The following is a 57671-nucleotide window of genomic DNA, read 5'->3' as shown; positions in this document are numbered from 1 at the left end:
AGTAATTCAACGCCATCTATGGCATTAACAGTTCCACAAAGCGGCAGCATCGAGTCTTATGTGCAATCGGCATATAGCATTCCTATGTTAAGTGCTGAGCGCGAACACGAACTCGCTACTCGTTTACATCAAGACAACAACCTACAAGCGGCACAAGAACTTATTATGTCGCACCTGCGCTTTGTTATTCACATTGCCAAAGGCTACTCTGGTTACGGCTTACCACAAGCCGACTTAATTCAAGAGGGTAACGTTGGCCTGATGAAGGCCGTTAAGCGTTTTGACCCTGAAGTAGGTGTTCGCCTCGTTTCTTTTGCTGTTCACTGGATTAAAGCTGAAATTCACGAATACGTATTGCGCAACTGGCGTATCGTCAAAGTTGCCACCACTAAAGCGCAACGAAAACTGTTCTTCAATCTTCGCAAAAACAAAAAGCGTTTAGGTTGGTTTAGCCAAGACGAAATCAACAATGTCGCTGAAACTTTAGGTGTTAGCACAAAAGATGTTGTTGAAATGGAATCGCGCATGAGCAATCAAGACCAAGCGTTTGAATTGTCATCGGACGACGACGATGCTGGCTCAGTAGGGGGTAACTTCTCTCCGGCTCAATATCTTGAAGACAAGCAATCAGATTTAGCGACAGCGGTTGAAGATGACAACTGGGAAGCTCATGCCAATCAGCGTTTAGCCAATGCATTAGTGACCTTAGATGAACGCAGTCAAGATATCATCAAAACCCGTTGGTTAGACGAAGACAAATCAACCTTACAAGATTTAGCTGACAAATATAGCATTTCTGCTGAGCGCGTTCGTCAGTTGGAAAAGAATGCTCTTAACAAATTAAAAAGCGCAATGGCTGCATAATAAGCCTCGAACCGCACTAAATGTTAATAAAAAAGCTGGCTTGCCAGCTTTTTTATTGGCTACTTTACAATACTTCACAAATATTTAACTTTTTATCTCAAGCCCCTAGCATCTTGCGCTGACTTTGTTAGACTGTTCGCTTAAAAATAATACTAACAACAAAACGGTGGATTTGCCTTTATGGATGACAAGGCCAAATTTGATGCTCATGCGAGCCGTCAACTACCAAAATTAAAGTCGCTATTAAAAAAGTATCGTCAACTTAAGACGATGCAAACGGGATTGTTACAGCTATCTGAATTGGCTAGTAAAGTAACGACCATGGACGCCTTTTACCCAGCACTTGTCGATGTTGTTAGTACCTTGTTGATTGCAGACAGTTTTCACATTGCGTTACTCAATAACGAGCAAAAACTGTCCCTCGCATTCTGTCACAACCCACAAGAACAAGACCTGCTCAGTAAACTAGAACAAGATGGCTGGCAGTACAGTCTCACTGGTTTGGTTTATCGCCAGCAAAGTGCTGTTCACTGTAACGCTGCCGAACAAATGGCGTTAGCTAGTGCCAATAAAATTCGCCTGCTCGACTCTACCTGTACCGATTGGCTTGGCGTCCCTCTTAAGCGCGGTCACCACACCATCGGCGTGATGGCGCTAAAGAGCTACGACAATAAACTTTACTTTGACGACAGAGATTGCCAATTACTCGAGTTTATTGCCGAACACATAGTCACGGCTATCGACAGAGTTAAAAATCGCGAGTACCTTGAACAAAGCATTATCGAACGCACCCAAAAGCTCACAGAAGCGAATCAAAAGCTGCAACAAGAAATACTCGAAAGACAAAAAATAGAACAGGTTCACACCGCCTTACTCGAAATTGCACAAATGTCATCAACAGAACAAACGATTGATGACTTTTATCGGAATTTACATCAGCGCGTAAAACCATTGCTTCCGGCCCAGAATCTCTATATTGGCTTACTAACTCAAGACCTTGATCACGTCGAATACCCGTACTTTGTTGATGAGCGCATGCTCAACCCAGGTCTACAGCCAAGCAACAGTGTACTATTACAGCTTGTGCTCGATACAGGCGCACCAGTGCTAGTCACCTCAAAACAAATCAAGAGTTTGGCAGATGTTAGCGAGCTCAGTGTTAAGGCCATTAATCAGCAGCGCCAACAAGATGATATGTCGGCCGCTTGGTTAGCCGCACCACTGGTTGAACAAGGGCAAATTTTTGGTGTCTTGACCCTGCAGGACTACCACGATTCAAATGCTTACCAAGATAGTGATTTGTCACTGATTCGCTTTATCAGTCAACACATTGCCACCGCAGTGGTGCGCAAACGCCGGCAACAGCAAGCGATGGAAAACAAGATTGCGCTTGAACGCATGGTTGACCAACGCACACAAGCCCTGCAACAAGCCAATGACAAGTTAGTCATGCAAATTGAGGAGCGAAAAAAAGCAGAAGCTCAGTTATATTTTGACGCCCATCACGACACCCTAACTCGGTTGCCGAATCGCGCCATGTTTTCCGATCGATTAGCACATGCACTGAGACATTTAAAACGCCATCCTAACCACAGATTTGCCGTGCTGTTTATCGATTTAGATCGCTTTAAAATGATCAACGATACCTTAGGTCATCAAGCGGGTGATGAGTTTTTAATCGAGATTGCCAAGCGCTTAAAGTATTGTGTCCGTGACAACGATTTATTAGCGCGCTTAGGTGGCGATGAGTTTGTCATTTTATTGGACTCGCCAAATAGCCAAGAAGATATCGAAGAGATCGCGACTCGAATTATAGAGCAAGTAAGCCTGCCATTTGAAATTCAAGAAAACCAATTGTTCTCCAATGCCAGTATCGGTATTGCGCCTTGTCGTCAACATTACCAAAGTGCCGACGAAATTCTGCGTGACGCGGATGCTGCCATGTATCAAGCCAAAGCATTGGGCCGCGGTCGTTACGTCTTCTTTGACGACAGTATGCGTGAGCAATTAATTGCAACAATGACATTAGAGCAAGAGTTGCGAGTTGCTTTAGAACAGCAACAATTTGAACTTCACTACCAAAAAATTTCTAATTTAAACGACCCTAGGCCGATGGCATTTGAAGCCTTGCTAAGATGGCGACATCCAAGCAAAGGTTTACTTAGCCCCGAGCACTTTTTGCTTACCGCGGAAGAAAACGGCCTCATTTTAGCTATCGAGGCTTGGGTAGTTGAGCAGGTTTGTCAGCAACTCCAGTACTGGCAACAACAAGATGATTACCAGCATGTCTTTATCAGTATAAATTTGTCTGGCAAGCACTTGGTACAAGCTAACAAAGTCAATCAGTTAATTAAACTGATCGAACAAAGTACACACCAGCCTGAACGACTTATTTTAGAGTTTAACGAAGCGGCATTTTTACAAAATACAGAACTTGCACTAAGAGGTTTGCGCAAGCTCAAAAGCTCTGGGGTCAAACTCGCGCTCGATGATTACTGCTCAGGTTTCTCATCTTTTAGTTTCTTGCATAGTTATCCGTTTGAATTTATTAAACTAGATAAGAGTTTTATCAAAGCGATAAATACCAATGATAAAAACTTAACGCTGATCAAAGCGCTTCATCAACTAGGTGAGCAGTTTGGTTACCGACTTGTCGCAGAAGGTATTGAGTCGCAAAAGATGTTGAACAAACTTCAGCAAGCCGGTTGTGAATTTGGCCAAGGTTATCACATCAGTCGACCAGCGCGCTTGGCGTCGTCAGAGCCCGAAAATAGCGCAGAGCTTAACGACGATAATTTATCTGTGTCAGCTTGAACCGCTCTTGGTAAAGTGGCCCTCAATTCTCAATGCAATTCCCGGTGTCGTTTTGTAATTATCAGCCTCAGGCCATTCTAGAAACGGCTCCACTTCGAAAAACAACCAGTCTTTAATTGCGCTAAAGCGATAGCGATAACTCAAGGTCGTATTTTCGGTGACAAAACCGCGCTCACCATTGCGCTGTCCTTCAATTTGCAACGCCCAAATAGCCGCTGATTGATCACTCCAGTGGCGCAGATGATAAAAGCCATGCTTCCAACGCAAACCGCTAAACGCCCCAGAGCCACGGGTACTATAGTCAAACCTAAATTGGCTCTGCGCCGACAGCTGATAATCGTATTCCAGCAAAAAACGAGCACCTAGTCCATCATCTAAAAAATAAAATAGCGCAGGTTCTAGCTTTAAACTGTGTTTATCAAACCATTGATAGCTCTGCTGATAGCGAGCTCGAGTAAAAATATCACCACCAGAAATACCGAGGCGGTAATCCATTAAGCTATCGTCATTTTTCTGTTCTAAATAGCGAATTGCCGCAGAAAAGCGCTCTTGCTCAAAGTCAGTATTGTTTTTTGACGACTCAAGCGGTAATTCACTGAGTACTTCGTTGCTATCATCAGATAGAATCAAATCAACTCGGTCTTCCAAATGAGGCAGGTGAACTTTAAGGCGAAAGCGCGCTTTAAATTCAGCAAAATCTCGACTCCTAGGTGCCCAAGCTAATCTGATCCTCGCTTTGGTCTCCGGCATTTTTTGATCATCGGGGTTATCATTGAAAAAGCTGTCAAACCAATAGGCTGACTGATAAACACCGCTGGCAATTGAGTCGTGAACTTGCTCCATCCAATCATCGCTGTTTTCGGGCTGTTGGCGAGTATTTTCAACCGAGTCAACTTCGACATTGGCGGTTTCTTGCTGATCGGCTAAACAGCTGCAAGCAAATAAACTCAGCGTCAATAAACTCATCGCTTTTAACCGAGATAATTCATCACCAAACAAACCCTACTCCTTGATAATGTAACAGCGCAAAACTTGCGACGAGCTTTCTTTACTGGGGCACTCGCATTTAGCCACTGCTTGAGTATAATGACCATACTTAAATTATAGGAGTTATTTATGTTTGGTATTAGCCCTGGCCAGTTACTGATTATTGCCGTTATTGTCATTCTAATTTTTGGCACTAAAAAATTGCGTAATGTTGGCAGTGACTTAGGCTCTGCAGTAAAAGGCTTTAAAAAAGCAGTCTCAGAAGAAGATACCAAGGATAGCAATCAAGATAAAGCAGTTGACGCGATCACTGAGCAAAAGAGCGAATCGGCAACTAGCCAACAAAAAGAAAAAGACCAGGCATAACCATGTTCGACATTGGCTTTTGGGAGCTCACGGTTATTGGCGTTATTGGCTTGCTAGTGCTTGGTCCAGAGCGTTTACCAACTGCAATTAGAACTGTGCGCGGTTGGATTCGCGGGGTCAGACAGTTCAGCAATAACGTGCAAGCAGAAATAAAAGAAGAATTGCGTGTCCATGAGCTGCACGAACACCTTAAAAAAGCCGAACAAGCCGATATGAAAAACCTCTCGCCCGAAATTGCTGAGTCAGTTAAAGCACTGCAAGAAGCAGCTCAGGCAGTGAACCGCCCTTACGCCGACTTGTCTAACCCTGAGCATCAAGCGCAAAACCAAAATAGTACTATTGAGCAGGAACCAGAAAAGCTGGACGCTGTTCAAGACACTAAGCCAGCAAAGTAAATTATTCAAATGACCACAGCATCAAGTCATTCATCATTATTCGATCACCTTATTGAGCTTAGAACTCGTTTACTGCGCTCTGTTGTTGCAGTATTAGTTGTATTTGCCGCCTTGTTTAGTTTTGCCGACGAAATTTATATTTATGTTTCTGAACCACTAAACAAGGTCATGCCCGAAGGCGCAAGTATGATTGCCACCGATGTTGCATCAACCTTCTTTGCCCCGTTTAAGCTGACGATTGTATTGTCAGTTTTTATCGTTATTCCCTATATTCTTTACCAAATTTGGGCCTTTATCGCCCCCGGTTTATACCGCAATGAGAAAAAACTGGTAGCACCGTTAATGCTGGGCAGCACCCTGCTATTTTACTCCGGTATTGCCTTTGCTTACTTTGTCGTATTTCCCCTAGCCTTTGCCTTTTTTACCTCGGTAGCGCCAGAAGGGGTGGTGATTGCCACTGATATCACTAGTTATCTAGATTTTATACTTAAGATATTCTTTGCCTTCGGGGTTGCTTTTGAAATCCCGATCGCGATTATTTTAATGTGCTGGACGGGGATGACAACACCAGCGAAGCTCAGAGCTAAACGCCCGTACATCGTCGTTGGCGCCTTTGTTATTGGTATGCTATTGACACCGCCAGATGTCATTTCTCAAACTCTACTAGCACTGCCTATGCTGTTATTATTTGAAATTGGTGTGATTGTCGCATCGGTTTACCAGAAAAATGACGATCAAGATAAAAATCAAGAACAAACACCTAACATAGCTCCAGAGGAATAATACGTGTTAAAAAAAATTACTTTATTGAGCGTACTCAGTACTTTGACTTATATTGGTACCAGCACAGCTAATGCAAATACACTATCAGAGTTAAATAAATGTTCAGTTGTGAAAGATAGTTTAGAGCGTCTAGTTTGCTACGACGAACTAGTCAAAAAAGTAAATCTAGGTAGCTTGCCTCAACCTCGAGCTCAGCAGAAAAGCAGCAGCTCAGTACCTGCCTCAATCAACACTGTAAACACTAAAAAATCAGTCGTAGATGATTTTGGCAAAGAGCATATTCGCAATCGTGTTGAACCAGATGTCGTTGACAACGTTAATTTTGTCATAGCAAAAGTTGAAAAGAATAAAAGCGGTAAGTGGTTAATTACGTTTGTAAATGGTCAACAATGGAAACAAATAGATTCAACAACCCTTCGACTCAAAGCAGGACAAGAAGTCGAACTTAAAAAAGGTGTTTTAGGTGCATTTTTCCTGAAACGCTTAGATGCTAAAAAACGACTTAGAGTTAAACGTTTGAAGTAGGTTGTCAAATGATAGATATTGGCGTCAACCTTACCAGTACTCGCTTTGCCAAAGATCTAGACGATGTTATTGCACGTGCAAAAGACGTCGGGGTTAGCAAGCAGCTCGTCACTGGCACCAATATCCAAGAGAGCGAGGCAGCCATTGTACTCGCTCAACGTTATCCTGATTACCTCTATACGACCGCCGGTATTCACCCTCATAATGCTGACGATGCAGATGATAATTTTGTTGACCAAATAACTAAACTGGCTCAGTCATCAACAGTAAAAGCCATCGGTGAATGTGGCTTGGATTATAATCGCAACTTTTCAAGTCCCGAAAATCAAAGGCGCGTGTTCAAGGCACAAATTAGCTTAGCCGCTGAGCTGAGATTGCCTTTATTTCTCCACCAACGCGATGCCTTTACTGATTGGTATCAGTTACTTGAGCCCTACTTTGGCAAAGTGCCGGCAATGGTCAGCCATTGTTTTACTGGCTCAGAGCAAGAATTACTTCAGTGTTTAGATGCTGGTATGTATATAGGGATTACCGGTTGGTTATGCGATAAAAAGCGCGGCCAAGCACTTAGAGATATTGTAGCCAAAATACCCTTAGAACGGCTGATGATAGAAACTGACGCACCTTATTTAACACCACAAAATATCAGGCCAAAGCCGAAAAGCAGCCGCAACGAGCCAGCTTATCTGCCCTATGTTGTCGATATGATTGCCGAGTGTACTGACTATAGCGCCGAGCAAATAATATCGCACTCAAATCAAAACGCCGCGCGAGTGTTTAACCTGATATGAATATCAAACTAGCAATGATATTTGTACTCGCCTTGATTGTTGGACCAGCCAGTTGGTTATTGGTCAACTATTTGTCTGCCGACCAGCTGCCAGTATTTGCCGTTATTAGTCTGTGGCTCAACAGCTTAGTTATCTTGTTTTGGTTGATTAAACGCAATCAACAATCAGAGCCAAACAATCTTGAGCAAGAACAAATATTTGACCTACAGCCATCAAGTCAACCAGAAAGCTCTGAGCTTGAGCTTGAGCTTGAAGCAAAAATACAAGAACGCACCTTTGAGCTCAATATTGCGCTGCAAGAACTCGAACAAGCCAACCAAGAACTAGCCGAACTCAATACCCGAGATGAATTATCGGGTTTGTACAATCGCCGCTATTACAACCAAAAAATTACCGCTGAATTTAGGCGTTGCAAGCGCAACCTGACACCACTAAGCTTGATTATTGTCGACATAGATCACTTTAAAAACATCAATGATCAGTATGGACATCAAGTCGGCGACCTTTGCATTGAAACAGTCGCCAAACACATTCAAAGTTATATGAAGCGCATCAGTGATGTCGGCTGTCGCTACGGCGGTGAAGAGTTTTGCTTAATATTACCGGATACTGAATTAGCGGGTGCGGTTGCGCTAGCGGAAAATATTCGACAAAAAGTCCCTGTAATTAATTACCAAGAACAACAAATTGCTGTCCACGTCAGTTGTGGAATCAGCTGTTATCAACAAGAGCAAGATGCCAGTCCAGATATGCTGTTTGCCGCTGCCGACAAAGCGCTATACAAAGCTAAACAGCAAGGTCGAAATCAAGTCCAGCAACTTGCTATATCCGAATTGGAGTCACAATGAACAACGCATTTGGTCAATACCCTGCCCGTCGTCTTCGTCGCATGCGTAAAGATGATTTTTCTCGCCGCCTGATGGCAGAACATCAACTCACAGTTAACGATTTAATCTACCCTGTCTTTGTTTTAGAGGGTGAAAACCAGCGCGAGAGCATTGAATCTATGCCTGGTGTTGAGCGCAAAAGCATCGACTTATTACTCGAAGAAGCACAAGAGTTGGTCGACTTAGGTATTCCCGCAGTCGCTTTATTTCCAGTAACACCAGCCGACAAAAAGTCACTGATGGCAGAAGAAGCCTACAACTCAGAAGGCTTAGCACAACGTGCGGTGCGCGCGTTAAAAGCAAAATTTCCTGAACTTGGTGTCATCACTGATGTTGCCCTCGACCCATTTACCACTCACGGTCAAGACGGCATTATTGACGAACAAGGCTATGTATTAAACGAAACCACCAAAGACATTCTAGTCAAGCAAGCACTGTCTCACGCTGAAGCTGGTGCTGACGTCGTTGCGCCGTCAGATATGATGGATGGTCGCGTTGGCGCAATCCGCCAAGAACTAGAGCAGCAAGGGCACGTCAATACCCGTATTTTAGCTTACTCAGCAAAATACGCATCGAACTACTATGGCCCGTTCAGAGATGCGGTCGGTTCTGCTGGTAATATCAAAGGCGGCAACAAGTATTCATACCAAATGGATCCGGCCAATAGCAACGAAGCGCTACACGAAATTGCCCAAGACATCGCAGAAGGTGCCGATATGGTGATGGTTAAACCCGGTATGCCCTATTTAGACATAGTCCGGCGGGTCAAAGACAACTTTCAAGTGCCTACCTACGCCTATCAAGTCAGCGGTGAATACGCCATGCATATGGCGGCGATTCAAAACGGATGGCTAGCGGAACAACCTTGCATCATGGAAGGTTTATTGGCGTTTAAACGCGCGGGTGCCGATGGCATTTTAACTTACTTTGCTAAACGCGTCGCTGTTTGGCTGAAAGAGCAAAACTAACGTATTTTTCAGGGCGTAGCCATACTATGATCAAGGCGCAGCCACACTCTGGCTTGCGCCTTACTTTTGCGCCCTGTCGTTGAAAATACTGCAACAACAGTTACTGAATTTGTAGCTCAATCCCCAGAGGCTTTAAGTAATCAACCTCTAACGCCAGCTCAGCGCTAATTAACGGATGTTGGGCTAAGCAATCATCATTAAACACAAGCGTCAAGCCTGAGTCATAGGCCGAGATCTGGTAATTTGGTGTGATAGCGTCATCGCGCAAATGACAAATCACAATTGCCAACCTCAATATAGCTAGTGCTCGCGCTGAGCCTGAAAAAACGAGCTGCAGTGCTTGCTCGACAACATCGCTAGTCAACTCGCCTTTTTGCCAGCGAATCAAATAACTCAATACTTGTCGTTGAGCACTTGAAAAACCCGGTAAATCAGCATTGTTCAATAAGTATTGACCGTGTCGCGGATGGTTTTTAAATTCCACTAACACGCCGACTTCGTGTAATAAACAAGCGTTAATTAATAAACTTTCTAATTCGCTGTCATCGAGTTGCCATTTCTCTTGGCATTGTTGCCACAGATAACGGGCGTGTTTAGCGACTCGCAAGCCGTGATTGCGGTCAATGTGAAAACGCTTTGCCAAACTTTTCACTGTGCGTTGCTGAATAGGCTGTTGGCCCATATCGGGTAATAATTGGTACAACAAGCCCTCGCGCAAGGCACCAAGCGACAATTGCATTTGATCAATTTCAAGGCTTTCAAACAAGGCGATCAGAATCGCGAGGCCACTGGCAAAAACAGGTTCGCGCTCAATACCTAAACCATCAATATCGATACAATCAAACTGACGGCAAGTAATTAGTTGTCGCTTAATGTCATACATAAAAGCCAAATCGATCAAACAGGCTTTACCTTGAGCGCTTAAGATTTCTGCTAGTGCTTGCATAGTCCCTGAGCCGCCCAACACCGCTTGCCAGCCGATAGTTTGGTAATCGCTAACATGTGGGGCAAGCATTGCTTTAGCGCCAGCTATTGCTCGATCAAAATGCTGCTCAGTCAATGCTTTATCGGCAAAATAGGCCTGATTAAAAGTAACACAGCCCATATCGAGACTAATGGCTTTGTCGGTTTCAAAGCCCGCACCGATGACCAATTCAGTACTAGCACCGCCAATATCAAGCACGAGTCGTTGCGGTGGCGCAGTACAAGTGTATGCAGCACCAAGGTAAATATTCTTAGCTTCGTCAATGCCGGAAAGTAGTTCGATTGGTAGACCTAACACTTGCTCTGCACGAGCTAAAAATTCATCGGCGTTAGCGGCGAGTCGAACGGTAGCAGTTGCCACTACCTTAATATTTTTAACGGGAATATTTTGTAAGCGATCCGCAAACAAAGCCAAGCAACTTAAACCGCGCTCTATCGCTTGTTCGGATAAAATATTGTGCTCATCTAAGCCCGATGCCAGTCGCACTTTGCGTTTTACTTTGTCGATGGTTTGAACACCATTGGCTAACAAAGTGGTTAGCCATAGGTGAAAGCTATTTGAGCCTAAATCAATAATCGCGTAATAATCACTGTCGAACTGTTGGGTCATGACTTAATTAACCACACTATCCATTGATCTAGCTTACAGGACATCTCAATTAAGCGCTTCTGCGTTTACTTGGATTACCAGAGCGACTGCGATTTTGGCCACCGTTGTGTGGCTTGTGGCGTCGGTACTTAGGCTTGGGCTTAGGTAAATCAGTTAACAAGGCATCTGGATCGTATTTGCTAACCGGTAGCGGATGCTCAATGTATTCTTCAATCGCCGGTAAGTTAAATACATATTCCTCACAGGCTAAGCTAATGGCGTGACCTTCAGCACCAGCACGACCTGTGCGGCCAATGCGATGAACGTAATCTTCGCAGTCGTCAGGCAAGTCGTAGTTAAAGACATGAGTCACACTTGGAATGTGTAAGCCGCGAGCAGCAACATCAGTGGCTACCAAAACATCGAGTTGACCTTCGGTAAATTGCTCGAGAATTTTCAATCGTTTCTTTTGGACAACGTCACCAGTGAGCAAACCAACGCGAATTTTGTCGGCGGCTAAATGAGCGTAAATATTTTCACAACTGTGTTTAGTATTGGCAAAAATAATCGCTTTATCTGGCCACTCTTCTTCCAATAACGTTTGCAACAATGTCATTTTGTCATCGTTAGAAGGATAGAATAATTCCTCGCTAATTCTGACATTGGTCTTTTGCTCTGGCTCAACTTCAATACTGACCGGTTCATTCATATGCTCGAATGCAAGCTCTTTAACACGGAAAGATAAGGTTGCTGAAAACAGCATGTTTAAACGGTCAGTCGCCGCAGGCATTCGTCTAAACAAATAGCGAATGTCTTTGATAAAGCCCAAATCAAACATGCGGTCAGCTTCATCAAGGACAACCGCTTCAATATTGTTGAGGTTGTAAACACCTTGCTTGAGGTAATCAATCAAACGACCACAAGTACCAATCAGAATATCAACACCTTGTTCGAGTTGTTCCCGTTGACTTTCGTAACCTTCGCCCCCATAAACAATACCAAGGCGCAAGCCAGTGCTTTTTGCCATTGCCAAAGCGTCGCGATGAATTTGAATCGCCAACTCTCGAGTTGGTGCCATAATAATTGCGCGTGGCTGGTTGTGTTTAGGGTCGGGTTTTTGCAATAAATGGTGGAATGTCGCTGCCAAGAAAGCAATGGTTTTACCTTCACCCGTTTGGGCTTGGCCGGCAATATCTTTGCCTTGCATTAAAACCGGAAGTGATTTTGCTTGAATCGAGGTGCAGTTGTGAAAGCCCATGGCTTCCAGTCCGGTCACTACTTGCTCTGCAAGCTGTAACTCAACGAACTTAGTATCTGTTAAATGTGTTTTTTTCATGGCGCTAAGCTTAACAGGTTAGCGGCCAAATAAGAAACAGTATCTGGTCAGTTGCAGTAGATATTAGTCAATTTTGCTTGGCGATGAAAAGAATCGTTATATACTCAACGTAGTATATTAAACTTGATGACGTTATACTCATTATCGTTTCGACATAACGTCAATTATGTCCCTAAGATTGGAGAAAAAAATGAGCGATAAAATTATTCAGCTTACTGATGATGGCTTTGAAGCCGATGTATTAAATGCCTCTGGTCCAGTACTAGTTGATTTTTGGGCAGAATGGTGTGGTCCATGTAAAATGATCGCTCCTTTACTGAACGAAATTGCTGAAGAATACGACGGTAAAGTGACTGTTGGTAAACTTAATATTGACCAAAATGCCGGTACACCTCCTAAGTACGGTATCCGTGGTATTCCAACATTACTACTTTTCAAAGACGGCAACGTTGCCGACACTAAAGTAGGCGCTTTATCAAAAACTCAATTGAAAGAGTTTTTAGACGGCAACTTATAATTGCCAAATGCGTAATTAGCAACGATATTATCGACAAAAAGCTCGTCAATTGACGAGCTTTTTTAATACGACTACAATATAGACGTTTCTAAGCTTTACCCATTGTACATTTAATGCTAAGTTACAATTCCGACCAAAAATAAAACATATCGGTCGTCATCTATTCACTCAACCTATAAAAGTGCCATCAGGCATGCATGAAAACCGTTTAAGAAACTCTCACTATGAATCTTACCGAACTTAAAGAAAAATCGATTAGCGAATTGGTTAGTCTTGCCGAATCTATGAAACTAGAGCACTTGGCAAGAACGCGTAAACAAGACATTATTTTCGCCATTTTAAAAGCCCACGCTAAAAGCGGAGAAGATATTTTCGGTGGCGGTGTCTTAGAAATATTGCAAGACGGATTTGGATTTCTTCGTTCGGCCGACTCATCTTATTTAGCAGGCCCTGATGATATTTATGTGTCACCAAGCCAAATTCGACGCTTTAGTCTGCGCACAGGTGATACCATTCAGGGTAAAATCAGACCACCTAAAGACGGCGAACGTTACTTTGCCCTACTAAAAGTCAACGAAGTTAACTTCGACAAGCCTGAAAACTCTCGCAACAAAATCCTCTTTGAAAACCTTACCCCAATTCATGCAAACTACCGTTTAGGTATGGAACGCGGCAATGGTTCTACTGAAGATATCACAGCGCGCGTACTCGATTTAGCATCGCCAATTGGCAAAGGTCAACGCGGCCTTATTGTTGCACCGCCAAAAGCAGGTAAAACGCTTTTACTACAAAATATCGCACAGAGTATTGCCTACAATCACCCAGAGTGTGAATTGATGGTATTGCTTATTGACGAGCGCCCAGAAGAAGTAACTGAAATGCAACGCTTAGTAAAAGGTGAAGTGGTTGCCTCAACCTTTGACGAGCCAGCTAGCCGCCACGTGCAAGTTGCTGAAATGGTCATTGAAAAAGCAAAACGCTTAGTTGAACACAAAAAAGACGTCGTTATTCTACTCGACTCTATTACGCGTTTAGCTCGTGCTTATAACACAGTGATTCCATCATCAGGTAAAATTTTAACGGGTGGTGTTGACGCCAATGCCCTACACCGTCCAAAACGTTTCTTTGGTGCTGCTCGTAACATCGAAGAAGGTGGTAGCTTAACCATTATTGCAACAGCACTTGTTGAAACTGGCTCTAAAATGGATGAGGTTATCTACGAAGAGTTTAAAGGTACAGGTAACATGGAATTACATCTTTCTCGCAAGATTGCTGAGAAGCGCGTATTCCCTGCTATTCACTTTAACCGCAGTGGTACTCGTCGCGAAGAATTACTGACTAAGCAAGACGAATTACAAAAAATGTGGATTTTGCGCAAAATTGTCCATGAAATGGGCGAAATTGACGCCATGGAGTTTATGATTGATAAACTTGCCATGACCAAAACAAACGACGAATTCTTTGATTCGATGAAGCGTAAATAATCCATCAAAACAGCTAAATAGTCTAAAAAGCGGAGCTCACTAGTAGCTCCGCTTTTTATTTGCTGGAACAACGGTAAAAGCTTATGGATAGGTCACCATAAACTCGGCTGCGTTATTAGATTGCGAGACAAACTCAACTTTTACTTTGCCACCAATTTCAATTGAGTGAGTTGCTTTTAAAGTATAAGCGACGTCATTTAGCGGTGGTGCTGCATCAATTAAAACAACATTTGGCGTAGTCTCATGGGAAATATCAACTTTGACGATTCTGACCAAATAACCGTCCGAATTAGCTTTTAAGCTATGGCTAACACCAGCTAACTCAACATCACCATTAAGACTTTGGCTATACTTGGCCGTTACTGGCGGTTCAAAGGTTAGGTAAGTCAATATTTTCTCATGACCAGTCTGCCCTGTTGATTCTGTTAACAACACTTTGAGCAATTGATTGCGACTCAAGCTGACCTTGCCGGTTTGATAGACAGGGACAAAATCGAGATTAACCCCCAACAATTCTCTCGCCGACGGTGATAACATTAACGAACAATCAGCATTGCCCATTACCGAAAAGCAATCGCCGTACGACAAGGTGCTACCAACAGTATCAGCGTAAGCTAAATCCTTTTTAATACGCTCAGAAAAACTCTCGCTCTGATGAATATCAACCCCATTATCGTGCGCGCCATAACCTAGTGCGTGAATAAACTCATGGGCAAAAATGCGATCAAAACGAGTAATTTTCAAATTGTCGGCGAGGTAAGCGTTGTGCTGATAAGCATAGCCAGCTGAAGTCGGATCAATCGGACTGTTGAGAAACACCAGCTTTTGATTCAAACCGTTAATTTTTTTAAGATTTGGCCACAGTACCGTCTCACCCGTTGCTGCGCCCCAAAAAGCGCCCGCAGTATTGGTGCTGTTAAAACTGGTACGTAACACCACAATATCAGCACTATTAAGTAAATCGATGTTCTGCTGACGTTTGATCCACTCAGAATTGGCAAGGGCAAACGATTCAGGGTAAACGCTCTCACTGTTATTTTGATTAAACAGGTTAACCATTTCAGTGCTCGACATCGCCGTTTGGTACTGCGCATATTTAACTTGGTAATTGTTAACGATTTGGTTGTCTGTCAGTACGGCTTTTACCAACTCAAACGACGCGTCTAACTCTTCTTTTCGCAATGCTCGTTGATCACTAGCATGGGATGACAAAATCAGCACATCTAGATTGCGATTGAGCGCTATGCTCGAATTGGGCTTCATCACTGGACCCGAGCCTTGCTGACCATTGCCAGGAGACGTATTTCCACCAGAGCCACTACCTCCTGATGAGTTATTTCCCCCTGTTGAACTATTGTCACCGCTATTACCAGCAGAACTGTTGTTAGTACTAGGAGCACTAGCACCAGTGTTGGGATTAGGCGCCGTAACAGTAGTATTACTACCGCTTCCGCCACCACAACTAGCAACGCTTGTGACTAGTAATAACCCGATAAATAATCGCTTGCACAACATCAATTTTTTACCTCGACACTATCATCTGCATTCGTTTAAACTCTCAACATATCAATTGAAAGCAACGATAATACAAAGGTACGGCTTGCGCATTAGCGAGTAACAAAACAACAACATTAAACAAACAATCGCCAGACACTTCATACATTAACTTTGAGACGAAGAGCTTGTTTAGTAGATTAGACAAAATAATCGCGAATCGTTTGCTCAATAAAGCCAGTGCTTTGATTCACCGCCGCTCGGCGATGACGACAGATATAAACAGATTCATAAGCCTGCTCAGATAAAAAATGAATATTGACTGCCTTCTGATCAGCAAACGCCTTTGCAGCATATAATGGTAAAACAGTAAAACCTAAGCCCAGTGCAACAGGTGTTAGTATTAAGCTAATTTGGTTAGAGCGACCACTGACGGTAAATTGGCCAATGTGTTCAAACTGCTCAAAGTTTCCAGAAAGTAGCAGTTTGGCATGATGATGAGCATCGGGGTGATCAATAATGCCTAATTGAGTTAATTCAGGCCAGGTTGGCCTAGTTAAGCTGCTCGGAGTTACCAGCACAATCGGCTCTCGCGTCAGTGATTTAGCAACAATATTGGTATCACTCGGCAATGCAGTCATCAAGCCAATATCAAGCTGATACTGACAAAGTGCCTGCTCAATGCCGCGATTTGACGAAAACTGGTAATCAATTGACAGTAGCTGATGTTGTTTCTGCAGTAATAACAGCTCGGGGTAAAGCTTCAAGCCCAAGCTACCGGGCGACATGATAGAAACTAAGCCTCGGTACTCGTCAGTCGGCTCAAAACTCGCCGACAAACTATTGATCTCGGCTAACAATTCAGTGCCTTCCCGGTACAGCCGATATCCCTCTTGGGTTAACCAAAAGCGTTTTCCTTCTCTAACAATAAGCTCGGTCGCTAGCGATTGCTCAAGTTTGCGAATGTGCTGACTGACCCCAGACTGCGTCATAAACAAACGCTCAGCAGTTTGCGTAAAATGCCCAACATCTGCCAGCGTACAAAATGTTTTTAACCAAGTCAGATTAATCATTACAAAATATACTTAAAACCATAATAAATGATAATTTTTAGACAATAATCATAGCCCGTATACTGCTGCTCATCAAATAACCCGAACGATTTAGGAGTTAACCATGACAGTAAATTACCCCAGAACATTTTCTCACATCGGTATTTCGGTGCCCGACGTCGACGCCGCAGTCAAGTTTTACACTGAAGTACTGGGCTGGTACCTGATCATGGCACCAACTGAGATTACTGAAGACGAAAGCCCCATTGGAGAAATGTGTACCGATGTCTTTGGTGCTAACTGGCAAAAATTCCGCATTGCTCATCTCGCCACTGGTGATCGCATTGGTGTTGAATTGTTTGAGTTTAAAAACCACCAAACTCCAGAGAATAACTTTGAATACTGGAAAGCCGGAGTCTTCCACTTCTGTGTCCAAGATCCGAACCTAGAACAACTAGCCGAGAAGATTGTCGCTGCTGGTGGCAAAAAACGCATGGAGAAGCCGCGCTACTATTATCCGGGCGAAAAGCCATACCGCATGATTTACATGGAAGATCCATTCGGTAATATCTTAGAAATTTACAGCCATAGTTATGAGCTTACCTACAGTGCTGGTGCATACTAAGCAGCCATCAAAGAGCAACTAGTGTCGCTGGATTTGGCTAATTTCAAGTTCAGCGATACGCCGGTTAATTTTACTTAACAAGGCTAAATAGGCTTGGCTATCAACACTACCAAAATAGCGAGTAAATTGCGCTTTGCTCAAGCCCTCTGGTAAATCTGTCGCTTGGGGAAACAACACTGCTTCACCGGATTTAGTCGCTAACACTTGTGCCAACTGTCTTGCCGTTGCTGGATTGCTGGCGATTTGCGCAAAGTTGACACCAGCTAGATCAGCCGCAAGGTCGACAAAACTAAAACCGCTACCACCACGCCCGCGGTCAACGAGCTCTTTAAACTCGCCAACAGCACTGCTAATACCCTGTGTTGATAGTACTTCGATAGCGGCAGAAAAAATAAAGTGCAATGCTAAATCTCGACGCTTCGCCAAAGTTGGTGGATAGGGCAATGAGTTGAGCTGCTTAACCTTAGCCATCGCAATACCGGAAAAGTGAGCAAAACGATGATCGCCCGTAAAAATAGCCAAGGCAATGATCGCCGCTTGATTGTGGACGGCAGCATTATAGGGTCGAGCATTGATGGTCACTTGTTGGAAAAGATGATGGATAAACCAAGCGAGAGATTGCTGGTTTCGATTTTGTCCTTTAGCCAACACAGATAAATGTTTTACATAGTCTAAGGTATACTCGGACAAGACCTCATTATCATCATGGCTAAACTGATTTTTTACCCGATTGAGCTTAACTAAATAGGCGTTGATCGGCTCAAGAGTAATTGTCATTGCTTGATCAGACATGGTCAGCTCTTGCACTTGTTCAAGTGTTGCGTCACCTAAGTCACTGCGAGTATATCGATTGACCGCCCACGCTAATAGTTCCAGCGTCGATTGACCAGAAATTGACAAACTACCCAGCTCTGCAGGCTGCAACGTCAGCCCTTGACCCGGCAGCACCACAGTAGAGACATTGAGGTATTGACCAAACCAGTTTTTTGGTACCTGATAGCTCACCGTTAGCGCCAAACCTTGAGTCGTCAATAGCGCTTGCACTTTAAACTCAGGCCGAGCTCGGGTGACTAGACCAAATAAGCTATTGAGCTGTGCTTGCGAAATGGTAATGCGCTGACTTTGCTGCTGTCTCTCTAATACGCGTTTGGCAATGCCAATCAGCTCTCTTGCCGAGTCAGCACTTTCAACTTGCTGCGCCGCGACTTGAGTCACCTTGGTATCAGCCGACAATAACAGTGCAGCTAAGCCACTAAGTAAAACAACAAAGATCAATAAAAAGGCCAGCAACCAACGAACCAGTACGCGCACAACATATCCATAAGATTAGACAAAAATTCGACCGCAGTTTATCAAATATTACTGATTTAGATAGCACCCGATCGAGGTTAAATTTTTCGACAAAATGCAAATAAGCAATGTATTTGTCAGCTCCTTAACACTATCGAACGGGATGCGTAAATTTATCACCACAAATCAATAGCGAGACTCAATATCTTAGTGTCGTTTTATATAAAAACTGGCGCGCTCACATGCTATAGTGATTGTGCTTTTGAAGTGATAAAGGACTGGTGTTAATCAAAAAATTGACCTCAGCCCTTTATTACTTTTGAGGACTTTTCTATGCAAACAATTGTTATCGTTGGAGGAGGGGCTGGCGGCCTTGAATTAGCAACCCAATTAGGCCGAAAACTAGGCCGAAAAAACAAAGCCAAAATTATTTTGGTCGATAAAAATCGCACTCACATCTGGAAGCCATTATTACACGAGGTTGCCTCAGGTACTTTTGACGCCAGCTTAAATGCCGTGGTTTATCACGCCCATGGTGCTCGTCATGGCTACCATTTTCAACTTGGCTGTTTGACGAATGTTGATCCAATCGAAAAAACCGTCACTTTAGAGCCGGTCAGTGACGAGCACAACTTAAATACTCGTCAACTCAAATACGATCAACTGGTATTGGCTGTCGGCAGTGTCAGTAATGACTTTGGCACCCCCGGTGTCAAACAACACTGTTATTTTCTAGACAGTCACCAACAAGCAGAGCGCTTTCACAAAACCTTGTTAAGTACGTTTACTCGAATTAGCCAAAGCGGCAGCAAGCAAGAATTACATATCGATATTGTTGGCGCTGGCGCCACTGGTGTCGAGTTAGCCGCTGAACTATTTCACGTTACCGAAATGCTCGGTAGTTACGGTTTTGAACACATGGCCGCAGAGCAACTCAAAATTCGCTTAATTGAAGCTGGTCCTCGAATATTACCGGCACTGCCCGACCGCATCGCCAATGCGGCAAAACGCGAACTTGAAAAAATAGGTGTCGAAGTGCTGGAACAAACGCGAGTGCAGCGCGCCGACAGCGATGGTTTCGTCACCAGTGAAGATAAGAAACTCGAAGCTGATATTATGATTTGGGCGGCTGGGGTTAAAGCGCCAGAGTTTCTGGCAAATATTCAAGGCGTTGAGACCAACCGCATGGGCCAAGTATTGGTCAATAAAGATTTAACGTCGACCTTTGACGACAATATTTATGTGCTTGGCGACGCCTGTGGCTTTCAAAATCCAGATAACACTTGGGTGCCACCAAGAGCGCAGTCAGCTCACCAAATGGCAACCATCGTACAACAAAATATTCTGCGCAAACTCAAAGGGCAAGCAGCACTTGACTACCAATATATGGACTACGGCTCTTTGGTTAATCTTTCCCGTTTTAGTACCGTCGGCAGTTTAATGGGTAACTTAACCAAAGGTAGCATGTTTATCGAGGGGCGAATCGCCAAACTGGTTTATATATCGTTATACCGCATGCACCAAATGGCGATTCATGGTCGTCTCAGAGCAGGAGTTTTGTGGTTCGCCGAACGTTTGGTCAAAGTCACTAGACCGAAAATGAAGCTTCATTAAACCACTCATAATAGTATTACAATACTTGCAAGAGCGTTCAGTAACCGCTGAGCGCTCAGCTCCAAAAGCTAACATTTTGTCACTGTGCAAATTACCTAGTAACTGTGTCATGATCTAGCACAGTTTTATCATCGTAATAGCGAACCAATACCGTTATAATGATTCAAACGCACAATAAATAACCCTATGAAATATAGTGATTTAAGAGACTTCATCGAGCAGCTTGAAAAGCTTGGCCAATTGAAGCGCATCAAGCAGCCTATTTCGACCGATTTAGTGATGACGGAAATTAGCGATCGCACCTTGCGCGCTAAAGGTCCTGCATTGTTATTTGAAAACCCGATTGGTTTTGATACGCCAGTACTGACCAATTTATTTGGAACACCTGAGCGCGTAGCGTTAGCAATGGGACAAGACGATGTCGGCTCATTGCGCGAAGTCGGCAAATTACTGGCGATGTTAAAAGAACCTGAGCCGCCAAAGGGCTTTCGCGATGCTCTCGATAAATTACCTATTTTCAAGCAGGTGCTCAATATGCCTGCTAAGTTGGTAAAAAAGGCACCTTGCCAAGAGGTTGCCTTAACTGGTGACCAAGTTGACTTAACTCAGCTGCCGATTCAAAAATGCTGGCCGGGCGATGCCGCACCATTGATCACTTGGGGCCTAACCGTTACCAGAGGGCCACACAAAGAACGCCAAAACTTGGGTATTTATCGCCAGCAGCTATTAGGCCGCAATAAAGTGATTATGCGTTGGTTATCACACCGCGGCGGAGCCTTAGACTTTTTCGAATGGAAAAAGCAGCACCCAGGTGAAAAATTTCCGGTTTCAGTGGCCTTGGGTGCAGATCCTGCAACCATTTTAGGTGCCGTAACTCCTGTGCCAGATACCTTGTCGGAATACGCCTTTGCTGGCTTGCTGCGCGGCAGTAAAACGCAAGTAACTAAATGTATTAGTAACGACTTACAAGTACCGGCTTCTGCTGAAATTGTCCTTGAAGGTTATATTGATCCAGACGAAATGGCACCAGAAGGCCCATACGGCGATCACACCGGTTATTACAATGAAGTGGATGACTTTCCAGTATTTACCGTTACTCACATCACTAAACGACAAGCGCCAATTTATCACAGCACATACACCGGCAGGCCACCAGATGAGCCAGCTATTTTAGGGGTCGCGTTAAACGAAGTGTTTGTACCTATTTTACAGAAACAGTTTCCAGAAATTGTTGATTTTTATCTGCCGCCTGAAGGTTGTTCATACCGATTAGCGGTAGTAACGATGAAAAAACAATATCCCGGTCACGCCAAACGCGTAATGATGGGGGTATGGTCATTCTTGCGTCAGTTTATGTATACCAAATTTGTTATCGTTTGTGATGACGATATCAACGCGCGTGATTGGCAAGACGTGATCTGGGCGATGACCACCAGAATGGACCCAGCCCGCGACACCACTATGATTGAAAATACGCCCATCGATTATCTCGATTTCGCCTCGCCAGTTTCCGGGCTTGGCTCAAAAATGGGGATGGACGCCACCAATAAATGGCCGGGTGAAACCGATCGCGAATGGGGTGAACCGATTGTGATGGACGAATCAGTGAAACAAGAAGTTGACAATATTTGGCAAGAACTGGCAATCTTGCCAACCGATAAACCCGCTAGCTAACGTATTAAGGTAAATGAATGACTGCAATAACCTGTCAAGTTGAGGCACTAACCTCACTTACGCCCTATGTCTACAAGGTCTTGTTAAAGCCAGAGCAAACCGTCAGCTTTAGCGCCGGCCAATACCTTAATTTTGTTATGGGGCCAGAAGACAAACGCCCGTTTTCAATCGCCAGTTCACCGAACAGCGAATTGATTGAACTACAAATTGGCGCATCAGTTGCTGATAGCTGGCCAATGCAAGTGATTGATCATATCAAAGCCAACCAATCAGTGACGATTGAAGCACCATTGGGCAGTGCTCAATTTCGCGAAGACAGCACTCGTCCAATTTTATTACTCGCTGGTGGTACTGGTTTTTCTTATATCAAATCGATTTTTGAATATCTCGCTGACCAAAAAACTGAGCGCCCAGTGACTGTTTATTGGGGCTTGCGCGAACCAAGTGCCTGTTATGAGCTTGAGCAAACGGCTGCCACGATTAATCGCATTGCCAATGCCGAGTTTATTCCGGTTGTCGAACAGCCAAATGATGACTGGCAGGGTAAAGTCGGCCTAGTCCACGAAGTTGCGATGGCCGATATCGATAGCTTTGATGCTTACGATATTTATTTAGCCGGTCGTTTCGAAATGGTTGGCAAAGTAAGAGAAGATTTTGTCGCCAAAGGTGCCGTTAAAGAGCATATGTACGCTGACGCCTTCGCATTTATCTAAAAACTTTCTGTCAGCTTATCCGAAGCTGATATCAAGAGTCGAGCTTAAGAGTTAGTCGCTTTAAGCTCGTCTTTTTTAATCCAGCTTTCTAACACCACTTGGTTGCGGCCTGCCCCTTTGGCTTGATACAAGCATTGATCGGCGCCTTTAAGCCAACTATCCAGCTCACTGAAACTATCAGCCCGACCAAAAACAGCCCCCATACTAACGGTGACCTGAAACGGCTGTAAATGCGGATTGACAAAGACTTGTTCAGCAATGGTCTGACGCAATTGCTCAAGTTTTTGTTGTAAGTTATCAAGATCGATTTCTGCCGCGACAATGACAAATTCCTCACCGCCATAACGGGCTACAATATCGGTATCGCGATCAAAAGCTTGCTTCATCAACTTAGCGGTTGCCACTAAACAATCATCGCCAGCCTGATGGCCGTGACTGTCGTTAAGCTTTTTAAAGTAGTCTAAATCGAGCATCACTACTGCCATTGTCGCTTCACTGCGCTGACAGGCTTTGCGAACAACAATAAACTGCTCAGTTAAATAACGGCGGTTAAAAACTTGAGTCAAACCATCAACCAAAGCCAAGGCTTGTAACCTTTGGTTAGCTTTGTTGAGGGCTTGAGTGCGCTCGGCAACCTTGTCTTCTAGTTGTTCTTGGTAGTCAAACAAAGCAGTGCGGCTTCGTTTAATTTCATCGTATAACTGCTCTATTTCAACGCCTGTCTCTTCATAAAGAGGCTTAAATTCGTGTTTAATTTGATGATCGTGATAACCAATTTGCTTATTAATAAAATTCAGAGGTCTAGTTAAACGGCGGCTAATTTGATTAGCGAGCGCAGTGGTCATTAACAAGCTGCCAAACAAAATAATAAAAATGAGTAAATACTCATTTTCTATTTGCTTAAGTATGTATTGGTAGTCAAGTAACGCGTAAATTCGCCACTGGTTTTCCAACTCGATACTATGGTAGGCAAAGCTCTTGTCGCCTGCGCTGGCCAACATTAGCCTTTGACCAGCTGCCGAGCTAGAGGTGTCCTGAAAGACAAAGTCATCTAACGGCTTAAGTGCCAATTCATCAGATGCAAAAATAACTTTGTTGTTTTGATCAACTAACACCAATCGAGTGTGCTGCTCACCCAACTTAGCCATGCTCATTTGCGATAATATATTGAGATCGAGAGAACCTTCAACAACTGCTACAGGCTGCTGTGGTGTTCCATTCATTGGCAGTACCGGGGCGCTAATGGCAATGATCATATCCATGCCAAAACCTTGGCCTTGAAATACGTCCGAAGTATACAAATCTTGCCCCGCCATTGGCTTTTGAAAATAGTCTCGATGGCTAACACTAAATTTGCCATTTTGATTAACCACAGCTAACAGACGTTCCGGACTTGCTTGTGAAATATTGCCATCAGCACCAGCAATCAACATGGTAATAAAACCACTGTGCAGCGCTTGGCTGGTATTGAGTAGTTCCTGCCATTGTTCCTGTGGCGTTGCCGATAGCCAGCTCGCCATCATAGTGATCAAAGTTTGATGCTCGTTTAGGTGAGCCTGCATCAAAGTCGCACTTTTATTGGCGTTGTCTTGCAAACTCTTACTCACGTAGTCTTGGGAGTTAACAATTAAGCTACGTGAAATAGTCAAACTAACAATAATTAACGATAAACAAGTAATTAGCACAAATGCATACGTAAGTTGCGCCTTAACCGTCCGCTTTAAGGTAGGTTGCTGTTGCCAGCTCAGATAACTGCGGCGATCGAGCATGAAAATCAGTACTGCCGCAAAACTGGTGTATAGCAAACCATTAAAACCTTGTTTGAAACCAATAAACAAGTAATACAGAGAAAAATCTGCTTCGCGCCACCAAATAATAGCGATAGTTAGCGGCATTCCTAGGCACAGCCAGTAAGCCAAGTCGGCAAAAAATACATACCAGCCTCGGCTCCTCAATTGAGCTAGGACATAGGCCTCGAGACCAAAGGTGAGATAGCCAAACGGATGACCCCAAGCAAAATAGAGCGGAGTTACCGCAATAAACATGGTTAACAGGGTGTATTTTGGCAACAAACGCATTGCCACCATGACAAAGGCAGCATTACCAAAAACGAGATCTACTTCGGGTAAGAATGGATATGTGAAGCTGTTGAGCAAAGCGCCAATACCACCGAGTATCAGCGCGAACATCAAGGGACGAAAATCAAAGTTAGCTTTCGTTTCTGACAAGGTCGTTTGCTCTTATTGTTATAAACTTCTTATTATTGAGCTATTAAACAACTAATTCGCTGTTATAACAACTATTTCACTAACGCCAAAAGCGTTTGGTGTGCCGCTTGGTAGTTGCCTTGTGCTGCTTGCGCTTTGGCCAAAGCGGCAATATCAGCCTGGTCGAAATCAGCACTAGGTTGTTGTAGTAGTCTCACCAAAGCTTTTTCCGCCATTTGCCACTGTTTACCACTTAGTGCTAAATGGCCATAACAAGCTAACCATTTGCTGCTATCAGTATTTTTTTGCAGATGTTTTTGCACAGCAGCTAACAAGTTATCTGGCTCGCTAACTGGAATACTGCGCAACGACTTTAAAAAACCTTCACTGGCGTCTTTTTTCAACAGCGGTAATAGTAGCTTGTCCAAACCTTGTGTCACCTTGTGGGCAGCTAATACTCGGCAGTAGGCCAATAAAATCTCTTCATCTTGTTTTTGCTTACGGGCCAGGTTCTGCCAATACTGAACCAATTTTTCATTACCGCCTTCAAGGTATAATTGCTCAAATAAACCCAAATAACCCTGATAGCGCCAACGTGCTAACTGCTCACTAGAAACAGCTTTTTGCTTGCCCGCCAACGCCAAGTATTCAACAACTTTAGCAAAGCGTTTTTCTTGTAAACACAAGTCAATTTCAAGGGTCAATAAGCGCGAGTCATGACCGATGAGCTTGTGGTTATTATCAATCGCTTTGCGGGCATCAGCAAATGCGCCTTGATTGACCAATAGTTTAATTTTTGCCAGATGTGCCGCCAACTGGTCTTTGTTGTTGTCTGTCAACAAAGGTTCAAGCTTGTCTAGATAGTGCTTATTGCCTGCCGCACTAGCTGTTTGCTCTGAAGACAATTGCTGCGCTTGTTTCTTTTCCGCCGCGCTCGCCGCAAGTAAATATGCGGTGCCACTGAAGTCATGACCGTGAGCACTATCGACTAGCAATTTTTCCGCTTGTGAGTAGTCGTCTAACGCAAAAGCCGCTAAGCCTTGATTGAATTGGCGCTCAGCTTTGCGCTTGCTACCCCAAAAAAACTTATGCCAAGTGTTTGCGCTAAGGTTTAAACCACCGCGCAATGCCTTTAACGAAACGCCGACAATAACCACAGCAAAAACAGTCATTAAAACAAATGCGAACACGGTTGACTCAACCACCCAGTCACCAACGCTAATCAAAATATAGCCTTGCTGCTCAATTAATTGGGCGCTGGCAACAACGGCAACCAGCAAAACAACAAGCAGTATGATGATACGAATCATAACAATACTCCCTGCTCGCCTTGTTTATTAATGGTTGGTTGATCATTGACTTGGCTTTGATCCGACTCGTTTTGATTAGTGTCAGCGTCATCACCGGTGCCATCGCTTTTCAGTGGTAACTCATTCAAGACTGGCTTTTTGGCTTGTTGCATTGCCGCGACCGATAGCAACAATGGTGGGCTCTGAAAACTAATGGTTTGGCCTTGCAGGGCTTTGACACTGTCGAGAAAAGCGATAACTTCAGCACTATCGAGATCATAATAGCGCTCTAACCAAAACTGGATATCTTGCAAGCTACTCAGATACAAAGCTTGTTGCTGATGGTTAACGGCTTGTTGTACTTGTTGAATCTTGAGCGCTAAATTTTGGCTTAAATTGCGGTGTTGCTCCGCAGACAATACCGGTTTTACAGCCTCACTGTCGGCACGGCGTCTTACTTTAACAAAGCCTTCAATAAATTTTTGTACCGTAACCAGTAAATTGCGCTGCCAATCATCTGGGTTTTCCGATAACACCAAATCAGGGTCTGGTGCAATCTCATCTGGGATAACAATCGGTAGGTTCAAAGACTGCTGCTGAAGCGCTAATAGCTTTAACAATACCGTCTCATTGTCAAATGCAGGTAGCCCTTGCAAGGTTTGGATATCTTGATGAATAGCAGCTCGCACCGCAAAGTATTGATCTTGATTAAGTGTCGCAAGGCGCTCATCGGCCTCATTTAGCAAAGCAATAGCCGCTTGACTGTCTTGTTTAAACAACAGGCTGCGACTGGCAACTCGCAGCAAATATTCTGCCTCAGAAACTAACCAATCGCTTGGTTGACGTTGGCTCAATCGCGCCATCGCCACTTCTAACTGTTCAATACGCCCTTGTTGTTCAACCACTTGTTGACCAAACTGTCGACTGGCAAATTCAGTAAATTTATCGGTTAACTGCTGCTCTTGTTGTTTTAACAAGTTTTCAAATTGGGCAACATTTTGCGCTTGTTGCTGACTAATCGCGGTATTGGCTTGTTGTGCCAATTGATTAGCTTGCACTTGTTGTTGGCTTTGTTGCCAGTAGTAATGCCCTGCGCTACCGCCAACTGCGACTAACCCCAAGAGTATTGCAAGCCACGCGACACCATTACTCGATTTACTTTGTGTTGCAGTATTTTGGCTTTTGCCAGTACTAGTTTTGACAACTGGCTTGGCTTTATTGACCGGCGCTGAGGTCTGCTGGTCTTTAGATGAAGAAGAGTTTGCCTCAGGAGCAGCTGAAGAAGAGGAGGCAGGCTGCTTTTTATCTGTCATTGGACATGTTCCGTATTGATAATAAGTGTAAAGGTCGCTCTGTTGTTTTTTGACAGTGTTTTATCGTCGGCTTTTACCATCAATAACACTATATTTTAGTCTTGTTCTTAACAAATTAATCTAGTCATTAGCCTAACAATGAGTTTACTAACGCGCTTGCTCATTATACCGACAACTGGGTGAGCTGTTGCAACAACACGTGATTATTTGCACCATCACTGACGGTTATCTCGGTTATCCCCATAGCTCTAGCTGCCTCGGCAATTCTGTTACTGACCACCAACCACTGGCAGTGTTGGCGCCAATATGAGTCAGATAAATCTAATTGCTCTGCTAAGTACTCAAAAATAGCGACACTGGTGACCACAATACAGTTTATTCCCGCGGCTTTCCATTGTTTCGCTATATTTTCCGGCAATTTTCGCCAAACACGTCGATAACTTTCAAAATATTGCACGAATGCTCGTCGTTCTTGCAAAGTTCTTGCGATTAACTCCCGACCGCCATCTCCCCGCACGATCAAAATGCGCTTACCTTCAACCTGCTCAAGCTCAGGCAGAGCCAATAAGCCTTCGCTGTCATAACATTCAGGTGCGAGCGCATCAATGCCAAAGCGAGATAACCGCTTTTGTGTACTGGCACCCACCGCAAACCACTGCTTTACCGGCCATTGCAATAATGCTTGAATGCCTTCGGCAAACTCTACCGCCGCAGGGCTGACAAAAATTGCGATATCAATAACTTGTTTAAAGTGGGAGACTAGTGCTTGTGAGGTTTGATTACGGGTGTAATCGAAGGGAATACAAGCTTGAGCAGCAATGCCATTCGTGGTTAATAAATTAACCAGTTGCTCGGCCGCCGTGTGTGGCCGAGCAACTAAGACATTTAATGATTTATCGGATACGTTATTCGCCATATACCTGTTTTAAAATAGCATCTGCGCCATCGGCTAATAACTGCTTTGCCAGCTGCTGACCCAGTTCGATACCATCAGCTGCCGGTCCCGAAACCTCTGCACGCAAGATTTTGCTGCCGTCAATCGCTCCGACCAAACCGCGTAAAAACAAAGTCTGGTCTGACAGTGTTGCATAGCTGCCAATCGGCACCTGACAACCACCTTCAAGTTCTTTGTTCATCGCTCTTTCGGCTAAAACTCGGCTACGCGTTTGGCCACACTCTAAAGGTGCCAACAAACCTTTAATGCGCTGATCATCAACTCGACATTCAATGCCAACCGCGCCTTGGCCATTGGCAGGTAACATCACTTCTGGCTCGATGTAATCGCTGATACGCTCGGGCATCTCCAAACGCAATAGTCCGGCCGCCGCTAAAATAATCGCATCGTATTGGCCTTCATCTAATTTTTTCAGGCGAGTATTAACGTTTCCGCGTAAATCTTTAATTTCAAGATCTGGACGTAGCTCTTTCAACTGACATTGACGGCGTAAACTCGACGTGCCAACCACAGCGCCTTGCGGTAATTCATCTAAGTTTTTATAAGTGTTTGAAACAAACGCATCACGAGGGTCTTCGCGTGGACAAATCACTTCTAAGCCTAAGCCCTCTGGGAACTCGACCGGAACGTCTTTCATCGAGTGAACCGCAATATCAGCTCGGTCTTCCAGCATGGCAACTTCAAGCTCTTTAACAAACAAGCCCTTACCGCCAACCTTAGCCAATGGTGTATCGAGGATAATGTCGCCTTTGGTGGTCATAGGCACCAATTCAACAACGAGGTCTGGGTGAAAATGCTCTAACTGTGCTTTAACATATTCAGCTTGCCACAAGGCTAAAGCGCTTTTACGCGTGGCGATGCGTACTTTATTCATGATTGTGTTTTCCAAATTTATTTTGACGACCGCTGTGGGCGAAATTTAAGGCAAAATTACTGAGCCGTTAACACGACATCGACGTCTGCTTGCACACTCACTGCAGCAGACAAGAATTGCCAGAGTTCATCGCTGCCGCGCTTGTCAAACCATTGACCATCGCGCATGGCAAAGTGGTGACCATTAAATTTAGTGGCAACCCAAATTTCGTGCAATGGCGCTTGTTTATTGATGATGATTTTACTGCCATTTTTAAATGTTAACGTTAACATGCCACCAACGCCTTCGTAATCGATATCGACACCGCAATCTTCAACGGCTTCTTCTATCGCGAGTAATAGGTCATCGGCAAGTAAGTTGTATTGGCTATCGTTCATTCATTATCCTTGGTTTGGCTATCACCTGATTTAACAGGGCTTGGATAAAATAACAGCAAATGGTATTGAACACCGCTGTTAGTATTCATTTACTGTTATCTGACGGTATAAATGTGATTATAAAACGTCTATGATGGCAATAATATAGTCGATTAAAGAATTTCTGAATAAAGTCACTCTTTATTACACTGGCGGTTAACTGAATGACAAAACACATCACTAAAATGGTCAAGATTAAAAAAACTTTATTGTTAGTTTCGCTAACTTGCGCAATTGCGGCCTGTGGCAACAAAGGCCCTTTGTATCAAGAACAAGAGCCTTCAGCTGGCACTAAACAGCCTTCAGCTGAAGAAACACAGTTTTCAGCGGATACTGTGTAGCTCAACGCGCAAACAGCAAAACATACGTTGCACAACAATAACTAAACACACCGACCATCAGCCGACAACATATTGAGCAAATAGGATAAAACAGTGGACTTTTTCAATCGTCAAAACCAGTCTTTATACGCCGAGCAATGTTCTGTTTCTGAACTCGCCAAACAACACGGCACTCCGCTTTACATCTATTCGCGCGCGACTATCGAACGCCACTGGCGCGCTTTCGAAAACGCCGCAGGCGATCGCCCTCACCTCGTCTGTTACGCAGTAAAGGCAAACAGCAACTTGGCTGTGCTCAATGTGATGGCGCGCATGGGCTCGGGTTTTGACATAGTCTCTAAAGGCGAACTGGCACGAGTCATTGAAGCCGGTGGCGATCCGAAAAAAGTGGTCTTTTCTGGTGTTGGTAAAACCTCTGACGAAATTGCCTATGCCTTAGACAAAGGCATTTACTGTTTTAATATTGAATCACCTGCTGAATTATTGCGCATCAATAGTGTTGCCGAACGTTTGGGCAAAGTTGCACCAATTTCGTTTCGCGTTAACCCTGATGTCGATGCCGGTACTCATCCATACATCTCTACCGGCCTCAAAGAAAACAAATTTGGCATTAGTATCGACGAAGCCGAAGCGGTCTATCAACAAGCGGCACAACTGGCTAATGTTGCCATTAAAGGCGTCGATTGCCACATCGGTTCTCAACTTACTGAAACTCAGCCATTTTTAGATGCCTTAGATCGCGTTTTACTGTTAGTAGATAAGCTTGCTGAACAAGGCATTAAGCTTAGCCATATCGATGTTGGTGGCGGTTTAGGGGTTTGTTATCAAGACGAACAACCACCACATCCAAATGACTATGCAAAAGCCATTGCCGAAAAGCTCGACGGTTATAATCTGACGCTAATTTATGAACCTGGCCGAGCAATTATGGCTAACGCCGGTATTATGGTAACCGAAGTTGAATTTCTAAAAACCAATGAAGAGCGCAATTTTGCTATTGTTGACGGTGCAATGAACGATTTAATAAGACCTTCACTCTACTCTGCGTGGCAAGAAATCATTGAAGTTGAACAAAACCAAGATAAAACCAAAAAAACATATGATGTTGTTGGCCCTGTCTGCGAAACTGGCGACTTTTTAGGTAAAGAGCGCAAGCTAGCGATTACCCCGGGTGACTTTTTAGCCGTCCGTTCCGCAGGAGCCTATGGTTTTACCATGAGCTCAAACTACAACAGTCGCCCAAGAGCTGCCGAAATATTAGTTGATGGCGACCAAGCATATTTAGTGCGCGAGCGCGAAACGATAGAACAACTGTGGCAAGGCGAGAGCATTTTGCCAAACTAATCTCAAAGCAGAACGATTAATGTTAGTAAATTTTTCTAAAATGCACGGTTTAGGTAACGACTTTCTCGTGCTTGATAACGTCACTCAAAACGTTTACTTATCGAATGATCAAATTAGACAGCTTGCCGATCGCAACTTTGGCGTCGGCTTTGATCAGTTGTTAGTGGTTGAGCCACCTTACGATCCCGATCTCGACTTTCACTACCGCATTTACAATGCCGACGGCAGTGAAGTTAGCCAATGTGGCAACGGTGCCCGTTGTTTTGCCCGTTTTGTCAAAATGAAAGGGCTGATTAACCGCAATAAAATCCGCGTCTCGACACAATCGGGCAAAATGACTTTGTACATTGAGCGCGACGGCAATGTTTCGGTCAACATGCCAGTACCGCAATTAGAGCCAAGCAAAATACCTTTTACCGCACAAAAAGTAGAAGGCACTTATATTTTGCGCAGCGACGAAGAAACCGTATTTTGTGGCGCAGTTTCTATGGGTAACCCCCATTGCGTGCTGACCGTTGATTCAGTCAAAGACGCGCCGGTCGAAACACTAGGCCACGCCCTTTCACATCACGAGCGCTTCCCAAAACAAGCCAATGTTGGTTTTATGGAAGTGGTTTCTCCTGAATATGTTAAACTGCGCGTTTACGAGCGCGGTGCTGCCGAAACACTCGCCTGTGGCAGTGGCGCCTGTGCCGCCGTTGTCGTTGGTCAAATTCAGAAAAAATTGGCCAAACAAGTTACGGTAGAACTGCCCGGTGGCAAACTAAAAATTTATTGGAAAGGCCCAGGTAACCCAGTAAAAATGACGGGGCCTGCGGTCCACGTATTTGATGGACAATTACATATATGAGTGAATCAAAAGCCTCTAGCAAATCAGAGGCATTACTGAGTGATGACCTACCATTAACTGACGAGCTTATTGTCGACTATTTACAGGCCCACCCTGAATTTTTTCAGCGCAACGGTGAGCTACTAACGCAATTAAAGTTAGCTGACAACCAGCGCGGTGTGGTTTCTTTAGTCGAGCGTCAGCAGCAACAATTGCGTAAAAAAGTGCATGATTTAGAAGAAGAAATCACTCAACTGATGGCAATTGCCAACCACAACGAACAGTTATTCTCGCTCTACAATGACTTGTATCTGCGCTTAATAGACTGCAACAGCATTGCTGAAATTGTCGATTGTCTTCACACCACCACGACTGAGTTATTATCGTTGGCCAATTGCCGCTTGTGGCTAAGCGAAGAGTTCGCCGTTGAACATCAACATTTGTCGAGCCAAGACTGCCGCGGCGTTATGCAAAATCGCCTGACGAAAGACGACTACTATTTTGGCCGTTTACAACAAAGCGAACACCAATTAATTTTTGATACACCCGGCACTGGTTCGGTGGTGTTGATAAAATTGACGCAAGCCAAACAAGAACTTGGCTTTATCGCCATTGCCAGTGACGACGCTGAACACTTTGACCCGCGCATGGATACCTTGTTACTGAGCCAATTTCGCAAATTGGTCGCCAAATTACTCAGTAAACAATCAGATTCAAATAAATAATTAGGCAAGCCATCCGTGCAGTTTTTTAGACAGTTAAAACCGATAAAAGCACTTAGCTTTGACTTAGACGATACGCTATATAGCAATCATCCTGTCATGCTGGCAACCTATCAAAAAATGCTTGGTTTTTTCGCCGAGCATTTGCCGATGCCAGCACCGACCCAAAGTGGTCAATACGACCACAGCTATTGGTTTAACTTTCGCAATCAGGCCATTGCCCTGCAGCCTGAGCTAAAACACGATGTCACTGAGTTAAGACGGATTAGCTATCGCTTGGGGTTGATTGAACTTGGGCTTGATCAACAGCAGGCGCTCACACTCGCCGACCTAGCGTTAGATTACTTTAGCACTGAGCGCAGCAACTTCTCAGTTCCTGACGATATTCATCAGTTTTTGAGCCAAATAAGTGCGCGCTATCCAATAGTTGCGATTAGCAATGGCAATGTTGATACCACAGCGATTGGTATTGATCGCTACTTTACTTACATCTACCACGCCAACTATCAAGACCGACAAAAACCGGCGCCAGATATGTTTAAACGAGCCTGCCGTGATTTAGCCATTGCCCCTCAGCAGCTGCTGCACGTTGGCGATTGTGGCAACTCCGATATCAAAGGTGCACTAGCATTTGGCTGCCAAGCCGCTTGGGTCAGTCAGTTTAATGTTGGTAAACCTATTAAAATCCTGCCGACATTGGCAGTTACAAATGTGAAAGCGCTTACAGCCTTCTGCTAAAAGCCGTTTACATTTTTTTTTATTAAACTTTAAAATACGAATTGATCCGAATTTAATTCAAGGAATTCAAATGGAAAGAATATTACCTGTTGTTTTATTTACTTTAGCCTTAACGGCCTGTGGTGGCTCTGGTGGAGGCTCTTCCCCTCAACCATCAACTCCAATTCCGGCACCTGCTCCCGCACCAGCACCAAATGAAGCACCAACAATCAGTGGCACATTTACCCTTAATGCCAAAGCGGCACAATCGAATAAAATTGTGTTAAACACGGCTGATAAAGAAAACGATCAGCTGAGTTTTTCAATTGCCGACAAACCTGACTGGATTAGCTTTCGCCTCACTGAAAACCAACTAGAACTAGACTTTCAACCGGGCTTTTTTGATATTGATGACTATCAATTTAAATTCAGAATTTCTGATGGCAAAGATGCGACAGAGTATGACTTTAACTTAGTAGTTGAGGACAACCGAGAAAAATGGCAAGAAATACGTATGACTGAAGCCGACACGATCGGTATTTGGTCAGACAAAACTGAAGCTACTCGCTTCATATTTCTTGAAAATGAAATGGGTATCTACACCTATAATGGTGAAACTAAATCATTATCGTGGTCGGCATTTAGTACTTTTGACATTTCTGTTTACGAAGCAGGTTGCTTTCAGAGTACATGTCCTCAAATAGATTTTTTTGAAATGTCTATCGTTGCTCAAGAGCAAGGCCGTATTAGGGTCAGACTTCTGAGAAACGATAATAGCGAGAGAGTTATCAATTTAACTAAAGAAAATAACACTCAAGCAACTGCTAAATACTACATACCATTGTCTGAAGCTGCTTTATATTCGACAAGTACCATTGACGTTGAAACCAATTCAGCGCAAATCCGCTTGCGCACAGCCGATATAGCATTTGGCCTGACTACTTTCATCACTCCTAGCTTTAATGCAACTAGTGAAGTCAACTTTAACAATCAAAATTACACGCCTGTAAATAGTTCACCTATATTAGTACGAGATGATATGGGCTTTACTTTCGAGAACAAAATCACAGGTGATTTTACAAGGCTTAACTTTAATGCATTCGCAACTAATCTTGTCATCCAAACATTAGAATCTGGAATACTCATCGCAAGTGCAGATATCCACTTAGAATTAAACTCAGATCTTGGTTCTTTTCAAATAGCTGACTTTGAAGGGTTATCTGCAGAGCTAACAGGCATAAAAGCCAGCACAGTATTACAAAGTGTGTTACCTGTTACAAGTGAGGTAGCCCTCATCGCAGGTAAAAACTATACAGGTAGAATTATTGGCGACGATATGCCGTTGACCTCTAGTACTTTATCCGAATCAGTGAATTATCAGTTTGGTGGTTCTGTGTTTCGAATTTTAGACGATAGCCAAGGAAGCATGACTCTGAAAATAGCTGGTATCAATGAAGGAATTCAAACCAATTTTACATGGCAGTTAGAGGGCAATACCTTGTCAACGAACGTCAATGGTGTTGAAGCGACTCACGAACTTTTAGCATTACCAAATGGAAAAATAGGAATGACTAGTAGTTTTGCCAGAGATGACGGCTCTATTGGTGTGAATATTTACACGCTAAACGAGCTTACCGATTCAACCTTTAGCGCAAGTGACTATTTAGGAACATTTAAACACAGTACCGTCAATTTATTTTCCAATAGAATCCGTTATACAAGAGTGTTAAGTGATCAAAGAGCAGATTACTTCGGCAGTTTGGATACCGAGCCTAGTGAGCTTTGGAAGTATGAAAGCGACGGCAGTATATCAATGATCAGAGATTCATATTGTTCAAACAGCATTGAATACGACACGTGTTTTAATGACCGATTTAACAATATAAATCGCAGTATGCTTGTGCGAAATTATAAACTCCTAGCTATTGAAAAAAATATTTATAAATTTCAATATTCTATTTTTCGACGAACAACTGATGGTAACTACTCAACCAGCCAAAGTATTCGTTATTTTGAAAAATTACCGGAGTAGACTAAAACAGTTATTTCTGACTAGCCGAGCAAGAGGCTCGGCTTTTTGTAACTTGTTGTCTGAAGCTAATCGACCAAAAATGTTCTAGTACTAGAACGCGATCTTCAATTGCACTAATTTAGGTCGATTTAACTAATTACTATTGGGTATTCATGAGCTTTTGCCATCTAGCGACTTCGATTAACCAAACCAATTTAGGCAAGCTAGTGAAAAGACTCAACAATGGCAACAATAGATGCGAAATAGGTCTTAGACTTTTGTTAAAGGTCTTTACTTTATCAGTTCACAAACTTTAAAATTTATATTTACAAACACTTACATCCAAGGATTTACCAATGGAAAAACTATTGCCCGTTTTGCTCTCTGCATCATTGCTAACTGCTTGTGGCGGTTCAGGCGGAGGCTCTTCTCCTCAACCATCAACGCCGACTCCAGCTCCTGCACCAACCCCAGCTCCAAATGAAGCTCCCACTATTAGTGGTACCTTCACCCTCAATGCAAAAGCGGCACAGTCGAATAAAATTGTACTGAACACTGCTGATAAGGAAAACGACCAACTGAGTTTTTCAATTGCCAACAAGCCTGAATGGGTTAGCTTTCGCCTTACTGACAATCAATTAGAACTCGATTTTCAACCGGGCTTTTTTGATATTGATGACTATCAACTTAAATTCAGAATTTCTGATGGCAAAGATGCCACTGAGTATGATTTCAACTTAGTGGTTGAGGACAATCGCGATCAATGGCAAGAAATAGACATGACTGAAGCCGAAACTATCGGTATTTGGTCTAATACCAAAGAAAACACTCGATTTGTTTTTTTATCAAATAAAACAGGTCTACATACTAAAGAGGGCGAGAGTAAACCGCTATCTTGGTCTTCACCAGATACTATTGATATGCGTTTATATAATCTTGGCTGCTTCCAAAATGGCTGCTCACAACAAGACTTTCTCGAAATGTCTGTTGTTGCTCAAGAACAAGATCGTATTCGCGTTAGAATTTTAAATAATGATAACAACGAAACAGTACTTAATTTAGTCAAAGAGCAAAGTGTAACTAACCAACACAAATATTATATCCCGCTTTTCGAAAGTGGCATTCACAACGCTACAATTTTCAATGCTGAAGCCAATACAATTGATACAGTTGTTGCATTAAATACTCTTTCGTTGGGAGAGCATGGACTAACTAACTATGGTTTTCGCATCTCTACCGCTATTAGTTTAGAGGATGGATTTTACCGAGCAAACAATAATGAGCCTATATTGTTACCGGGTCAAGTGAGCGTATCTTTTAGAAACAATGTCACTAATGACTTCAATCAGATTAGCTTTAATGCTTTTGCTGATAATATTACTGTAACAATATTAGAGTCAGGTTTACTTACTACATCTGCAGATATACGTCTTGAGCTAGCATCAGATTTATCACCTTACAGCGCTTCTGACTACTTTAATTTGCCAACAACAATACCAGTACAGCAAGCCTCAAATATTTTACAAGCAGTTTCTAAGACAAGTGAACAAATTCAATTAGTACCAGGTAATAGTTATAGCGGTCTACTAATTCCTGAAAGTCGAATAATAGGTGATACAGAGTATTTGTCTGGCGGTGCGACATATAAAATTTTAGACGATACTCAGGGTGAAGTTACATTGAATGTTGTTGGTACCGACGAACAAGAAACCCATAATTTCACTTGGCAATTAGATAACAATACCTTATCAGTAATGCTAAACGGTGTTGAGTCTAAACATGACATCATCAGCCTCCCCAACAATAACCTTGGTTTAACAACGTCATTTGAGCGCAGCGACGGTAGTTCAGGAGCAAACATTTATGGATTCAACCAAGTATCTAACGGATTCTCTCGACAAGACTATTTAGGTAAGTTTAGACATGCATTTTTTAGTGTTTTTGACGACACAGAACTTATTCTTATCTTAAATGATGACAGCAGGGGGAAATATACCGCAACGCCTGACAGTAGTAGCGATTTTATTGACGACTATTGGAAGTATGAAGATGACGGTTCAGTATCAATCACAGGTAGTTTTGGCTGTGACAATGCTATAAATTACGATCAGTGTTTATCGGCTAAATTGGCTAACCCTAACGTAAACACAACGGTAAGAAATATTAAACTGATATCTATTAATGGGGATACTTACAAATTCCATTATTCATTTTTTGCAAAATTTAGAGATGGTAGTCAACGAGCCTTTCAGAGCATTCGATACTTCCAAAAAATTACTGAATAGTATCTACAACTATCTCTTTACATTACGCCGAGCAAGACGCTCGGCTTTTTTGTCTTCATATTACAAGACCTGTAAATATAAACAGGTTTTTCGTGAAATTAGCCCTGTTTTAGCGCTATAATCTGTGGCAATTTTTCTCAATTAGAACTTTGCTATGGATGTTTCTGAATTACTCGATGGGTTAAACGATAAACAGCGCGACGCCGTTGCTGCACCACTGAGCAATATGCTGGTATTGGCGGGTGCTGGCAGTGGTAAAACTCGAGTATTAGTGCATCGTATCGCGTGGTTAATGCAAGTTGAGCAGAGTTCTCCACACGCTATTTTAGCAGTAACGTTTACCAATAAGGCGGCAGCAGAAATGCGCGCTCGGGTGGAGCAAACGGTTGGTGGCAATATTCACGGTATGTGGATTGGCACCTTCCACGGCCTTGCTCACCGCCTGCTGCGAATGCACTTTCAAGAAGCCAAGCTACCGCAAAGTTTTCAGGTCTTGGATTCTGACGACCAACTGCGGCTCATAAAACGCATTGTTCGCGCCTTAGAACTGGACGAAAAGCGCTGGCCACCCAAACAATTTCAGTGGTACATCAACGGCAAAAAAGATGAAGGTTTAAGACCTCAGCACATCGATAGCCAGTTCGATCCAACCGAGCAAACCTTTGTCAAAGTCTATCAAGCCTATCAAGAAGCTTGTGATCGCGCTGGTTTAGTCGATTTTGCTGAGTTATTACTGCGCGCCCATGAGCTTTGGCTTAACAACCCTGTGCTGCTAGCTCATTACCAACAGCGCTTTCGCCATATTTTGGTGGATGAATTTCAAGATACCAATGCCATTCAGTATGCTTGGCTCAATATGCTCGGTAAAGAGCAAAGCAAGGTGATGATTGTCGGCGATGACGATCAATCAATATACGGCTGGCGCGGTGCTAAAATCGAAAACATTCAGCGCTTTTTGAATGACTTTGATGCGACCACTATTCGACTTGAGCAAAACTATCGCTCTAGTGCCAATATCCTCAATGCCGCCAATAAACTGATTGCCAATAATAACAATCGACTGGGCAAAGAGCTCTGGACCCAAGACGATGCCGGCGAAAAGATTTCAATTTACACTGCATTTAACGAAATTGACGAAGCGCGCTTTATCGCAGGTAGCATCAACCAATGGCGCCAAGAAAACGGCTCGCTTGACGATGTAGCTATTTTATACCGCAGCAACGCGCAATCTCGCTTATTGGAGGAAGCCTTACTGCAACAACAATTGCCTTATCGCATCTACGGCGGTTTGCGCTTCTTCGAACGACAAGAAATCAAAGATGCCCTCGCCTACTTGCGCTTGATTAACAACCGAGATGACGACGCCGCCTTTGAGCGTATTATTAACACACCAACGCGCGGCATTGGTAACCAAACCTTATCACTGGTGCGCGATGCCGCCAGAAGTTTAGGTACAACCTTGTGGCAAGCCTGTCAGCACATGCTCAACCACGACGAACTCAAAGGTCGCAGTGCTAAAGTAATCACCACATTTATTGAGTTAATTGAACAGTTAGAAGATGACAGCGCTAACCTCAACCTCGATCAGCAGGCTAACTTCGTAATTCAACACAGTGGCTTAAAAGCTATGTATCAAGCCGAAAAAGGCGAACGTGCGCAAGCGCGCATCGAAAACTTAAACGAGCTAGTCACCGCTTGCCAAACTTTTGAACAAGATCCCGAATTAGAGCAAGAGCAAACTGAACTGACCGCGTTTTTAACTCACGCGGCACTTGAGTCGGGCGAATCACAAGCCGACGACTACGAACCTGCAGTGCAACTAATGACCATGCACTCAGCCAAAGGCTTAGAGTTCCCGTTGGTGTTTATCGCCGGTCTCGAAGAAGGCATGTTTCCATCACAACAGTCAGTCGAAGATCTGAGCCGATTAGAAGAAGAGCGCCGTCTATGCTACGTCGGTATGACCCGAGCAATGGAAAAACTCTACCTTTGTCATGCCGAGAGTAGGCGCTTGTACGGTCAAGAGAAATACCACAAAGCCAGTCGCTTTTTACGCGAATTACCCAGCGAATGTATCGACGAAATTCGCATGCAAAGCCAAGTCAGCAAGCCGGCAACTACCGGACGCTTTTCCAATACCATTAGTATGGCGACCTTTGACGATACTGGCTTTAGCCTTGGTCAACAGGTTATGCACGCTAAATTTGGCGAAGGCGTGGTACTCAATTATGAAGGTAGCGGTGCCCAAGCGAGAATTCAGGTTAACTTCGCCGATGTTGGTACCAAATGGTTAGTTGTTGCTTATGCTAACCTACAAGCGCTATAGTGAGCGAATGAGTACATACTCGTTCCACTTCAAGATACGTAATTTCAGCGTTATCGCAGGGGCTTAATATCAAGGCGTAGCTAGCAGGAATGGTTTCACCCTTTCAATTAGCTGCAACGCACAGAGTAAGTGCTTGCGAAACGCCCGAGTGGTTGGTTTAAAAACGATTTATACTGCGTTATTGACTTTAACAAGGGAACAACCATTCTTGGCAATCAATGCCTTGTCTAAATCGTTTTTAATTCCAACTGAAACACGCACTTTGAAGTGAAACGAGTATAAATAGTGTTTAATCCGGTCGTTTAAGCACAAATTATAATAATGAAGGAAAACCAATGCCTGAACGCCTTTTGGTCGTTGAAGACAGTAAACCCATTGCAAAAGTGATTAGCCAAATTGGCAAGGCACTCAACTTTGATGTCGTGGTTGCGAGTTCGCTTGCCGAAACTGAAAAAATTCTCCAAGGAGACAGCCAGTTTTTCGCTGCAACCATAGATTACGCTTTGCCAGATGCAATGGACGGTGAGGCAATTGAATGCGTGTTGTCACATGGCGTTCCTGGCATAGTGATCACGGGTAAGATGGATGAAACGACGCGACAAAAAATTCTGTCGCAACCTGTGATTGATTATATTCCAAAAGAGAATAGCCAAGCCTTTTTATATCTAAAGCGTGTTTTACACTGGCAACGGGCCAATCAAGGTAGTGGCGTTTTAGTGGTGGATGACTCAGTCGCTGCCCGAAGCCATATTGTCGAATTGTTAAAGCGTCGAAACTTCACCACCTATGTTGCTGACAATGGCGTGAAAGCATTAGAAATTCTCAAACAGTACCCCAATATCAAAATGGTCATTACCGACCTAGAAATGCCAGAAATGGACGGTATTACTTTAACTAACGAAATTCGCAAACACTATCACCGCGATAATCTGTCAGTCATTGGTATTTCTGGGGCAACCAGCGGCGTTCACTCAGCGCGCTTTATTAAAAATGGTGCCGACGACTTTTTGCGTAAACCGTTTTGCCCTGAAGAATTTTACTGTCGAATTACCCAAAATATTGAAAGCTTAAACAATATCGAGCAAATCAAACGCGCTGCAAACACTGACTACCTAACAGAGTTGCCAAATCGCCGTGCGTTTTTTCACGACGCCAATATCAATATTGAAAAATACCGCGCCAACCACGTACCGTTTGCCCTTGCCATGTTAGATGTTGACCACTTTAAGCGAGTTAACGACCAATACGGCCATGAAGCCGGCGATCACGTGCTAAAAGCAATTGCCTTATTTCTGCGCAAGCATATCAAGTCAGGAATTATCGCTCGTTTAGGTGGCGAAGAATTTGCTATTTTACTGGCGGGTATCGATAAAGATCAGATCTTAACTAAGCTTGACGATTTGCGCGCCGATATCTCGATAACGCCATTGAGTTACAATGACCAACAGCTCAACATCAATGTTAGCATAGGTGTTTGCTTTAACAGCACAGAAGAGCTGACTCAGCAAATTAATCAAGCAGATAACGCGCTTTATTACGCGAAAGAAAACGGTCGCAATCAGCTAGCGGTATCCGGTGAAGATAACGAGTAATTAATAACTATAAGATTTTATTCAATGAAAGCTCGCTTCCTAGCGAGCTTTTTTATTTTCTTGACAGCTAAACCACCTACTTTAGTAGGTGGTCATTGTTAAAAAGGCTATGCCTGAAATATCTACTCATGTTACATCCTCGTTTGATTTTTAGCGAAGTCAAATAGGAGACTAACATGAGTAGATATGAGCAAGCATCGCACGTATTTTGGCGGTGTCAATATCATATAGTTTGGACACCGAAGTATCGGTTTAGAATATTGAAGAATAATATTGGTAAGGATGTTTACCGATTTATTCATATTTATTGCGATAAGCTTGGTGTAAAAGTGATGGAGTTAAATGTACAAATAGACCATGTACATATAGTCGTTAAAGTCCCACCGAAGTTATCAATTTCTCAATTGATGGGATGTTTAAAGGGAAGGTTAGCCTTAAAGCTATTCAATAAATATCCGCACTTACGTAAGAATAAAGCATGGGGTGGTCGTTTTTGGCAACGAGGCTATTTCGTTGACTCTGTAGGTATTAACGAAGAAATCATCAGGCGTTATGTACGGCATCAAAACAAGATGGAGAAACAAGAAGAGAAACGTCAATTACATTTACTAGGATAACCCAGCCCCCTTGTTTAGGGGGCTTACGCAAAGCCACCTTCTTTAGAAGGTGGATTCTTTACTTTTGCTACTTGGTGATAGTTCGCTTAGCGGTATGCTTGAAAGAATCAACACTGAAGATTAACAAAGCGGTCCAAATAAAACCAAAAGTTAACAGTTTAGCGGGCGCTAGCGGTTCAAGATAAACAAACGTTGCCAGCAAAAACATTAAACTTGGCCCTATGTACTGAAAAAAGCCCAATGCTGATAAGGTTAAGCGCTTAGCCGCTGCAGTAAAGCACAAGAGCGGTGCAGTGGTAATAACTCCTGCCATCACAAACAAGGTGTTTAGCTCTACCGTGTTATTAAACATGTTTGAGGTCGAGCTGTTTAAAAAGAATAGCCAATAGCCTAAAGCAATCGGCAACATCAACAGCGACTCAACGAGTAATGCGACAAAGGTATCGATAGCAAGCTTTTTACGCAGTAAACCATAAACACTGAAACTGGCGGCTAGCGCTAGCGAGATAACAGGTAATGAGCCCAAGGTCACGACCTGCACAGCAACGCCAAGCAGTGCTAAGCCAACCGCAAATTTTTGCCACTTGCGCAAGCGCTCACCGAGGAAAATCATCCCCAAGGCTACGTTAAACAGCGGGTTGATGTAATAACCTAAACTGGCATCAAGCATATAATTATTATTGATTGCCCAAATAAAAATAAACCAATTAGATGCCAGCAGTAACGAGGTTGCCAGTAAGGTAAACAGCACCTTAGGTTGTAATAATATACTGAAAAACTGTCGATATTTATTAATGGCGAATACTAAAATGAATAGCAGTAGGCATGACCACACCACTCGATGCAGCAGTATTTCACCTGCTGAGATATGATCAATCAGCTTAAAGTAAAGCGGTGCTAATCCCCACATAAAGTAGGCACCGAGGGCATTAAAAACACCGGCACGGGTTTGCTCAGTTGCAGCCATTAAAAATTCTTTGTTAACAGTTTTGAAGGGCGCGCAGTATAGCACAGCCAAGAAGTGTAGACAGCAGTAGTACAATATTGAAGCGGGGTAACGTGAGCGCTTTTTTGGCAAAGTTTCACGCCAGAAAACAAAATGCCGCATTAACCAATGCGGCATTCAACGTAGCAACCAATAATTTGCTGATACCCCTGCGATACAATCGAACTAGGTATTAATGGTTAACCCGTACTTGTCGATGAGACTGTAAAGCGTTGGTCGAGTAATACCCAGTAACTCTGACGCCTTAGACATATTGCCTTCAGACAAAGCATAAGCTTTTTGAATGGCGATAGTTTCGGCTTGTTCTCGCACGACCCGCAAGTTTAAATCAAGGGCGTATTCACTGCCCTCGTGGTCAAAAAAGCCCAGGTCAAAGGCGGTCACCTGTACACCCGTACTCATGATCACCGAACTTTTAACTTTGTTTTGCAGTTCGCGAATATTGCCCGGCCATTTATGTGCTTTTAACGCGCTGATGCCGTCTTCAGAGAAGCCTTTGACATTGCGCTTATACTCTTGAGCATACTGGTTTAAAAAGTACTGTGCCAAAATAAGGATGTCTTCATCTCGATCTCTGAGCGGTGGAATGTTCAAGGTAATTTCACTGACGCGATAAAATAAATCCTCGCGGAAAGTCTTTTGTGCCACCATTTCTTCCAAGTTTTGATTGGTCGCGCAGACGACGCGAACATCAACGGGAATTTCTTGGCGACCGCCCAAACGCTCAATGCGTTTCTCTTGTAAAAACCTCAACAACTTAGCTTGAAGATTAAACGGCATGTCACCAATTTCATCGAGAAATAAAGTGCCGCCCTCAGCGCATTCTATTTTACCCTTAGTGGTTTTGTGAGCTCCTGTAAATGCGCCTTTTTCAAAACCAAACAATTCACTTTCAAGTAATGTTTCAGGGATAGAGGCACAGTTAATCGCTATAAATGGCTTATTGCTGCGATCGCTGGCAAGATGCACGGCATTGGCAGTCACTTCTTTACCTGTACCACTTTCACCTAACAATAAGGCGGTAATTTCAGTTGGCGCGATACGTTTTACCATCATCCGCAAGCGTTCGATTGCTTCGCTGTTACCGATAATGCCAATATCACTGCCAGCAATACTGCGCATAGTAAGGTTTTCTTGCTCTAACTTATGTAAAGCAAATGCCCGTTCAACAATAACGTTGATCACTTCTGGCTCTATCGGTTTTTGATAAAAGTCGTATGCCCCAGCGGCCACTGCTTTAAGTGCATTAGTGCGATCGTCATTACCTGTAACTACTATCACTTTAGTGTGAGGAGCAATAGTCAAAATTTCCTGCAACGCCGCTAAGCCTTCCGACGCATTGGCCTCGTCCGGCGGTAGACCTAAATCTAGGGTAACCACTTTAGGTTCGTGACGACGAACTGCAGCAACCGCACTATTGCGATCATCAGCGAGAATTACGTCGTAATCAGACAAACTCCATTTAAGCTGCTTTTGTACGCCAGCATCGTCATCAATAATTAATAGCTTTTCCATCTAGCAAGCGTCCTTATATTAACACTTCATCAATTTCATTTTTTTTCGGCAACGACAAGACAAAACGCGTACCAACATCAAGCTCACTAGTAACATCTATGCTACCTGCTATGCCTTCAACAAACTGCTTCGCTTCGTATACGCCAATACCCATGCCAGCATTACCCTTAGTGGTATCAAATGGCTTAAACAACCGCTTTTCAATAAATTCTTGCGACATACCACTACCGTTATCGTTAATATCAATAACCGCGTATTCTGATTGAGTGGTTAAACTAATTTTCACCCACCCGTCGCTTGCTGTCGCCTCTTGAGCGTTTTGCAATAGGTGATGTAAAACAGAGTGTAAAGTTTCGCCGTCAATTGCCATCACACAAGGTTGAGTTTGTTCAATAATCACTTGAGGCGCGCGAATATTGCACTGAGTCACTACTTTATCAATTAATTCAGCCAGATCAATATCTTTACTTTGCGATTCAGCAAGCTGCTTATTGCGCAATTGTTTGAGCATTTTATCTAAGCGCTCGGTCGCAGATTCAACGGTTTCAAAAACATCATCGACGAAAGCCGGATTATCTCGATGCTTTTTAGCATTCATATTGATCAAACTTAACTGAGCTTGAACATTTTTTAAATCGTGAACCAAAAACGCTGACATTCGGTTAAAAGCATCAAACTGTTTTGATTCAGCAAGTTTGTCATTAGCTTCGTGCAGAGAAATAAAGTTACCTAATTGCTTAGAAACCGCGAATAGTAAATCGCGATCTTCCCAGTTCAAGTTCTTAGCATCTGGACTCGGACCAATGACGAAAAGACCATAGAAGGCTTTGCCAATAAAAATCGGCACAATAGTTTTAACTTGAGAACTTTGATAGAAACTACTGGTTAAGTACAAGCCGTGATACAAATTAGGCGTTCTGCCATATTCTCTCAAGTCGACAATCCAACCCTGCTGCTGACAAAACTGCCCGCATAAAGTTAGCCCCGGCTCTAAGTCATCACCTAGCTCTAGACCTTTGCTGTACTTAATTTGATATTGATGACTGCCATGCCACTTTAAAATAGCACCTCCAGCTGCTTCGAGCTTAGCCATCATAATTTCTGTTGCCATTTGATAATAGCTTTCAGCACTGGTGGTCTCTATTTTTTCAATTAAGCTCAACCACTCATCGCGATATTCATATTTATTGGCAAAAAAGTTTTTGGCGATAAAAACCTTTACCTTTCTTCTCAAGGTTTCAGTCACTAACAAAACAACTAAAACAACGCTGGCAAACATTAAAAAGGTAACGCTGACCAAACCGCCCCATTCGCCACCTAAAAATCGAATAATGTAGCCAGCAAATGCCATTACTAACAGGTAAACGCCTGCGATCATTAGCATTGAGCTATAAAAAACAACCTGTCTGGAAACAAACACTCGCACTGTGCCATTTTGAATTCTTCTTGCTCCCACCAACATAAATGGCACACATAAACAGGCAATAAAGCCCCGGCTAAACCAGTAATCAAAATTAATGGTATTGAGCATAGAGGCCTGAGCATAAAGAACAAAATCAAACAAACTAAAGCTAGCAATACCAATAATAAATGGCCAAATAGCCCAACGAGCGGCATCAGGGGAGTTGCGGTAAAACTGCTCTAGCAAAACGAGTGTGATAAGGTTTAGCAAGGTAAAAACAAAAAACAAAAAGCTATAACCAATAGCAAAGAAATGCTCACCAAGTTGCCAGCCGACAAGCACAGAAAACAGCCCTACGACATATAGTTTACTGTAGCGATAAGAAAAAAGTGCCTTAACAGATTCAAGCTGATGACTAAGCGCCAAAATTAGCAGAGACCAACAAGCGATTTTTACTGAATCTACTATCATCACCCATATAAGGCTAAACCCCATACTAATTTGCGCAGCCCCAGTCGCATTAGCAACAAAAAATGTCGCTATGCTAAGCATCAACCAACGGCCAATAAAACTTTGATTGCGAGCAACAAAGACTAAAAAACCGAATATAAGTGTTAATACCGAAGCGGAGAAGTAGCCAACTAGTCCTAGAGATTCCACTGCTTTGTTCCAAAGTTATTTTATAGGCATATCATATGGCGATAAGGCAAGCCAAACAAGCGATAGCGAAAAATACTGGTTACTTTCCTGATGGATAAGCCGCTAGATTTGACTTTTTCTATCCAGTGAACTTTTATCTGTTCTAGTGAACAGCTCGATCAATATCGGTACAAGTATGAAGCTTGACAATGCAGACACACACAAGCCCGAGATGATAACAATTCCCAGAGGTTGCCAAAGTGTGCCACCGAGTGCTGTTAATGGCAGTAAACCACCTATGGTCGTCAATGTGGTCAATAAAATAGGTGTGAAACGAATCGCACTAGCATTGAGTGTTGCTTCAACCAGTGACTGCCCTTCTCTCATGTGTCGATTAGTGGTATCGATGAGAATAATAGCGTTGTTTACAACAATACCGAATAAACTGATTAAGCCAATAAAGGCCATCATTGAAAATGAAATGCCGGCAAAATACAAACCAACGATAGCCCCCGCAATTGCGAATGGAATTGAACTGAAGATTATTAACGGCTGACTGAAAGACTTAAACTGCAACACAAGCACTGCGAATATACCTATCGCTGTTACAGCCATTATTTGTGACAAGCCAGCAAAGTTTTCTTGCCGAGATTTCTCCTCTCCTCCTAAAGAGTAGGATACCCCTTGGGGCATACTATAATCATTGAGATAATTAACTACTTGAGCTGTCAGCTCGTTGACGGAATAACCCTGTTCGACATCAGCTGCAACTTTAGCCATACGTAATTTTTGGTAGTGAAAAAACTCAGCCTGCCCTTTTTGCAATTGGGTTTTGGCGATTTGATTAAGCGGAATATTATCACCGGTTCGACTACGAATATTAACTAGCTCTAAGCTTTCAATATCTGGGTACTTTTTTCGAACAAGGACAGGATAATTCTCACCGTTATCATCGTTAAACAAACCTATAACTTCGCCAGACAACAAGGTTTTAATTGTTCTTTCATAGGTATTTACATCGACATTACTCACGCCAGCCTGATCATAATCTAGAACTAAGGCGAGCTCAGTATTTGCTTGCCCGATAGGGTTATCAATGTTCACGATTCCGGTCAAGCTTCCCATATACTTGGAAACGTCATTGGCAACCTGCTCTAGCGCTGATAAATTTTCTCCCATTAAACGAATGGCAATAGGTTTGTCCGTAACAGGTCCTTGAGTAAACTCGTTGACGGTAATAACAGCTTCATGCCATTGATTAAATTCGCTCCTAAATTCTTGTACTAGATTTATGACTTTATCCGTTTGATATTCTTTCAAGACGACTAGGAGCTGGCCATAGTGAGTAACTCCTCGTTTAGGCAATTGATTGTAATAGATTCTGGGATTAGCATTACCTATATTAAGCGCTACCTCATCCACTAAAGCGTGCTGGCGAACTCTATCAGCCACTTTTTGTATAACGCTATTGGTATTTACTAATGAAGTATTTGGTGGCATTTCTACATCAACCATAATCAATGGCTTTTCCGCTTTGGGAAATAGGCTAACGCCAACCTCAGAAAACAATGACAACATTGCCAGTAATAGAGCTAATGCGGCGGTGACAATTAACCACCTGCGCTTGATCATAGTCACCAGCCATGCGCGATAGTAACGCCCAGAAAATTCGTTCAAATAGACTTGTAAGGTTTTCACCTGATGACTACTGGCACTAAAGCACTTACTTGCCAACAGAGGAGTCAAAGTCAATGCAACTAGCAGAGAAGCAAGCAAAACTAAGACCACCGTCACAGGCATAGACCTAACAAAATCACCAGTATTACTACCCAACAGCAGCATGGGTAGAAAAGCTAACATTGTTGTCACTGTACCACTAGTAATTGCCCAACCGACCTTACTTGTTCCACTTGCGGCTGCTTGCCCTAGACTATTTTGTACACTCTTTTCACGGTGAATACTTTCTGTAACCACTATGGCATTGTCTACAAGTAAGCCAAGCGCAATAATCAAACCAACAATCGACATTTGTTGCAAGCCAAAGCCAGTAAAGTCTAGAAACCCGATAGCAATAGCAAAAGACAGTGGAATCGCAGTAATAATCACTATCGACTCTCGAATTCCTAAAAATACCAATGCCATAACACCAACCAGTACCAAGCCTTGAGCTAAATTAACAAAAAAGCCATTGACTCTACTTTCAACACTATCAGCTTGTTTAAACAAAACTTCTAGTTGCATATCTGCCGGTATTGTTTGCTCAAACTGGGACAGCATCTGTTCAAGCTCTGCTGTTAATTCAAAAATATTAGTATTTGCTCGTTGTTGAGCTGTAATAAAAACAACGGCTTTGTCTTGATAATATGCTAAATAGTTTGGCTCTAGATTAGAAAAGCTAACTTGTGCGACATCTTCTAGTCGAAGGGTAAAATTATCTCCAGATTTAACAACTGTTTCAGAAATTTGCGTCAATTTGTCATAGTTGCCGGTAGTTTTAACATTAAACCTTCGGGTACTGGCATTAACAAAGCCTGGCGTTATGTTTTCAGCTCGTCCTTTTAGTACCCGATTGATATCAGTCACTGATAAATTATAGTGCTTGAGCAAAGCCAAGTTGACATCAACAGCGACAATTTGCGTTGGATACCCCCAGACATCTGCTTGGCGTACGGCGGGAATTGTTTCTAACTTTTTCTCTAAACGCTTAGCGTAAAACTCCATAGTTTTATAGTTAGTTGGCTCATTCCACAACGCTATTTGCACGATCGCGACACTGGTAGGAGTTGCCTTAATCGTCAATAATTCTTGGACACCATCCGGCAGCGTGGGTTCGACTTCAGCAACAGCTCTTTTAACATCTTTGTATGCCAGATCGGGTTCGGTGCCATAAACAAACTTGATTTCAATACGAGCACCGCCATTTTTTATCTGCGACTCGATACTACTGATATTCTCAACTTCTGAAAACTCGTCTTCGAGGGGGTTGATTACCAAGCTTTCGATATCCAGTGGTGAAGCTCCCGGATAGATAACTTCAATCATTGTGATTGGTAAATCAAACTGCGGATCTTCTGAACGTGGCATTGTAAAGTATGAAATTAGCCCAACGAGCACCAACAATAGCACTACAGTCAGAGTGAATTGGGCATTGTTGATCGCTAATCGAGGTAACTGCATGTTTATTTGAGTCCTCGTTGCAGTCGTTGCCAACCGGTTACGACAACATTTAATGGCTGAACGGTGTCTCCGGCAAGCAAATAAAGATAGTGACCATCAACGCTATGAACTGCATAATCTTGTTGGCTGTATTTCCCCTTATCCTCAATCATAATCAGTGCTCGGCCGTTATGGTTTATTGACATCAAAGCGTCGACTGGCACAGCATAAACTAACTGCTTAGTATTTAAATCGATTTCTACATGCGCAAGTTGACCAGCTACAATGCCCAAAGGGCGCTCAATAGCGGCTAATAAAATATCAACTGTAAAGAGGTTACTAGTAACATCAGCCATCGCAGGAATACGGCTAATAACGCCTTTAAATTGCTTCTGATTTGATAGTAATACCTGTACGTGTTGGCCGAGCTTAATTTGACCAACTTCGTGCTGGGTAAGACTCACTTTTACGACCCAATTGTCTTTTAACGGTGCTACTCGCAGTAACTGCTGCCCCGGACGTTGAAGCTCGCCCAGTTCAGCTGTTTTAGTTAGCACCACACCATTAAAAGCAGCGATAATTTTTGCTTTTTCAATATTGTAAGCAGAAATCTCATATGCCGCTTTGCTTACATTTACCAAAGCCTCTGTATCATCTACTGCTTGCTGTGAACCTATACCTTCATCTAACAAAGAGCGAGCTCGATTAAAATTTTGTTTAGCTTGCACGAGCTGAGCATACTTTGCCTTTTGGTCTGCAATAAGCTCAGTGGTGTCGAGTGATGCCAATAGATCACCTTGTTCAAATTCATCTCCTTCATCGACTAGTAATTTCATCAAATAACCCGAGCTCTTAAACGACAAACTAACCGTTTGCTTAAAGCTGAGTTCACCAACCCGTTTTACTTTATCTTGATACGACGTCACAGATACGCGTTCAGTATGAACCTGTCCAGCCTGAGCATAAGTCTCCATGAACATAAAAAAAGTGAAAAAAACAACAAGCGCTTGCATAGAAATGAAAAAGATTTATAAAAATATTTGCTTATACTTTATGCAGTAAAATCAACAAAGTATACCGTTTTCTACAAATTCAACTAGACAAACTGGTTGACAAGCTATAGTATTTGCGCGCTTTAAATCAGTTCACATTCCGCCCTTAGCTCAGCTGGATAGAGCGCAGCCCTCCGGAGGCTGAGGCCGCAGGTTCGACTCCTGCAGGGCGGGCCACCACCTCAAACAAGCTGTATTTTCATTTTGCAATATGAGCCTGCTTTTCGTACATTAGAACCATCGGCTCTGGTTGTTTCTACGTATGTCACAAGTTTTTGAAAATCATAATCTTTGTAAAGTAACTTTATTAGGTAACCTGGTAGCAAAACCAGAAATTAGATATTTGGCAAATCCAATGCTGGCTGTTGCAGAAGTAGTACTAGCAACACATCAAAAATGGTTTGATCAAACTGTGCAGCAATACAAAGAGTGGACTGACTTTCATACCATAAAAGTCATCGGCGATATTGTAGAAAAAGCATTGAGGTATGCTGAAAAAGGCGAAGTTATGCTGATCCATGGTTACTTGATTAACAGCAAAGCTAAGAATCGTGAGATTATCCACGCAACTTTTGCTCAGTCTTTTGCTAAAGGTTATGCCAATTCAATCAATCAAATCCAGTGCAGTGGTACCCTATCAGCGCCAATCACATTAGTACAAACACAACGAGACAAGTTCCTTGCCGAAGTAAGTATCGATATCTGTCATCAAGCCATTTCACCAACACAAAACAAAGCTTCCTCCCATCAACTAAATCGAAAGATTCATGTGTGGGGTAAACAAGCAAGCTATCTTCACGAAAATGCACAAGTAGGTGATCAACTTGTTGTTGAAGGAAGACTTAGTTACAGCAAAGACGAAAGCAAGTCTCAATTAATAGATGCCAAACACAGCGTCTTATTGAAAAAGCCTGAGCAATAACACGAGTGAGTGATAAGGAAATATAAAGCACATGGGTTACTGGTTAAAAAATTATCCTACATATTACAAATTACTCGCGACTATTGTCATCTGCTTAGTGCTAGTTCAATCCGCCAAAGCTGAATCTATCGATGCTGTAAACGTTGCCTCAATCCCTGTTGTTGGGCCCAGTAACCAATGGCATAACATTGTTTTTAATCCAATAGATGACCAACAATTGTATCTCAGTTATGGCAATGGCGAAGTGCGCGTCGTTGACATTGAGCACTCAACTAACGAAGTACTACTGAAACTGTCGAAACATGTACCCGACAACAATTTTCAATCATTGACTGCTTTTGCTCTGCACCCAAGTTTTCATCATAAAAACCAGTTGGGCTACCTAACTTTTTACACAGCTCATACTGAAAAACAAAGTGCTAAAAACCAACATCGCCCCTCGATTAATAGTATTGAATTAAAAGAAACAAATGTAGACCTTATCGTCAACGAGTGGCAGCTAAATGACAAGGTATTTAATACAGTAGAGCCAAACAGTAAAAGAGAAATATTGAGGCTTTCAACCTCTGAACCTGAAAACTCAATCAATCAACTTAGTTTCAACCCTTATGTTAAAACATGGCATGAAAACTATGGTTATCTGTACATTTCGATTATTGGTGGCAAAAGCTTATCGAATCACCCATTGCTTTCGGGCAGTATATTGCGTATTAGCCCGACTAAATTTGGCTTGCGACAATACACTGTCCCAAACGACAACCCGTTTCAGAACAATGACAAGATTAACAATGAAATAATCGCTACCGGCCTAGGCAAGATTCACCAGTTTTTCTGGCAAAAAGCACGTACTAATAGTCTGTTCATTAGTCAAGCAGAGCAAAATAGACAATCAGTTTTCCAGGTAAATTACGGCAACGACTGGCGGCAGTCTCGCCCCAAGGCATTAGCTCAGTTGGAGGGTGATTCAAATCAAACCTTTACCGCTGTTTATCGAGGCAAGTCGACCCCGGCATTTTGGCAGCACCACCTGAGGTTAATCAGCAGTGACGGCTGGCAACTTGAAACTATCACCAACTTAGCGCAAGGCAATGTTAGCCAAAGAAAATGGCCAATCCGTAATAAAAACCTAACTACACAGCGAAACCTTAGTCTTTTATTAGACCAAAATAGCGAGCCTTGGTTATTTTCGCCAGTAAATGGCAACCTACTAAAACTTGTAACTGATATTGACTCAGGCTTAAATGACGAAGCAAAAATTAGCGAAACAAAACAGCCAGAGCCTCAACAATCAAGATCCATTATTACCTTCTTGCTAGCTATCGCGATATCTGCTGCTGCCGTACTTATTGTTTATACCCTTAAACATTCATCAAAAAACAGCACTAAAGCCCAACTAAAACGTCAATATACTCGGCTTGAATTTAGCGTTGGTAACAATTTGGTATCCATGTTTAAAGGACAAGAAACGACCCCTAGTATAGAGCTAACAACTGATAACGTTGCACAAAGTGAGATTCTGCTCAACGAAAATAGCCTTAATATTATCAACCAAAGTCAAGGTTTTAACCACGTCCAAGAAGCTGCCATCAACGAGAAAATTGCGCAGGATTATCGCCAAAAAATGGTTGATGATAAGGTCAGAAAACTAACGGTTATCATAACAACCAAGAACAAGAAAAAACACGAAGTGTGTCTGTATCTGAGGAAGGGCAATAACAGACTAACTAAACCTTCATACGAAGAAAGCTTAACGCTCCTGCTTGACTGGTGTTGGTTTATTGCCATGGCAATTAGCCCCGACGACACAGAGGCAAGAGATACAAGCAAGCTACCTACTTTACCGAGCCGTAAAAAAAGAATCAGAGTGCCATCAGAGCCTATTACCTATATTCACAAAACTGTGCCTACTAACACCGCAGTAAAAACAAACTCAGACCACAAACCTAATGACTATGTTGATGAGCCTAGTACTATCGATAGGCAAACGACGATACAATCAGATTCAGAACTGATTAATTCTCTAGAAAAGCTGGTTAAGTTTAAAGAACAAGGAATTTTAACTGAAGCTGAATTCAATCAAGCCAAAGCAAAACTGTTAAAAGACTTGGTACAAAACTAAAAAGAGGAGCTTTTCAGCTCCCCTTTTACTTGAACAGCCTATACCCAAGCCACCTCAAGATGCTTGTTCAGTTGGAATTAAAAACGATTTAGGCAAGGCATTGATTGCAAAGAATGGTTATTCCCTTGTTAAAATCAATAACGCCGCATAAATCGTCTTTTAAACCAACCCTTCGGGCGCTTCACAGAAACTTAATCTCTGCGTTGCAGCTAATTGAAAGGGAGTAACCATTCCTGCTAGCTGCGCCTTGATATTAAGCTCCTGTGACAGCGCTGAATAGTGCATCTTGAGGTGGTTTGGGTATATATTAACTGGCTTTGCTCAGTTGTTGTCACTCACGCTTACTTGTCTAAAGACAACAAGTGATGAATTAACTCAACGTAGTCTTTTTCAAAGCTGTTGCGGTTTAACGCTTGATTGTTAATGCGGTATTTATTGTTAACAATCACAGTAGGAACACCAGTTAACGCGCGCTTAGCTGAGAAGTAGTCCTGCTTTTTCTTCATCGCTTTCGCTTTACTGTTAACGGCGAAGCTATTGAATAATTTATCGAATTTGGCACCGTCAACGCCATTTAATAAGAAGATGTTACGCAAGTCTTTTTCTTCAGTAATCACTGCGCGTTGTACTTGTAAATAGTTAAAAATAGCGCCAACTAGTTTGTCTTCCATTTTTAATTGCTGAGCCGTTACCAAGGCTTTTGACAGCATAAATTGTACTTCTGGGCTCGCTGCGCGCAAAAAGTCGACGTGATTGCGTTCAATTTTAGCACCCGCTGGCAATTGCTTTTTAACATTAGCCATAAACGGTTCAAAGCTAAAACAATGTGGGCAGTAAAAAGAAAAGTATTCTCTTACTTCTGGCTTTTTAGACAACTGCTCGCTAACTACCGTATAGTGTTTGCCAGCTTCAAAGTTAGCACTGGCGGCATTAAATGCAACCAGTGACAAGAATGTCGATAATACTAATCCAATAACTTTTTTCATTAACTGATTTCCTCGAAATAAATTGTGTTCAGTCGGTTAACTTATTTAACGCAGCCCTAACGTTATAGAGCTAGTTTAGCCAAATTAAACTGAATATAAACTTAACGCTGGTTGCTGCAAGGCAGATAATTGTTCTTTTAACATCAATATCTGTTGCTCCCAGTACTTCTCAGTATTAAACCAAGGAAAGTTATGCGGAAAAGCAGGATCTTGCCAACGTTTACATAACCAAGCGATATAATTAACCACTCGCATTGTACGCAATGATTCTATCAAGACAAGTTGCTTAGCTTCAAATGAATAAAACTCTTGATAGCCCTCAAGCAAGGTATCCAATTGTAACAATTGTTGTTGTCGGTCGCCTGACAGCATCATCCAGAGGTCTTGAATCGCTGGTCCGGCGCGGCAATCGTCTAAATCAACAAAGTGCGGACCGGCGTCAGTCCACAAAATATTGCCGGCGTGACAATCACCGTGTAAACGAATAATTTGATCGGCTTGTGGTTGATATTGGCTTTTCGCCTCACTAACCACTTGCTGTAAAATGGTAAAAAAAGCTTCACTGAGATGACTCGGGACAAAGCCCGATTGCTGAATAATATTGGTCGCATCAATTAAACTTTCTTGACTGGAGAAGGTTGGACGAGCAACAAAGGGCTTTTTGGCGGCAATGGCATGAATACGGCCAACAAAACGCCCCATCCACTCCAATTGGTCTAAGTTATCGACTTCGAAAATTCGGCCACCGCGACACGGAAACAAGGCGAATAGATAGCCTTGATATTCCAACAAACTAGTACCGTTAATCACTAGCGGTGCAACAATTGGTAACTCGTGTTCAACCAGCTCAAGGGCAAAATCGTGCTCTTCTTGAATCTGTGCCTTGCTCCAGCGCTCTGGGCGATAAAACTTAACAACATACTTTTGTCGCTGCTGGTCGTGAAATTGGTAGACCCTATTTTCGTAACTGTTCAGCGGCAATAAGCCGCTTTCAACAACAATACCGACACTTTCAATCGCATCTAGCAACAGGTCTGGCGACAGCTCACTAAAGTCGAACTTACTCGACGCCGATTGCGCTGATTCAATAATATTACCGTTCAAAATTACCTCTAACGCTTATTGAAAAAGCGACTTTCATGTTCAAAAACAACATCTGCTTCAGGTTCAACTTGTTCAATAACAAAGGTAATTTCGGTCATGTAGGCTTTGAGATCATACGGGTCAACAGCAATACTAATTGGCAAGGTATAAACCGCTGCGCCCTTAATCAAGACCTCTTGGTCGCCAATCCATCTGGCGTTTTCTAAGCCTTTCACCGATAAGCGATAAACATTGTCGGTTTGTGATTTATTGAGAATTTTCAACGTATAAACATTCTCAACTTCACCGTTGATATTCTCACGAGCCAAAGCGTTGCGGTCGCGAATAATGTCTAAACCAACCGGCACGCGATTTGAAATTTCCCACCCTAACAGGGCCGTCATAATCACTAATACTATGCCGTAGCCAATCAATTTTGAACGCACTAGGTGTACTTTTTTACCTTCTAAATCGTGCTCAGTAGTGTAGCGAATCAGGCCTTTTTCATACCCCATCTTATCCATCACGCCATCACAAGCGTCGACACAAGCACCACAGTTAATGCACTCGTATTGCAGGCCGTTGCGAATATCAATGCCAGTTGGGCAAACCTGAACACACAAGTTACAGTCAATACAATCGCCTAAACCGAGCTCTTTCGGGTCTTTCTTGCGAGATCTCGGGCCTCGGCTTTCGCCGCGATGAAAGTCATAAGTCACCGTTACGGTATCTTTATCAAACATGGCAGACTGGAAACGCGCGTAAGGGCACATATGTAAACACATCACTTCACGCATCCAACCGGCGTTGCCATAGGTACAAAAGGCAAAAAAGATTACGGTTAACGCCGCCGCCATTGACGCGTTAAAGGTGAAGAAGTCGATAAACAATTCGGCAATCGGCGTAAAGTAGCCGACAAAGGTTAATGCCGTTAATAAAGCAAAGAACAGCCAGCAAAAATGTTTTAGCGCTTTGCGCCAAAACTTATTGGCATCCATTTTTTGGGCGTCTAGCCTTTTGCGCTGATTCGCGGTCCCTTCGATTTTCTCTTCAAACCAGATAAAAATAAAGGTCCACACGGTTTGCGGACACATATAGCCGCACCAAACCCGCCCCAAAAAGGTCGTGACAAAAAACAGTAAGAATGCCGCCAACATAAATAACCACGCGAGCAAGGTTAAATCTTGTGGCCATAAGGTTA

Annotated in this window: 47 protein-coding genes and 1 tRNA gene (2 of these 48 running past the window's edge); 28 read left to right on the top strand and 20 right to left on the bottom strand. The window is 43.0% G+C overall.

Translation table 11 applies throughout. The features are described 5' to 3' along the window. Together rpoH and J7384_RS06360 are read left to right on the top strand one after the other, a co-directional pair. Positions 1-864, top strand: partial view of an RNA polymerase sigma factor RpoH gene (rpoH, locus tag J7384_RS06365; RefSeq protein ID WP_209112218.1) — the 3' portion only. The gene continues 3 nt to the left of window position 1, outside the view; the window shows 864 of its 867 coding nt (coding positions 4-867); its start codon lies off the left edge, out of view; the stop codon is at positions 862-864. Positions 865-1044: 180 nt separating this feature from the next. Next, positions 1045-3678 (top strand): EAL domain-containing protein, encoded by a 2634-nt coding sequence (locus J7384_RS06360; RefSeq protein ID WP_209112216.1) that lies wholly within the window; start codon positions 1045-1047, stop codon positions 3676-3678. Here the strand turns inward: J7384_RS06360 and J7384_RS06355 are convergent. Then, positions 3670-4677, bottom strand: a complete 1008-nt coding sequence (locus tag J7384_RS06355; protein ID WP_209112214.1) for a hypothetical protein — start codon at positions 4675-4677, stop codon at positions 3670-3672. The two genes, J7384_RS06360 and J7384_RS06355, sit on opposite strands and share 9 nt — an antisense overlap. A gap of 117 nt (positions 4678-4794) precedes the next feature. On the opposite strand from J7384_RS06355, the gene tatA reads away from it, so the two are divergent. The 7 genes from tatA to hemB are packed head-to-tail and all read left to right on the top strand — an operon-like array spanning position 4795 to position 9380. Beyond that, a complete protein-coding gene (gene tatA, locus J7384_RS06350; RefSeq protein ID WP_209112212.1) occupies positions 4795-5031 on the top strand; it encodes a twin-arginine translocase TatA/TatE family subunit in 237 nt (78 codons plus the stop codon). A 2-nt stretch (positions 5032-5033) separates the two neighbouring features. Continuing rightward, positions 5034-5426, top strand: a complete 393-nt coding sequence (tatB, locus tag J7384_RS06345; RefSeq protein WP_209112210.1) for a Sec-independent protein translocase protein TatB — start codon at positions 5034-5036, stop codon at positions 5424-5426. 9 nt (positions 5427-5435) lie between these two features. Then, complete coding sequence (gene tatC, locus J7384_RS06340) at positions 5436-6209, top strand: twin-arginine translocase subunit TatC (protein WP_209112208.1); 774 nt, start codon at positions 5436-5438, stop codon at positions 6207-6209. A 3-nt stretch (positions 6210-6212) separates the two neighbouring features. Beyond that, complete coding sequence (locus J7384_RS06335; protein WP_209112206.1) at positions 6213-6734, top strand: hypothetical protein; 522 nt, start codon at positions 6213-6215, stop codon at positions 6732-6734. 8 nt (positions 6735-6742) lie between these two features. After that, positions 6743-7525: a TatD family hydrolase gene (locus J7384_RS06330; protein ID WP_209112205.1), complete on the top strand. Its 783-nt coding sequence runs from the start codon at positions 6743-6745 to the stop codon at positions 7523-7525. Next, positions 7522-8373, top strand: coding sequence for a GGDEF domain-containing protein (locus J7384_RS06325; RefSeq protein ID WP_209112203.1), 852 nt, complete (start codon positions 7522-7524; stop codon positions 8371-8373). The genes J7384_RS06330 and J7384_RS06325 overlap by 4 nt, the downstream gene beginning before the upstream one ends. Continuing rightward, a complete protein-coding gene (gene hemB / locus J7384_RS06320; protein WP_209112201.1) occupies positions 8370-9380 on the top strand; it encodes a porphobilinogen synthase in 1011 nt (336 codons plus the stop codon). The genes J7384_RS06325 and hemB overlap by 4 nt, the downstream gene beginning before the upstream one ends. A gap of 100 nt (positions 9381-9480) precedes the next feature. On the opposite strand, the gene J7384_RS06315 is transcribed toward hemB, so the two are convergent. After that, a complete protein-coding gene (locus tag J7384_RS06315) occupies positions 9481-10974 on the bottom strand; it encodes a guanosine-5'-triphosphate,3'-diphosphate pyrophosphatase (RefSeq protein WP_209112199.1) in 1494 nt (497 codons plus the stop codon). Between the two features lie 49 nt (positions 10975-11023). Next, positions 11024-12289, bottom strand: coding sequence for an ATP-dependent RNA helicase RhlB (rhlB, locus tag J7384_RS06310; protein ID WP_209112197.1), 1266 nt, complete (start codon positions 12287-12289; stop codon positions 11024-11026). 190 nt (positions 12290-12479) lie between these two features. Between rhlB and trxA the strand changes: the two genes are divergently transcribed. Beyond that, entirely contained in the window at positions 12480-12806 is a 327-nt protein-coding gene (gene trxA / locus J7384_RS06305) for a thioredoxin TrxA (RefSeq protein ID WP_209112195.1), read from the top strand. Positions 12807-13030: 224 nt separating this feature from the next. Continuing rightward, positions 13031-14290, top strand: a complete 1260-nt coding sequence (gene rho, locus J7384_RS06300) for a transcription termination factor Rho (RefSeq protein ID WP_209112193.1) — start codon at positions 13031-13033, stop codon at positions 14288-14290. 81 nt (positions 14291-14371) lie between these two features. On the opposite strand, the gene J7384_RS06295 is transcribed toward rho, so the two are convergent. Beyond that, on the bottom strand, positions 14372-15805 hold the full coding sequence (locus tag J7384_RS06295) for a hypothetical protein (protein WP_209112191.1): 1434 nt from the start codon (positions 15803-15805) through the stop codon (positions 14372-14374). Between the two features lie 179 nt (positions 15806-15984). Then, positions 15985-16857 (bottom strand): LysR family transcriptional regulator, encoded by an 873-nt coding sequence (locus tag J7384_RS06290; protein WP_209112190.1) that lies wholly within the window; start codon positions 16855-16857, stop codon positions 15985-15987. A 103-nt stretch (positions 16858-16960) separates the two neighbouring features. On the opposite strand from J7384_RS06290, the gene J7384_RS06285 reads away from it, so the two are divergent. After that, positions 16961-17461: a lactoylglutathione lyase family protein gene (locus J7384_RS06285; protein WP_209112188.1), complete on the top strand. Its 501-nt coding sequence runs from the start codon at positions 16961-16963 to the stop codon at positions 17459-17461. Positions 17462-17479: 18 nt separating this feature from the next. Here the strand turns inward: J7384_RS06285 and J7384_RS06280 are convergent, their stop codons facing one another. Next, complete coding sequence (locus tag J7384_RS06280) at positions 17480-18772, bottom strand: hypothetical protein (protein WP_209112186.1); 1293 nt, start codon at positions 18770-18772, stop codon at positions 17480-17482. 312 nt (positions 18773-19084) lie between these two features. On the opposite strand from J7384_RS06280, the gene J7384_RS06275 reads away from it, so the two are divergent. The 3 genes from J7384_RS06275 (at position 19085) to fre (ending at position 22752) form a co-directional block, all read left to right on the top strand. Continuing rightward, positions 19085-20365: an NAD(P)/FAD-dependent oxidoreductase gene (locus J7384_RS06275; RefSeq protein WP_209112184.1), complete on the top strand. Its 1281-nt coding sequence runs from the start codon at positions 19085-19087 to the stop codon at positions 20363-20365. 186 nt (positions 20366-20551) lie between these two features. Beyond that, positions 20552-22039: a 4-hydroxy-3-polyprenylbenzoate decarboxylase gene (gene ubiD / locus J7384_RS06270; protein WP_209112182.1), complete on the top strand. Its 1488-nt coding sequence runs from the start codon at positions 20552-20554 to the stop codon at positions 22037-22039. A 17-nt stretch (positions 22040-22056) separates the two neighbouring features. Continuing rightward, positions 22057-22752 (top strand): NAD(P)H-flavin reductase, encoded by a 696-nt coding sequence (gene fre, locus J7384_RS06265; RefSeq protein WP_209112180.1) that lies wholly within the window; start codon positions 22057-22059, stop codon positions 22750-22752. 44 nt (positions 22753-22796) lie between these two features. Here fre and J7384_RS06260 read toward each other — a convergent pair whose 3' ends face one another. From J7384_RS06260 to cyaY, 6 genes are all read right to left on the bottom strand, one after another. Continuing rightward, positions 22797-24980 carry a diguanylate cyclase gene (locus J7384_RS06260; RefSeq protein WP_209112178.1) on the bottom strand — a complete coding sequence of 728 codons (2184 nt, stop codon included), beginning with the start codon at positions 24978-24980 and terminating at the stop codon, positions 22797-22799. A gap of 71 nt (positions 24981-25051) precedes the next feature. Further along, positions 25052-26269 carry a heme biosynthesis HemY N-terminal domain-containing protein gene (locus tag J7384_RS06255; protein ID WP_209112176.1) on the bottom strand — a complete coding sequence of 406 codons (1218 nt, stop codon included), beginning with the start codon at positions 26267-26269 and terminating at the stop codon, positions 25052-25054. Then, the gene (locus J7384_RS06250) at positions 26266-27561 is read right to left on the bottom strand and encodes a uroporphyrinogen-III C-methyltransferase (RefSeq protein WP_209112174.1); all 1296 of its coding nucleotides are present in this window, start codon (positions 27559-27561) and stop codon (positions 26266-26268) included. Before J7384_RS06250 ends, J7384_RS06255 begins: the two co-directional genes overlap by 4 nt. A 163-nt stretch (positions 27562-27724) precedes the next feature. Next, positions 27725-28477, bottom strand: coding sequence for a uroporphyrinogen-III synthase (locus J7384_RS06245; protein ID WP_209112172.1), 753 nt, complete (start codon positions 28475-28477; stop codon positions 27725-27727). Then, positions 28467-29390: a hydroxymethylbilane synthase gene (gene hemC / locus J7384_RS06240; protein ID WP_209112170.1), complete on the bottom strand. Its 924-nt coding sequence runs from the start codon at positions 29388-29390 to the stop codon at positions 28467-28469. The genes J7384_RS06245 and hemC overlap by 11 nt, the downstream gene beginning before the upstream one ends. Before the next feature lie 56 nt (positions 29391-29446). Further along, positions 29447-29767, bottom strand: a complete 321-nt coding sequence (cyaY, locus tag J7384_RS06235; RefSeq protein ID WP_209112168.1) for an iron donor protein CyaY — start codon at positions 29765-29767, stop codon at positions 29447-29449. Between the two features lie 203 nt (positions 29768-29970). Here cyaY and J7384_RS06230 point away from each other — a divergent pair, with 203 nt between their 5' ends. The 10 genes from J7384_RS06230 to tnpA all read left to right on the top strand — a co-directional run bounded on the left by J7384_RS06230 (position 29971) and on the right by tnpA (position 42590). Beyond that, on the top strand, positions 29971-30147 hold the full coding sequence (locus tag J7384_RS06230) for a lipoprotein (RefSeq protein WP_209112166.1): 177 nt from the start codon (positions 29971-29973) through the stop codon (positions 30145-30147). Positions 30148-30240: 93 nt separating this feature from the next. After that, positions 30241-31491, top strand: coding sequence for a diaminopimelate decarboxylase (gene lysA, locus J7384_RS06225; RefSeq protein WP_209112164.1), 1251 nt, complete (start codon positions 30241-30243; stop codon positions 31489-31491). A gap of 19 nt (positions 31492-31510) precedes the next feature. After that, positions 31511-32341 carry a diaminopimelate epimerase gene (gene dapF, locus J7384_RS06220; RefSeq protein WP_209112162.1) on the top strand — a complete coding sequence of 277 codons (831 nt, stop codon included), beginning with the start codon at positions 31511-31513 and terminating at the stop codon, positions 32339-32341. Continuing rightward, positions 32338-33045: a DUF484 family protein gene (locus J7384_RS06215; RefSeq protein WP_209112160.1), complete on the top strand. Its 708-nt coding sequence runs from the start codon at positions 32338-32340 to the stop codon at positions 33043-33045. Before dapF ends, J7384_RS06215 begins: the two co-directional genes overlap by 4 nt. Before the next feature lie 15 nt (positions 33046-33060). Beyond that, entirely contained in the window at positions 33061-33780 is a 720-nt protein-coding gene (locus J7384_RS06210) for an HAD-IA family hydrolase (RefSeq protein ID WP_209112158.1), read from the top strand. 70 nt (positions 33781-33850) lie between these two features. After that, positions 33851-35791 (top strand): hypothetical protein, encoded by a 1941-nt coding sequence (locus J7384_RS06205; protein ID WP_209112372.1) that lies wholly within the window; start codon positions 33851-33853, stop codon positions 35789-35791. A 335-nt stretch (positions 35792-36126) separates the two neighbouring features. Further along, positions 36127-38055, top strand: coding sequence for a hypothetical protein (locus J7384_RS06200; protein WP_209112156.1), 1929 nt, complete (start codon positions 36127-36129; stop codon positions 38053-38055). A 154-nt stretch (positions 38056-38209) separates the two neighbouring features. Continuing rightward, positions 38210-40381, top strand: coding sequence for a DNA helicase II (uvrD, locus tag J7384_RS06195; protein ID WP_209112154.1), 2172 nt, complete (start codon positions 38210-38212; stop codon positions 40379-40381). A 335-nt stretch (positions 40382-40716) separates the two neighbouring features. After that, on the top strand, positions 40717-41973 hold the full coding sequence (locus J7384_RS06190; protein WP_209112152.1) for a diguanylate cyclase: 1257 nt from the start codon (positions 40717-40719) through the stop codon (positions 41971-41973). A gap of 176 nt (positions 41974-42149) precedes the next feature. After that, the gene (tnpA, locus tag J7384_RS06185) at positions 42150-42590 is read left to right on the top strand and encodes an IS200/IS605 family transposase (RefSeq protein WP_209112151.1); all 441 of its coding nucleotides are present in this window, start codon (positions 42150-42152) and stop codon (positions 42588-42590) included. Positions 42591-42657: 67 nt separating this feature from the next. Here tnpA and rarD read toward each other — a convergent pair whose 3' ends face one another. From rarD to J7384_RS06160, 5 genes are all read right to left on the bottom strand, one after another. Then, entirely contained in the window at positions 42658-43557 is a 900-nt protein-coding gene (gene rarD / locus J7384_RS06180) for an EamA family transporter RarD (protein ID WP_209112149.1), read from the bottom strand. 204 nt (positions 43558-43761) lie between these two features. Continuing rightward, positions 43762-45111, bottom strand: coding sequence for a PEP-CTERM-box response regulator transcription factor (gene prsR, locus J7384_RS06175; RefSeq protein WP_209112148.1), 1350 nt, complete (start codon positions 45109-45111; stop codon positions 43762-43764). 13 nt (positions 45112-45124) lie between these two features. Then, complete coding sequence (gene prsK, locus J7384_RS06170; protein ID WP_209112146.1) at positions 45125-47173, bottom strand: XrtA/PEP-CTERM system histidine kinase PrsK; 2049 nt, start codon at positions 47171-47173, stop codon at positions 45125-45127. A gap of 102 nt (positions 47174-47275) precedes the next feature. Then, positions 47276-50329 (bottom strand): efflux RND transporter permease subunit, encoded by a 3054-nt coding sequence (locus J7384_RS06165; protein ID WP_209112145.1) that lies wholly within the window; start codon positions 50327-50329, stop codon positions 47276-47278. Positions 50330-50331: 2 nt separating this feature from the next. Continuing rightward, positions 50332-51282, bottom strand: coding sequence for an efflux RND transporter periplasmic adaptor subunit (locus J7384_RS06160; RefSeq protein WP_247741666.1), 951 nt, complete (start codon positions 51280-51282; stop codon positions 50332-50334). A 178-nt stretch (positions 51283-51460) separates the two neighbouring features. Here J7384_RS06160 and J7384_RS06155 point away from each other — a divergent pair. From J7384_RS06155 to J7384_RS06145, 3 genes are all read left to right on the top strand, one after another. Further along, a tRNA-Arg gene (locus J7384_RS06155) sits at positions 51461-51537 on the top strand. 85 nt (positions 51538-51622) lie between these two features. Beyond that, positions 51623-52282, top strand: a complete 660-nt coding sequence (locus J7384_RS06150) for a single-stranded DNA-binding protein (protein WP_209112141.1) — start codon at positions 51623-51625, stop codon at positions 52280-52282. Between the two features lie 31 nt (positions 52283-52313). Further along, complete coding sequence (locus J7384_RS06145; RefSeq protein WP_209112139.1) at positions 52314-54401, top strand: SHOCT domain-containing protein; 2088 nt, start codon at positions 52314-52316, stop codon at positions 54399-54401. A gap of 341 nt (positions 54402-54742) precedes the next feature. Here J7384_RS06145 and J7384_RS06140 read toward each other — a convergent pair whose 3' ends face one another. From J7384_RS06140 to ccoG, 3 genes are all read right to left on the bottom strand, one after another. Continuing rightward, positions 54743-55387 carry a thiol:disulfide interchange protein DsbA/DsbL gene (locus J7384_RS06140; RefSeq protein ID WP_209112137.1) on the bottom strand — a complete coding sequence of 215 codons (645 nt, stop codon included), beginning with the start codon at positions 55385-55387 and terminating at the stop codon, positions 54743-54745. Between the two features lie 84 nt (positions 55388-55471). Then, positions 55472-56491 carry a serine/threonine protein kinase gene (locus tag J7384_RS06135; protein ID WP_247741657.1) on the bottom strand — a complete coding sequence of 340 codons (1020 nt, stop codon included), beginning with the start codon at positions 56489-56491 and terminating at the stop codon, positions 55472-55474. Between the two features lie 8 nt (positions 56492-56499). Further along, positions 56500-57671, bottom strand: partial view of a cytochrome c oxidase accessory protein CcoG gene (gene ccoG, locus J7384_RS06130; RefSeq protein ID WP_348523847.1) — the 3' portion only. 289 nt of this gene lie beyond the right edge of the window; the window shows 1172 of its 1461 coding nt (coding positions 290-1461); its start codon lies beyond the right edge, outside the window; the stop codon is at positions 56500-56502.

Source organism: Endozoicomonas sp. G2_1 (assembly GCF_017744155.1).
Taxonomy (GTDB): domain Bacteria; phylum Pseudomonadota; class Gammaproteobacteria; order Enterobacterales; family Alteromonadaceae; genus JAGHQT01.
This window is presented reverse-complemented; position numbering and strand designations above follow the sequence as displayed.

Coding starts and splice junctions, on each gene's coding strand:
- J7384_RS06360 (WP_209112216.1), top strand. CDS start 1,045: ATGGATGACAAGGCCAAATTTGATGCTCATGCGAGCCGTCAACTACCA.
- tatA (WP_209112212.1), top strand. CDS start 4,795: ATGTTTGGTATTAGCCCTGGCCAGTTACTGATTATTGCCGTTATTGTC.
- tatB (WP_209112210.1), top strand. CDS start 5,034: ATGTTCGACATTGGCTTTTGGGAGCTCACGGTTATTGGCGTTATTGGC.
- tatC (WP_209112208.1), top strand. CDS start 5,436: ATGACCACAGCATCAAGTCATTCATCATTATTCGATCACCTTATTGAG.
- J7384_RS06330 (WP_209112205.1), top strand. CDS start 6,743: ATGATAGATATTGGCGTCAACCTTACCAGTACTCGCTTTGCCAAAGAT.
- J7384_RS06325 (WP_209112203.1), top strand. CDS start 7,522: ATGAATATCAAACTAGCAATGATATTTGTACTCGCCTTGATTGTTGGA.
- hemB (WP_209112201.1), top strand. CDS start 8,370: ATGAACAACGCATTTGGTCAATACCCTGCCCGTCGTCTTCGTCGCATG.
- J7384_RS06315 (WP_209112199.1), bottom strand. CDS start 10,974: ATGACCCAACAGTTCGACAGTGATTATTACGCGATTATTGATTTAGGC.
- rhlB (WP_209112197.1), bottom strand. CDS start 12,289: ATGAAAAAAACACATTTAACAGATACTAAGTTCGTTGAGTTACAGCTT.
- trxA (WP_209112195.1), top strand. CDS start 12,480: ATGAGCGATAAAATTATTCAGCTTACTGATGATGGCTTTGAAGCCGAT.
- rho (WP_209112193.1), top strand. CDS start 13,031: ATGAATCTTACCGAACTTAAAGAAAAATCGATTAGCGAATTGGTTAGT.
- J7384_RS06295 (WP_209112191.1), bottom strand. CDS start 15,805: ATGTTGTGCAAGCGATTATTTATCGGGTTATTACTAGTCACAAGCGTT.
- J7384_RS06290 (WP_209112190.1), bottom strand. CDS start 16,857: ATGATTAATCTGACTTGGTTAAAAACATTTTGTACGCTGGCAGATGTT.
- J7384_RS06285 (WP_209112188.1), top strand. CDS start 16,961: ATGACAGTAAATTACCCCAGAACATTTTCTCACATCGGTATTTCGGTG.
- J7384_RS06275 (WP_209112184.1), top strand. CDS start 19,085: ATGCAAACAATTGTTATCGTTGGAGGAGGGGCTGGCGGCCTTGAATTA.
- ubiD (WP_209112182.1), top strand. CDS start 20,552: ATGAAATATAGTGATTTAAGAGACTTCATCGAGCAGCTTGAAAAGCTT.
- fre (WP_209112180.1), top strand. CDS start 22,057: ATGACTGCAATAACCTGTCAAGTTGAGGCACTAACCTCACTTACGCCC.
- J7384_RS06255 (WP_209112176.1), bottom strand. CDS start 26,269: ATGATTCGTATCATCATACTGCTTGTTGTTTTGCTGGTTGCCGTTGTT.
- J7384_RS06250 (WP_209112174.1), bottom strand. CDS start 27,561: ATGACAGATAAAAAGCAGCCTGCCTCCTCTTCTTCAGCTGCTCCTGAG.
- J7384_RS06245 (WP_209112172.1), bottom strand. CDS start 28,477: ATGGCGAATAACGTATCCGATAAATCATTAAATGTCTTAGTTGCTCGG.
- hemC (WP_209112170.1), bottom strand. CDS start 29,390: ATGAATAAAGTACGCATCGCCACGCGTAAAAGCGCTTTAGCCTTGTGG.
- cyaY (WP_209112168.1), bottom strand. CDS start 29,767: ATGAACGATAGCCAATACAACTTACTTGCCGATGACCTATTACTCGCG.
- J7384_RS06230 (WP_209112166.1), top strand. CDS start 29,971: ATGACAAAACACATCACTAAAATGGTCAAGATTAAAAAAACTTTATTG.
- dapF (WP_209112162.1), top strand. CDS start 31,511: ATGTTAGTAAATTTTTCTAAAATGCACGGTTTAGGTAACGACTTTCTC.
- J7384_RS06215 (WP_209112160.1), top strand. CDS start 32,338: ATGAGTGAATCAAAAGCCTCTAGCAAATCAGAGGCATTACTGAGTGAT.
- J7384_RS06205 (WP_209112372.1), top strand. CDS start 33,851: ATGGAAAGAATATTACCTGTTGTTTTATTTACTTTAGCCTTAACGGCC.
- J7384_RS06200 (WP_209112156.1), top strand. CDS start 36,127: ATGGAAAAACTATTGCCCGTTTTGCTCTCTGCATCATTGCTAACTGCT.
- uvrD (WP_209112154.1), top strand. CDS start 38,210: ATGGATGTTTCTGAATTACTCGATGGGTTAAACGATAAACAGCGCGAC.
- J7384_RS06190 (WP_209112152.1), top strand. CDS start 40,717: ATGCCTGAACGCCTTTTGGTCGTTGAAGACAGTAAACCCATTGCAAAA.
- tnpA (WP_209112151.1), top strand. CDS start 42,150: ATGAGTAGATATGAGCAAGCATCGCACGTATTTTGGCGGTGTCAATAT.
- rarD (WP_209112149.1), bottom strand. CDS start 43,557: ATGGCTGCAACTGAGCAAACCCGTGCCGGTGTTTTTAATGCCCTCGGT.
- prsR (WP_209112148.1), bottom strand. CDS start 45,111: ATGGAAAAGCTATTAATTATTGATGACGATGCTGGCGTACAAAAGCAG.
- J7384_RS06165 (WP_209112145.1), bottom strand. CDS start 50,329: ATGCAGTTACCTCGATTAGCGATCAACAATGCCCAATTCACTCTGACT.
- J7384_RS06160 (WP_247741666.1), bottom strand. CDS start 51,282: ATGGAGACTTATGCTCAGGCTGGACAGGTTCATACTGAACGCGTATCT.
- J7384_RS06150 (WP_209112141.1), top strand. CDS start 51,623: ATGTCACAAGTTTTTGAAAATCATAATCTTTGTAAAGTAACTTTATTA.
- J7384_RS06145 (WP_209112139.1), top strand. CDS start 52,314: ATGGGTTACTGGTTAAAAAATTATCCTACATATTACAAATTACTCGCG.
- J7384_RS06140 (WP_209112137.1), bottom strand. CDS start 55,387: ATGAAAAAAGTTATTGGATTAGTATTATCGACATTCTTGTCACTGGTT.